The organism is Nocardiopsis coralliicola (genome assembly GCF_054779695.1).
The window spans coordinates 1-40645 of record NZ_BAAGXT010000051.1 but is presented as its reverse complement, the minus strand read 5'-3'; the positions used below and the strand labels follow the sequence as shown (position 1 = coordinate 40645).

The window sequence follows — 40645 nt, the reverse complement described above, 5'->3', positions numbered from 1 at the left end:
CCGGCAGCCCGGCGCGGCCGCGCCGCCCGGGGCGCCGCCGCCCTCCGCTCGGCGGGGCCGAACCCGGCGTCCGGTCGCCGCGGGCCGCGCCGACGCCGGCCGCGACGACCAGCATCATCCCGGCGATCTGCAGCGGGCCGGGCACCTGCGCGATGAGCAGCAGGCCCATCACGAGGCTGACGGCCGGCTCCAGGCTGGAGAAGACGCTGAACGCCGAGCGGCTCATCCGCTGCAGCGCCACCATCTCCAGCAGGAACGGCAGGATCGGGTAGACCAGCGCGATGCCGAGGACGGCCGGCAGCACGGCGGGCAGGGCCTGCAGGCTCTGCGCCGACAGCGCCTGGGGGGCGCCGGCGGGTGCGAGCACCAGGGAGGCGACCAGCATCGACAGCGCCAGCCCGTGGACCGGCCGGAACACCGCGCCCACCGCCTGCGTGCCGATGATGTAGAGCGCGACGGTGACCGCCCCCGCCAGGCCGAACGCGATGCCGACCGGGTCGGTCCCGCCGGCCCAGGGCTGGGTCAGCAGGAGCACGCCGCCGACGGCCGCGGCGATCCACGCCAGTTCGGCGCGGCGGCGCAGGGCGAGCACGGCCACCACCAGCGGGCCCAGGAACTCCAGCGCGGTGGCGGTCCCCAGCGGGATGCGCGCCGTCGCTTCGGAGTAGAAGGCCATCATCCCCGCACTCACCGTGCCCAAGATCACCACGGAGCCCCGTTCGCGCCAGGTGGCGCGTGCCACCGCGCGCACCAGGGACGGCCCGGAGAGCGCCATCAGGAGCAGCGCGGCGAAGGTCAGGCGCAGCCAGGTGACGCCCTGGGCGCCCACGGCGTCGAACAGGCGCACGGCAGTCGCACTACCGGTGTGCAGGGCGAACATGCCGACCAGCACGAGGATCGGGGCGGGCACAGCGGCGCCGGCCCCGCGCAGGCGGGAGATGAGGGAGTGGATCACCCGACCATTGGACCGATGCACTCTGTTTCTGTCCACAGACTGGAGGCGGACGGACCATGTAGTTTGAGGACGCAGATGCGGAGGGCGGGTCGGTTTCGGCGCGCCCGGGAACGAACCGGACAGAATGCGGGTCCGGCGCACCGGACGGGACAGCGGACACATGGACTTCACCCGGCTCCGCCTGCTCGTGGAGCTCGAGCGGCTCGGCACCATGGCGGCGGTCGCCGAGGTCTCCGGCATGGGCACCTCGGCCGTGTCCAAGCACTTCGCGGTGTTGGAGAAGGAGGTCGGCGTACCGCTTCTGGCTCCGGACGGGCGCCGCGTGCGCCTTACTCCGGCCGGCCGCCGGCTGGCCGAGCGCGCCGTCGACATCCTGGGCCGCGTGGAGGCGGCCCGCGCCGAGCTGTCCGGGCACGGCGAACCGGTCGGCCGCGTCGACCTGGCCACCTTCGTCAGCGTCACCCCGCCGGTCGTACTGCCGGCGCTGCGCCGCCTCGCCGCGGAGCACCCCGGCGTGGAGGCCCGCATCATCGAGCACGAGCCGGAGGAGGCCGTCGGGCTGCTCCAGGACGGCGGTGCCGACCTGGCGCTGGTCTACGAGTACGGACTGGTGCCGCGGCGGCTGCCCGATTCGCTGACCCGGCACCCGATCGGCACCGAGGCGCTGCTGCTCTCCCAGCCCTCCGCCGACCCGGGCGCCGCCAGCCGCCCGCTCACCCGGCGGCGGCTGCGCGAGCTATCCGGCGCCCGGTGGATCGCGAACTCGCGCGGCGGGGACGACGACGAGCTGGTCGCCCGGATGTGCGCGGCGGCCGGCTTCGCGCCGCAGATCGGCCACCGGGTGGACAACCTGGAGGTGGTGGAGCAGCTGGTCGCAGCGGGGCTCGGGATCGGGGTGATGCCGAAGCTGGCCGCGGCCACCCGGCGCGGTGTCACGCACGCGCCACTGGGCGAGCTGGGCGGCAACCGGCGGATCTTCCTGGTGGCGCGGCCGGGCGCGTGGGCGTGGCCGCCGGTGCGCGTCCTGGCCCGGCTGCTGCACGAGGCGGCCGCCGGAGTGCTCGACCAGGCCGGCCCGCCGCCGCCCGCAGGGCCGCCGGACGGAGGCGGTGCCGGCGGCGGTACCTCCAGTGCACCGGGGACGGGCGGATAGCGCCGGGCGCAACCGCGGCCGGCTGCGCGCACCGCAGGGTCCCGCGCTGCGCCTCCGGTCAGCCGGCCGGGCCGGTGAGCATCGGCCCGACCGAGGGCACCGGCACCTTGGCGGCGGCTTCGCGGACCGCGCCGAGCAGCGGCTCGGGGTCGGCGCCGGCTCGGCTGAGGGCGACGATGTGGCGCTGGGCGGAGTTGCGGACGGTGCGCACCACGATGTGCGGCGCGGACAGCCCGGTCCAGCCCATCCGCGGCATCAGCGCCACCCCCAGGCCCGCCTGGACCAGCGCGAAGACGGCGCTGAACTCGTCGACGGTGTGCACCACCCGGGGCTGGAAGCCGACCTGGTTGCAGGCGGCCGAGACGCAGTCGTGCCAGGCCGTTCCGGGTGCGGACAGGATCCAGTCGGCGTCGGCGAGGTCGGCGGCCAGCTCCAGGTCGGTGGAGGAGGCCAGCGGGTGGTGGTAGGGCAGCACCGCGTCGAACGGCTCGACCATGATCGGGTCCATCCGGAACTCGGCGGACCCGGTGGGCGGCAGGTAGTCCGAGGACATCGTGAGCGCGAGGTCGAGGCCGCCCTCGCGGAGCATCTCGGTGGCCTGCTCCGGCTCGGCCTGGATGATCTCGAACCGCCAGCCGGGGCGGCTGCGGCCGAGCGCGGCGACCGCGGGGCCGAGCAGGTCGGAGATCCCGGTGGCGAACGAGCCGATGCGCGCGACGCCGATGCTGCCCTCGGCGTGCGCGGCCAGGTCGGCCTCGGCGCTCTCCAGCTCGGCGAAGATCGCGTCGGCGTGGGTGAGCAGCACCCGCGCGCCCCCGGTCAGCAGGAAGCGGCGGTCCTTCCGCTCGACCAGCGGCACGCCCTCTTCTCTGGAGAGTGCGGTGAGCTGCTGGGACACGGCCGACGGCGTCACTCCGAGCGCGTCTGCCGTCCCGGCCACGGTCCCGTGCCGGTCCAGGGCGCGGAGCAGCTGCAGCCGGCGGAGATCGATCATGCCTCCAATCTAGGCGCCCGCTCCCCGCATCCCGCCCGCGACCGGCCCGGACACTGCGTGATCCCGTGCACGCCGCCGGTGCGGGGCGCGCCGCGCCGGGCCGCGGGCGCTAGTCTCTCGGCGACAGCTGTTCCGCGGCGCACGGCACCGCAGCCGTCCGGCTGCCGCCCCCGGCGGAGCGCGGACGGCCCCTCGCGATTCGGACAAGGTGGGCGCATGCCGGCGTTGAAGACCCTGGACCGGGGTTTGGAGGCGATCGACGTGATCGCGCGCGCCCGCAGCGGTGTGACGGTCCGGGAGCTCGCCGACGCGCTGGGCGTGCACCGCGCTGCCGCCTACCGGATCCTGGACACCCTGGAGAGCCGCCGCTTCGCCCAGCGGAGCCCGGACGGCACCTACCGGCTCGGGTCCGGCGTGCTCGCGGTCAGCCACAGGTTCATGGCGCAGTTCCGCACGGTCGCCCAGCCGGTCATCCAGGACCTCGCCGACGCGGTCGCCATGACGGCGTTCGTGACGGTGGAGGACGCGGGCCAGGCGCTCGCGCTGGCCGTCGCCGAGCCGTCGACCGTCGATTCGCTCGGTATCCGGTTCCAGGTCGGGTTCCGGCACCCGCTCGCCAAGGGCGCCGACGGCGTCGCGATCCTCGCGCAGCGCCCCGCGTCGCCCGGCGAGCCGCCGTCGGCCGCCGAGGCGCGGCGCCTGGGCTACTCGGTCACCTCCGGCGAGAACCAGCCCGGCACGGTCGGGATGGCGGTCGGCCTCGGCAGCGCCGACGCGCTGCAGGTCGAGGCTTCGGTGGGCGTGATCCGCCTCGGCGCGGCCGGCGACCTGGCGGTCAGTGCGGCGCGCCCGCCGCTGGAGCACGCCGCCGGTGCGCTGCGGCGCCTGCTGGAGAAGGGCTGACCCTCCTTCGGCGGGCCTCCGCTGCCGGCCGGCGCGCCGGCGGCCGCGAGGCCGGCGCTGCGGCCGCGCGATCCGCGCACACCGCGTTCCGGGCGCTCTGACCGCCCCTCCGCCTCCTCCACCCCTCTGTACGCCCGCTTGTCCGCTCGTCCGCGCAGCGCCGACCGGCACCGCCGCGGGGGCGTGTCGGGTGGATGGGGTTTGCCGCGAGCGGGGCCGGCGGTGCACCCGCCGCCCGGCCGACGAGGGAGTCAGGGCGGTTTTCCTCCGCACGGAGAGGAGGACGCAGCAAGGGGCGCGCCAGGGCGCCGCGCAGCAGGGCAGTTGCCCACCCGCCACGCCTAGGTCGTGTTTTTTGCACCATTCCTGGCTGCGCGACCACCAGGCTGCCTCTCGCTGGCCTTCACAAAGCACTCCCTAGGCGCAGCAGCGCGGCGCCTGGCGAGCCGGCCCGGCCGCGCAGCGGTGATCCATCCCACCCCGCCCCTTGTGGCGTGATGTGGCGCACGCTACCTTGTGCGATAAATGGCGTTCAATGCGCGATAGATGAACAGGCAGGTGGGTCATGGCTCCGGTTCGGCAGGCGGACGGCGCGGCGGGTGCGCCCCCGGGATGCCCGGCGGCCTCGGTGCGCGCCGCGGCGTTCGACCCGTTCAGCGACGGCTACCAGCAGGACCCGCCGTCCTATGTGGCCTGGTCGCGCGAAGAGGAGCCGGTCTTCTACAGCGAGCGGCTCGGCTACTGGGTGGTCACGCGCTATGAGGACATCAAGCGGATCTTCCGCGACAACGCGGTGTTCTCCCCCGCGGTCGCGCTGGAGAAGATCACCCCGACCTCGCAGGCGGCCGAGGAGGTACTGGCCTCCTACGACTACGGCATGAAGCGCACCCTCGTGAACGAGGACGAACCGCAGCACATGGCGCGGCGGCGGGCGCTGATGGAGCCGTTCTCCGCCGAGCACCTGGCGCGGCGCGAGCCGATGGTGCGCGCGCTGACCCGGTCCTACGTGGACGCGTTCATCGGCGACGGCCGCGCGGACCTGGTGGAGCAGATGTTCTGGGAGATCCCGCTGACGGTCGCCCTGGAGTTCCTCGGCGTGCCCGACGAGGACAAGCCGGCGCTGCGCCGCTACTCCATCGCGCACACGGTGAACACCTGGGGCCGTCCCGGGCCCGAGGAGCAGCTCGCGGTCGCCCACGCCGTCGGCAACTTCTGGCAGTACTCGGGCCGCGTGCTCGACCACATGCGCCGCAACCCCGACGAGGACGGCTGGATGCAGTACGGCGTCCGCCGCCAGCAGGACATTCCAGACGTCGTAACCGATTCCTACCTGCACAGCATGATGATGGCCGGGATCGTCGCGGCGCACGAGACCACCGCGAACGCCAGCGCGAACGCGGTCAAGCTGCTGCTGGAGAACCGGCCGGCGTGGGACCGGATCTGCGCCGACCCGTCGCTGATCCCCAACACGGTGGAGGAGTGCCTGCGGCACAACGGGTCGCAGGCGGCGTGGCGGCGCATCACCACGCGGGCGACCGAGATCGGCGGCGTCCCGGTCCCCGCGGGGGCGCGGATCCTGATGGTGTCGGCCTCCGGCAACCACGACCGGCGGCGGTTCGAGGACCCCGGCCTCGTCGACCTGCACCGCGACGACTCCAGCGAGCACCTGACCTTCGGCTACGGCGCCCACCAGTGCCTGGGCAAGAACCTGGCGCGGATGGAGATGCAGGTCTTCCTGGAGGAGCTCACCGCCCGCCTCCCGCACCTGCGCCTGGCCGAGCAGGAGTTCAGCTACGTGCCCAACACGTCGTTCCGCGGCCCCGAGCACCTGTGGGTGGAGTGGGACCCCGAGCGCAATCCGGAGCGCACCGATCCGTCGGTGCTCGCGCCGAAGCTGCGCGTGAACATCGGCGAGCCGCGCGAGGAGCACCGCGGCCGGCCGATGCGCGTCGAGCGCGTCTCGGAGGCGGCGCGCGGCGTGCGGCACATCCGGCTGGCCAGCGCCGACGGGGCACCGCTGCCGCGGTTCACCCCCGGGTCGCACATCAGCGTCGTCTGCGGCGGCACCGGACTGGTGCGGCAGTACTCGCTGTTCGGCCCGGCCGAGGGCGCAGCGGAGGCGCCGGCGGGCGGCTGCCCGATGAGCGCCGGCCGGCCGCCCTACTACGAGATCGCCGTCCTGGCCGAGGAGGAGTCGCGCGGCGGCTCGGCGTGGCTGCACCGGCACCTCGCCGAGGGGGACACCGTCGAGGTGCGCGGCCCGCGCAACCACTTCCGGCTGCCGGAGGACCCCGGCCGGCTGGTCCTCGTCGCCGGCGGCATCGGCATCACCCCGATCCGGTCGATGGCCGACTGGGCGCGGCGCCGCGGGGTTCCCTACGAACTGCACTACCTCGGGCGCAGCCGCGATGCCATGGCGTTCCTGCCGGAGCTCGCCGAGGAGCACGGCGCGCACCTGCGCGTGCACTGCTCGGGCGAGGGCGGGCGCGCAGACCTCGGGGAGCTGATGGCCTCGGCCGCCGGCGAGGCGACAGCGGGGAGCCTGCACGTCTACGCGTGCGGCCCGCAGCGGATGGTCGACGCGCTGCAGGGCGCCGCCGCGGACTGGCCGGAGGGCGCACTGGTCGTGGAGCACTTCGCCTCGCAGGCCGGCGCCCTCGACCCGGAGCAGGAGCGGGAGTTCGACCTCGTGCTCGAGGACTCGGCGCGCACGGTGCGGGTTCCGCGCACCACCACGGCCCTGCAGGCGCTGCGCGAGGCGGGCTATGAGATCCCGTCCAACTGCGAGGAGGGCATCTGCGGAACGTGCGAGGTCCCGGTGCTCGGCGGCGCGGTCGACCACCGCGACACCGTCCTCACCCCGGCCGAGCGGCGCAGCGGCGAGCGGATGATGGCCTGCTGCTCCCGGGCATCGGGGGAGCGGATCGTGCTGGGCATCTGACCGCCGGCCGCTCCCCCGCCCGTCCGCCCCTTCTCCGCGACAGCCGCTTTCGCGCCGGCTGCGCGGCGCAGCCGGCCCCCCTCTTGGACCGGCGGCGCGCCCGGCGCGCCGCCGGCCGCGGCCCTGCCCCGCGGCCCTGCCCCGCCGCACTCCACCCCCACTCCCGACCGGCGCCCCGCAGCTGCAGGGCGCGCAGAAACGAAGGCACCCCATGGCACTGGGACTCGCAGGGATCGCCCTGTCCCTGGTCTTGCTGATCACGCTCGCCTACCGCGGCCATTCGGTCATCGTGGTCGCGCCGCTGGCGGCGCTGGTCGCCGCGGTCTTCGCGGGCGCGCCGCTGCTGGCGACCTACACCCAGATCTTCATGCCGGCGATGGGCGGGTTCATCGCCAGCTTCTTCCCGCTCTTCCTGACCGGCGCGATCTTCGGAACGCTGATGTCGGTCAGCGGCTTCGCCCAGGACCTCGCCGCGTGGATCTCCCGGCTGCTCGGCGCGGACCGCGCGATCCTGGTGACCGTGCTGGCGACGGCGCTGCTCACCTACGGCGGCGTGAGCGCCTGGGTGGTGGTGTTCAGCATCTTCCCGATCGCGAAGGCGCTGTTCGCCGAGGCCGACATCCCGCGGCGGCTGATGCCGGCGGCGATCGCGCTGGGCATCTTCACCTTCGCAACGGCGGCGCTGCCCGGGTCGCCGCAGATCCACAACACCATCCCGACGCGGTACTTCGGCACGGACACCTTCGCCGCGCCGCTGCTCGGCGTCGTCTCCGGCGCCCTGGTCTTCGCGCTGGGCCTGTGCTGGCTGAACTGGCGCAAGGCGCGGCTGTGCGCCGCGGGCGAGTCGTTCGCCGACCCGACCGACGCCGAGCGCGCCGCGGCGGAGGCGGGCGGCGCGGGCGGCTCCGGCACCGGCGACGCGTCCGGCGGCGGGTGCGGTGCGGCCGGCGGCGGCCGCCCCGGCGGCTCCCGGACCGCCGCGGCAGCCGCCCCCGCGGCCGAGAAGCCCGGACCGGCCGGCGAAGGATCGGCGCTGCGCGGATTCGTCGGCCTCCTCCCGGTGCTGGCGGTCGTCGCCGCCAACGCGCTGATGACCTACGCCGTGCTGCCCGCCATGGACACCGGCTACCTCGCCGGGGACGCCTACGGCGGGACCGACCTCAGCGGTGTCGCCGGCCTCTGGAGCGTGACGGCCGGGATGGTGGCCGGGATCGCCGTGATCGTCGCCGCCCAGCCGCGGTCGGTGCGGGCGTTCGCCGCCGGCGTCTCCGAGGGCGCCAAGCGGGCGGTGATCCCGGCCGCGACCACGGCGAGCGAGATCGGCTACGGCGCGGTCGTCGGATCGCTGGCGGCGTTCGCGCTGATCCGCGACTCGATCTTCGCGGTCAGCGACAACGCACTCATCACCTCGGTACTGTCCACCTCGGGCATCGCGGCGGTGACCGGGTCGGCGTCGGGCGGTCTGACGATCTCACTGGAGACGTTCGGCCAGGAGCTGACCGCGCTCGCGACCGAGCAGGGCATCCCGATGGAGGTCATGCACCGGGCCACGGCGATGGCGGCGACGGGGCTGGACTCGCTGCCGCACAACGGCGCGATCGTCACCCTGCTCCTGGTGTGCGGGCTGAGCCACCGGGAGTCCTACAAGGACATCGGCATGGTGACGGTGGTCGTGCCGCTGATCGGGATCGCCGCAGTCTCTGTGCTCGGGCTGTCCTTCGGGGCCTTCTGAGGCCGCTGCGCGGCGCCCCCTGCGGGCGCCGGCCGGGAGGGCGCGGCGGCCGGGCCGCGCCCTCCCGGTGCTCTCCGCAGCCGGCGGTGCTGGACTCAGCCCAGTGCGGCGTCGATGCGGTGGAGGCCGTCGACGATGCGGGCGGCGGCGGGCACGGGGATCCCGTGGGCCGCGGCGCGGCGGAGGAAGGCGCCGCCGAGCGCGTCGACCTCCATCCGGCGCCCGGCCTCCCGGTCGCGGAGCATGGACGGCTTGGTGCCGCCGGGGATGCCGTCGAACATCTCCAGGACGCGGCCGGCGTCGAGGGCGACGCCTTCGGCCCGGCCGACCCGCTCGACCTCGCGGGCGACGGCGTGCAGGTCGGCGCGGCCCTCGCCGCTGCGCACGGTGCCGATGTCGGCGCCGCGGTGGGCGCAGACGGCCGCGGTGGGCAGCAGGAACTGGAACTTGCGCCAGAGCACCTCGGCGGGGTCGTCGCGGAGGCGGACCTCCAGGCCGGTCGCCGCGAGGGCGGCGGCGAGGGCGTCCAGCCGCTCGGGCGGGGCGCCCGGAGCGCGGGCGATGTCGAGCGCGGTGAACGGGCTGGACTGCACGATGTGCCCGGGGGCGATCCGGGTCGACTCGACCCGGATCGCGGCCGCGAGGACGTGCGCATCGGGCAGCCGGCGGCGGAGCAGGTCGATGTGGTCGAAGCCGTTGAGCAGCGGCACGACGAGCGCGCCGCGCACGTGCTCGGGCGGGATGCGGTCGAGGGCCGCGTCCAGCGCGGTGGCCTTGCAGCCGACGACGAGGACGTCGGCGTCCCGGTCCAGGGCCGGCGCCGCGGGCGGGTGCACGGTGAAGTCCCCGAACGCCGACGCCTCGATGCGCAGCCCGGCGGCGGCGATGTGCGCGGCCGTGGATTCGGTGGCCACGACCGCCGTGTCGTAGCCGTCGCGGGCGAGCAGGCCCGCCACGAGTCCGCCGACACCTCCGGGTGAGAGGACGGCGGTGCGGCCCAGCGCGTCCGCCGTGTGCCCGCCGCCGGACTGCGCCGCTGCAACCGCGCCGCGGCGCGTGGTCTCCCGTTCGGCCATCGTGCCGTCCTTCCCATCGCCCGCCGCTGCTCGGCGCGGTCCCGTGGGCATTGTCGCCCACCCGGGGGCGGCGGATCCGGGCGGGCTCCTCCTCAGTCCGCGGCGCGCTCGGCGGCGCGCAGGTCGGCGACCAGGCGCTCGGTGACGGGCACGTCGATACCGCGGGCCGCGGCGGCGCGGAGCAGTGCACCGCCGAGGGGGTCGAGCTCCATCGGGCGGCCGGTCTCCCGGTCGAAGAGCATCGACGGGCGGGTGCCCCAGGGCCGTTCGGCGATGGTGCGGTGCACGGCGGCGGTGTCGACCGCGGCTCCGTGCGCCGCGGCGGCGCGGGCCACCTCGTCCACGACGGCGGCCAGGTCGCCGGCCCGCTGCTCGCGGACCGCGCCGATCGGCGCGAGCGCGTGCGCGCAGACCAGGGCGGTGGGCAGCAGGAAGGCGAACTTGTCCCAGAGCAGGGCGGTGCCGTCGGTGCGCACGGCGACGTCGATGTCCGCGCTGCGCAGCACCGCGGCGGCGCGCTCGGCGGCGGCCCCGCCGGAGATCTCGATGCGGTGGTAGGGGCTGGTGTGCTCGATGGTGCCCGGTGCCGTCCGGAACGCGCCGACGTGCACCGCGGCGGGCAGGACCGCGGCGCCCGGGAAGTGCTCGGCCAGCAGGGCGAGGTGCTCGACGCCGTTGAGCAGGGGCACGACCAGGCCGCCGTCGAGCAGCGCCGGGTCGATGCGCTCCAGGGCGGCGGCGAGCCCGTGGCCCTTGGTGGCGACGACGAGCAGGTCGGCGCGGCGGTCGAGGGCCGGAACGGCGCGCACCGGCGCGGTGAAGTCGCCGTGCGCCGCCGAGGCGACGGCGATGCCGTGCGCAGCGATGTGCTCCGCGGTGGCGGAGCGGGCCACCACCGTGACGCTGCCACCGGGGCCGGCTGCGCGGTCCGCGCCGGAAGCGCCGCCGCCGCGGCGCCCGGCCGAGCGGGCGAGCAGCGCCGCGACCAGACCGCCGACGCCACCCGGACCCAGTACAGCGAAATCCTGCATTTTTTCTCCGATCACGATGTCCGCGACTCCTTTTCCTTGTGTCCTCCCGTCGCGGCACTTGACCGGCGCGTACGGTCAGAAGCACAGCTCAACCCGGACATCGGGGGATGCTTCCGGCGGGTATCCGCTGCACCGACGCGGGCGAAACGGGTGAGAAGAACATGCAGATTTCGTTGGCCACCACGCCGAGCACGGCGCAGGGCACGCTGCGCTACCGCTTCCTCGGCCGGAGCGACATCGACGCGCTCGCCGACCTGTGGAGCGTCGTACACGCCCAGCACACCGAGATCGCGCCGGCCGTGGGCGACGTCGTCGCCTCGCGCAACCCCGAAGAGTCCTGGCGCCGCCGCCGCGGGCAGTACCTGCGCTGGCTCGAAGAGCCGGGCACGCTCGCGGTACTGGCCGAGCGCGGCGGCACGGCGCTGGGCTACGCGGTGGTCACCATGAAGGAAGCCGCCCAGGGCGCCTGGGACCGCGGCGACCGGGTGGCCGTGGTGCAGACCCTCGCCATCCACCCGGAGGCGCGCGGCAGCGGCGTCGGATCGGGGCTGCTGGACGAGGTCCGGCTGCAGGTCGCCGCCGAGGGCGTGCGCGACCTCGAGCTGTCCGCGCTCGCCGGCAGCTCCGAGGACATCAGCTTCCTCGAGCAGGAGGGCTTCCGCCCGCTGATGACGACGATGGTGAGCCGCATCGGCGGCACCGGGGCGCTGGACTGAGGGCACGCTCCCCGACATTACGGCCCCGGCCCCGCCGCCCGCCCGGCAGGGCCGGGCAGCACAGACAGCACCGCGCGCGAAGGGCGCCGCCCCCGGTCCGGAGGGGACGGCGCCCTTCGGCGTGTCCGGCCGGCGCCGAAGGCGTCCGCCGCCGGCGCGCCTGCGCGACCCCCGCACCGCTCGCGCTCCGCACTTCTTACTAGTACGATCTATTTTGGAGGCCATACAAAAAATTCCGCAGGATCCGAGGGGGACCCGTGACCCGTCCGGCCGGCTACACCGCCACTCCGCGCACCACTCCCACCCGCAACCGCGACCGCGCGCACTACGACGCCGACACCGTGCACGCCATCCTCGACGACGGCTTCCTCTGCCACCTCGGCTTCACCGACGGCGACGGGCTGCCGGTCGTCCTGCCCACGCTCTACGCGCGCCAGGGCCGCAGCCTCCTGCTGCACGGGTCCACCGGGAGCCGCCCGCTGCGCGCGGCCGCGCAGGGCGGGCTGCCGGTCTGCGTCACCGTCACCCACGTGGACGGGCTGGTACTGGCGCGCTCGGGTATGCACCACTCGGTGAACTACCGGTCGGTCGTCGCGCGCGGCACCGCGCACCGGGTCGCCGGCGAAGCCGAGCTGCGCCGCGCGCTCGACGACGTCGTCGACGCGATCGTGCCGGGCCGCAGTGCCGACTGCCGCCCGGCCGACGCCAAGGAGCTCGCGCAGACCGCGGTGCTGCGGCTGGAACTGGCCGAGGTGTCGGCGAAGGTGCGCAGCGGCGGCGTCAGCGAGGAGGAGCGCGACCTGGGGCTGCCGCACTGGGCCGGAGTCGTGCCGCTGGCCTCCGGTCCCGGCGAGCCGGTGCCCGACCCGGGCATGCCGGCGGGCGCCACCGCGCCGGAATATCTGCGCCGCTTCTGCGCCGCGGGCCGCGGCTGACGCGCAGCACCGCCGGCCACCGCTACCCTCGTCGGGTGGCCGACGCGAACACCTGCAACTTCCCCGGGTGCGACCGCCCGGTGCCCCGCACCTCTGCGCCCGGGCGCCCGCCCGAGTACTGCGACCTGCCCGAGCACACCCGCTGGCGCGCCTGGCGCGAGCGGCAGCGCCGCCAGCAGGAGGAAGAGGCGCAGCTGGAGCGCGCGGCCGCCGCGCCGGAGGGTGCTGCAGCGCCGGCGGCCGGAGCCTCCGCGCCCGGAGCAGCGGCCGCCGAGCCGGTCACCCGGGCGCGGCTGCGCGCCGACGACCTCCTCACCCGGTTCTCGGTGCAGGCGGAGCAGCTGTCGTCGACCCTGTCCGAGGCGACCGCGGCGTTTCGCACGATGACCGACCCCGCCAGCGCCGAAGCGCAGGTGGAGGCGGCCCGGCTGGAGGCCGACCGGAGGGTGGCCGAGGCGGACGCGGCGCGGCTGGAAGCGGAGAACCGCCGCCGGACGGCCGAGCGCGACCGGACCTCGGCCGACGAGGCGGCGGCATCGGCGGTTGCCGCCGCCGGCGCCGCCGAGCGCATGGCCGACGGTGCCTTCGGCCGCAGGGACGAGGCGCTGGCTGAGCGCGACGGCGCACTGGCCGAGCGGGACGAGGCTGCCGCCCGCATCCGCACCGTTGCCGAGGAGCGCGACGCAGCCGCCGCCCGCGCGCAGGAGGCCGCGGCAGAGCGGGACGAGGCGCGCGCCGCAGTAGAGCGGGGCCGGGCCGAGCTGGCTGCGGCGCAGGAGGAGGCGGACCGCCTCAGTGAGCGCTCCGCCGAGGAGTCGGCGGCCCGGCACCGGGCCGAGGCCGAGGCAGCAGCGGCCGCCCAGCGCGCAGACGAGGCGGTGGAGCGCGCCGCTGCTGCGCAGCGTGCCGCCGAGGAGGCCGACCGGGCGCGGGAGCAGGCGGCGGCCGAGCGCGAGGCGGCCCGCTCCGAGGCCGTGCAGGCCCGCGAGCAGGCCGCGGACGCCCGCACCCGGATGGCCGACGAGCAGGCGGCGGCCCAGGCCCGCCTGGACGAGGTCCGCGCGGCCGCCGACGCCCGCCAGGCCGCCACGGACGACGCCCGCTCCCAGGCGCTCCTCCGCGCCGAACGCGCCGAGGCGCAGCTCGACGACGCCCTCGCCGAACTCCGCAGCCTCCGCACCCGCCCCGACGACAGCGCCGCACCCGCCCCCCAGGCGCGGCACCCCGAGGACTAGGCCCTGCCTTCCGAACGGTCCGGATCCCGCAGCCGGATCCGGACCGGGCGACCGGGGCGATCCCGCCGGAGAGCGCGGCCCGCTCGTCCGCGCGGGTGGCGGCATCGCGGTTGCGCGTGAGCCGGTTGACGCTGCGCTCCGCGGCCGGGCGGCCCCGGTCGGGGGCCAGCGGCCGCCATGCCGCCCGGCATCCGGCCGGGGCGGGTGCACGGGACCGCACCGGTGACCCCGCGGGGATCGGCCCGGCACCTTCCGGTGAGCGGCCGGGCAGCTCCCCTCCGGCCCGGCAGGGTTCCTGGCGCCGGACCACAGCGCCGAGACCGCCGGGACACCCGTCCCGCACACCGGCAAGCACGCCCCGGGGCTCCCCGCCCCGCTCCCATCCCGCCCCCGGCGCGCGGGCCGGGGCGGCCGCCGGAGTATCCGTCCCGGGCCCCGATCACCTCGGCGGGGCGGCTCCAGCGGAGGAGGCCGCCCGGTCAGGCGGGCGGGCCTGCCCGCAGCGGAGAAACTCCGCCCCGGTCAGCGCTGCTGCCTGGCCGGCCCCGCAGCGGCGGCGCTGCCGGCACGCCGCCGCGAAACGGTGCGGCGGCGCAGCAGCGGTGCACCGCGGAGCCGGCCGCAGCGCCCCCGGCGACGGGTCAGGCCGACTGGGGCGTCCGCACCGGCGGACGATCGCCTCGGCGAGGCGTGCCCTGCCGGGGAACCCGGACAGACCGGCAAGGCCGGCCTGCAGCGGAAGGCCCGCGCCCTGGGCGGCGTGCCGCACGCCGCAGCTGCGACGCTGCCCCTGCCGCAGCCGGCGGAGAACGTCCGCGCCCCGCGGCCTCCGGGCAGGGCAGGGCGGCAGGGCGGCCGGTCAGGTCTGGACGCGGTAGATGCGCGAGGTGGTACTCGGGGTCTCCTCGGTGGCGAGCGGAGTGAGCCGGACCGGCGGGCCGGAGCGGCGGAAGAGCGGCACGCCGTCGCCGAGGAGGATGGGCAGAACCGACACGTAGAGCTCGCCGACGAGGCCCGCGTCGATGTACTGGCGGGCGATGTCGGCGCCGAGGACCCCCACGGTGCGGTCGGGGCCGGCGGCGTCGGCGGCGGCGAGCGCGGCGCGGGCCGCGGCGTGCAGGTCGGTGTGGAACTCCACGCCGGGCACCGGGTGCTCGATCCGGCGGTGGGTGAGCACGAACTGCGGACCGTCCCAGGTGCCGCCGTAGGCGCCCTCGCTGTCGGTGCCGGCGTTGGGGTCGTCGCCGAAGAAGGTGTTGGCGCCCTGGAGCAGCGCCGCGGTGCGCGCCGCCACGGACCGCATCATGGCCGACTCGGTCGGGCTCTCCTCGGCCATGAACTCGCCCAGCCAGGACATGTCGCCGTCCGGCCCGGCGATGAAGCCGTCGAGCGACATCGAGCACTGATACTGCAGCACGGCCATGGGTCTCCCCGTCCTCGGTTCGGGCGCTGCGGCGCGCTCGGCACCGCGGTGCCGCCTGGTGCGGCCGCCCCTCACCCTGCAGACCTCCGGCGCGCCGCGGAATCATCGGTGCCCGCACTCCGATTCGTGACGAACCCCACCGAACACGATAGGACCTCGTCGAACCTCGCAAAACGCTCGTACACCCCGGCCTCCTCCCATGGTCCGCGCGGTGCGCCTTCTAGCATTGGGGGCGTGACGGACCAGAGGACCACTGACGGCGATCCCGGACCCGGCGCGGACGGCGGAGGCGCCGGCGCGGACGGCGAGGGTGCCGAGTGGAACCCTCCGGCGCGGATGCGCGCGGAGGTCGCCGAGCGGCCGCGCCCCCGCGTCGACCTGTCCGCCCTGTTCGGCCTCGACACCGGCGCGTGGGCGTGGACGACCGCGGCGAAGGCCGCGATCGCCATGGCGACGTCGTTCTCGCTGGCCGCCTACCTGCTCGACCCGTCGCTGGGCGCACTGGCAGCGCTGGGCTCGATGACGGTGCTGTACGAGAAGAACACGCCCTACGCCTATCGGGCGGTGGCGCTGGGCCTCGTCGGCATGGGCTTCGTGGTCTGCGTCGGCGTCGGCTCGCTGGCGTCGACGGCGCCGTGGACGGCGGCCCTCGCCATCGGCGCGGTCGCCGGCCTCGCCACCTGGCTCTGCCAGGCGCTGCGGGTCGACCGGCCCGGCCCGCTCTTCTTCGTCCTGGTCTGCGCGATCTCCACGATCGCGCCGGGCGGCCTCGGAGCCGTCCCCCAGCACGCCGGCGTGGCCGCGATGGGCGCCGCGATCGGCTGGGCGGTCTCCATGGCGGGCGCACCGGTGCGCAGCCGCCACCCCGAGAACCGCGCGCTGGCGGCGGCGTTCCGCAAGCTCGCCGAACTGCTGCGGGCCATCGGCACGCCCGAACTCGACCACGTCCAGCACGAGGCGTCCCTCGCCGTCTCCGAAGCCTGGCGGATCGTGCTGCTGGGCCAGACCCGCGGCTACCGGGACACCGCGCAGGCGGCCCGGATGCGGGCGCTGCTGCGGTGGGTGTCCGACATCCACCTCGCAGCGACCGACGTGGCGCTGTCCCGCACCGACCCGCTGCCCGAGGAGGTGCCGGAGTTCGCCGAGGCGCTGGCCGGCGCCGTCGCCAACCCGCTGCGCTGCCCGGACGCGGCACAGCTGGACTCGGCGCGCAAGGGCCTGCGGCCGCGCTCGCTGGAATCGCGCCTCTACACCCGCCTCACCCGCGCCGCGCAGGCGGCGCGCAAGCCGACCCACGCCGACGAGAGCCGCGGCCTGGAGCTCTACGACCAGCGGCACCCGCCGCTGCGCGACGCGTTCAAGTCGAGCCTGGAGCCGAGGTCGCTGATCGGGCCGACCGCCCTGCGGATGGGCATCACGGTGGCCGCGGCGGGGCTGGCGGCGATCGCGCTGGGCTTCGACCGCTTCTACTGGGTGTCGATCACGGCGACGTCGGTGCTGCAGGCGGGCAACGTGGTGCTCACCGTGAACCGGTCGGCGCAGCGCGCGTTGGGCACGCTGATCGGCGTGGTGCTGGCCGTCGGGATCCTGCTGCTCGCCCCGCCCCTGCCGGTGCTGATCCTGTGCGCGGCGCTCTTCCAGGGACTGACGCAGCTGGTGGTGCCGCGCAACTTCTTCTACGCCAGCATCCTGATGACGCCGATGGCACTGATCACGGCGAACACCGCCGCCCCCTATCCACTGGAAGCACTGGCGCAGGCGCGCATCCTGGACACGCTGCTGGGCGCGTTCGCGGGCATGGCGGGCGCCCTGCTGCTCTGGCGGCGCGCCTCGGCATCGCGGCTCCCGCAGCTGATCGAGGAGGTGCTCGACCAGACGCGGGCTTCGGTGCTGGCGGTGCTCGACCCGGACGCGCGGATCACCCCGGAGCGCCGCTACCGGCTCCGCCGCGACCTGCGGGCGGCGCTGATCGGCCTGCGCGCGGTCTACGACAGCGCCGTGGGCGACGTGCCGCGCGCCGGTACGACGCAGCCACTGTGGCCGGTCGTGGTGGCCGCCCAGCGGTCCGGCTACCTGGCTCTGTCGACCCTTGCGGTGGAGGATCCGCCGACGGCCTCGCAGATCACCCTGCAACGCCTCGACCTGGCGTTCCGCGAGCTGATCGGGGCGCTGCAGGAGAAGCGCACGCCGCGGCTGGGCGCGCTGCCGCGGCTCGTCGACTACCCCAGGATCAACATGGAGCTGCGGGTGCTCTCGTCGTCGATGCGCACCGCCATCGCGGAGGACGAGCGGGCCGCCGCCCACGAGCAGGAGCGCCGCGCCCAGCGCGAACGCCGCCGCGCCCAGCAGGAGCACGACGCCGACCTGTAGCGGCGGTGGGCGGCGCGGCCGCGCACCGCGGACACCGGCCCGGCGGACCGCCGCCACGCCCAGGGCCCCTCGGCACCCCGACGGGGCCGCCCGGGCCGGCCGGGCCGTCCAGCGGCGGACGGCAGCGGTAGCCGCCGAGTTCGCGTCGTGCGGGTGCACCGGATCCGCCTCCTCCGGCGCCACCCCGCTCAACCGGGTAGCGCAGCGGACGGGAGCCGATGCCGGCAGCGCGGCCCGCCGGTGCCACCAGCGCGCGGAGCGCGCATGCGCCGCAGCAGGGCACCGGGATCAGACTCGAAAACAGAACCGGCACCCCCGGCGGCGCCGCAGTGGCCCAGTGCGACCCGCGGCGGTGCGGCCGCCTGCCGCGCACCGTCCCACCCGAGTCGGAGTCCCCCTGCCCAGAAGGGGCGCGCCGCCGACCGGGGGCGCAGGCCGCGGCGCTGCCGTACACCGCGCACACCGGTCCGGAAGGCCACCGCCGCCCTCGGGACACCAGCACCGTCTCCGGCCTGCGGGCGCAGGGGTTGCCGGATACCGGCGAGCCGGAGCGGTTCGCACCAGGGGTCCCGTCCGCGGCCTCGGGTGCCGGTGCCGGCGGGGCTCCGTCCCCGGTCAGGGCGCGGACGGCGGAGCAGCCGGCCGCGGAGGCCTCCTCGGGCGGAGTCCATCCCGGCAGCGGCCCCGGGCGCCGCTCAGTCGGCGATGGCGAAGGCGCGGACCGGGAAGGTGCCCATGCCCTGGACCTTGACCGGGACGGCGAAGAAGCGGAAGCCGCTGCCGGGCAGCAGGTCGAGCAGGCACAGGTGCTCGATGACGGGGATGCCGGCGGCGAGCAGCGCCGAGTGGACCGGCCGGGCGCCGCCCGCCGCGGGGTCGGTGGCGTCGATGTTGACGCTGTCGATTCCGACGAGGCGGGCGCCCTCCGCCGCCAGGTAGCGCGCGGCCTCCTCGGTGAGGTGCGGGTGGCCGGTGCCGCCGTATTCGGGGGTGCGCCAGTGCCGGTCCCAGCCGGTGCGCACCAGCACCGCGCGGCCGGCGACCTCGGTGCCGGCGAACGCTTCGGGGCCGATCGCCCGGCCCGGACAGCTGACGACGGTTCCGGGCACGTCGGCGACCTTCTCCAGCTCCAGGTCGGCCAGGTCCGCGCCGTCGCGGTAGCGGTGGGCCGGCATGTCGAGGTAGGTGCCGGTGTTGGCGACCATCGTGATCCGGGTGATGTTGAACTCGGTGCCGGGCGCGTAGCGGCCCTGCGAGTCGTCGAAGGAGAGGTGGTCGTCGATGACCGGTCCAGGCAGCCCCGGATAGGTGGTCATCCCGGCGGTGATCTGGTGGCTGACGTCGATGAACCGTGCCATGCTCGGCCTCTCCCTCGCCCGGGGCGCGGCACCGCGGCGGCGCGGACCCGCCCCGGTCCAGCTCCGTTTACAGGTCTAGACCACCCTAGCGGCGCGGAGCACGCGGCGGGAGCTCGCGACGCGGTTCACCGCGCAGATCTGCGCGGGCAGAAGGGGAGTCCGCAGGACAGGCTCCGGCCGGGCATGCCTTAGTGTCGAAGTCGCTCAACCGGCCCTTCCGCCGCCGCTCCCCCGCGGCCGGACGGGCCGCCGTACGGAGAGGAATCGGGTCCCGTGTCGCTCTACGGCGCCGCCAAGACGGTCATCGCTCCCGCCACCCGCGCCGCCTGGCCGCTGCAGACCGAGGGCCTGCACCACATCCCGGCGCGGGGGCCGGCCATCATCGCCTCGAACCACCTGACCAACATCGACCCGCTCTTCATCGGCGTCGCGGTGCCGCGCCCCGTGGTGTTCATCGCCAAGCAGGAGCTGTTCGCCGAGGGCAACCTGGCGCAGCGCACGTTCACCCGGGCGCTGCGCGCGATCGGCCAGCTGTCGGTGGACCGCGCGCCCGGGCAGAGCTCGCGCGAGGCGATGGACCACAGCCTGAGGGTGCTGGAGGAGGGCAGTGTCTTCGGCATCTTCCCCGAGGGCACCCGCTCCCCGGACGGCCGCCTGCACCGCGGGCAGACCGGACTGGCCTACCTGGCGCTGACGGCCGACGTCCCGGTGATCCCGATGGCGCTGGCCGGCACCGACCGCATCCTGCCGCAGGGGCGCCGCATTCCGTCGCTGCGCCGGATCGGCCTGCGGGCCGGGGCACCGGTCGACCTGTCGCCGTGGAAGGGCGAGGCGGGCCGCGCGCGGTCCCGCCGGGAGGCCACCGATGCGATCATGTCCTCGATCGCCCGGCTGTCCGGGCAGGAGCAGGTGCCGCGGTTTGCGGCGACGGTCAAGGAGGAGCTCCGCGCCCGCCGGGAGCGGTGAGCCCGCCGGCCTCCCGGCCGAAGCGCACCGTGGCAGACCTCACCCTGCGCGGCGAATTGGACCGCAGCCCCGAGGGCGTTGCCGTGCACGGACTCCCCCTGCGGGCCCCGCCCGCGGCGGCGCCCCCGCGCAGCGCGGGGCGGCAGCACTGCCGGCCGCGGGGCCCGATAGGCGCCAGCCGCCCCCTCGGCCGGAAGAGGAATTGTCTATCGTGGTGATCGGATAGATGGGGAAAGGGTGCGGAGCCGTCCGCGCCCGCTCGGACACCCCGCCCGGGGCACCGAGTGCAGATAAGGTTAGCCTGGCCTATGCTCCGCGCGCCGCCGCGGCGCGGACCGAGCCGAGAATCCCGGGAGCGCGCTTCGCCGGCGCGACGAATGGAGAGACGACAGATGACGCGACCGCTTCGGGTGGGAATCGTGGGCGCGGGCCCCGCGGGGATCTACGCCGCCGACCTGCTCACCAAGGACGAGACCCTCAGCGCGTCCGGCACCGGCGTCAGCATCGACGTGCTCGACCGGCTCCCCTCGCCCTACGGCCTGGTCCGCTACGGCGTGGCCCCCGACCACCCGCGGATCAAGCAGATCCAGGGCGCACTGCACAAGATCCTCGACAAGCCGGAGATCCGCTTCGTCGGCAACGTGGAGTACGGCGTCGACCTCAAGCTCGAGGACCTGCGCCGGCATTACGACGCGGTGATCTTCGCCACCGGGTCCGACCGCGACCGCCCGATCGGCATCCCCGGCGCCGACCTGCCCGGCAGCCACGGCGCGGCCGACTTCGTGTTCTGGTACGACAGCCACCCCGACGTCGCGCCGGACTGGACGGTCGAGGGCACCAGCGTCGCGGTGATCGGCGCGGGCAACGTTGCCGTCGACGTCGCCCGGATCCTCGCCAAGGACGCCGACGACCTGCTGTCCACCGACATCACCGACAACGTGCACCGCGGCCTCGCGGCGAAGCACATCACCGACGTGCACGTGTTCGCCCGGCGCGGCATCGCCCAGGGCAAGTTCACCCCGATGGAGCTGCGCGAGCTGGACAAGCAGCCCGGCGTCGAGGTGATCGTCGACCCCGAGGACTTCGACATGTGCGCCGCCAGCGTGGCGGCCGCCGAGGAGTCCAACCAGGTCAAGACGAACGTCAAGATCCTGCAGAACTGGGCCATCCGGGACCCGCGCGGCGAGCCGCGCCGCCTGCACCTGCACTTCCTGCACCGGCCGGCCGAGATCCTCGGCGAGGACCGGGTCGCCGGCATCCGCACCGAGCGGATGGAGCTGACCGGCGACGGCGGCGTGCGCGGCACCGGCGAGTACACCGACACCGAGGTGCAGGCGGTCTACCGGGCGATCGGCTACCTCGGCTCGCCAGTGGCCGACCTGCCCTTCGACGAGGACCGCGGCGTGATCCCCAACGACTGCGGCCGCGTACTCGACATGGACGACGCGCCCATCCCCGGCGTGTACGCCACCGGCTGGATCAAGCGCGGCCCGGTCGGCCTGATCGGCCACACCAAGGGCGACGCGCTGGAGACCGTCACCCGCCTGGTCGCCGACCGGGACGCCTTCCCGGCGGCCGAAGCGCCTGAGCCGGAGAAGTTCGACGCGCTGCTGGCCGAGCGCGGCGTGCCGTTCACGGTGTGGGAGGACTGGCAGCGGCTGGAGTCGCACGAGGAGCAGCTCGGCGAGGCAGCCGGGCGCAAGCGCATCAAGGTCCGCTCGCGCGAGGACATGACCCGCATCGCGCGCGGCACCGGCAGCTGATCCGGCGGGCGTCCGCGCCCCGGGCAGCCGGGCGCGGACGCCCGGGCACCGGGCCGCCCGGCGGCACCGATGGGTTAGAGTCTCTGATGACCGGTGTGGCCGCAGGTGTCCCCCCGGGCTCCCTCCACCGCCTCCCAGAGATCCCCGCATGCCCCCGCCGCGCGGGACCGGCGCGGCCCGGGAGCCGCAGAGGGCCGCATTGCCCCGCGCCGCGCGGCGGCCACCGCACCGGCGCCCATCACGTTCCCGCCCCGCACCTCGTCCGAGGACGCGGGGCGGCGCCGCCTCGGGCGGAGCAGCGGAAGGACGTATAGCGTGGACGACAGGTGGACCTCCCCAGACGGCGGCCCCTCGCCGTCTGAGAGCGGCCGGGAGACCGACGCGGAGCCGGCTGCCGACGATCGCAAGGGTCCCTACACGATCCCCAGGGCGGCACCGGACTCCCGGCCGTCCGAGGGCCGGCTCTTCGACTCCTCCGGCCTGCCCAACCCCGGCGCCCCGGTCAGCGGCGCGGGCGCGGCCCAGGGCACCGGGGGCGGCACGGCCGAGGACGGCGGCGAGGGGGACGGCCCCGCGCCCGCGGCGGCCCCCGGCAGCGGCGCCCCGCAGGACTCCGCCGAGAGCGGCTTCTCCGGCTCCGGCGACACCGACGAGACCGCCGCGTTCGCCGAGGTCTCCGGCGCCGCGTCCGGCACGGGCCGCTCGGAGCCGGACGGCCCCGGTGCGGGCTTCGGCGGTTCCGGCTCCGACGGCGCGGACTCCGCTGGCCCCGCCTACCCCGGAACCGGCGCAGACAGCGGTTCAGCCGGCGGCGGCCTGTGGTCCGGAGGCGCGTCCGGTGCCGACCCGTACTCCGGCGGCAGCTCCTCCATCGGCGGGGACAGTGCAGCCGGCCGCCCCTGGGAGCACTCCCCCTCCGAAGGCTCCGCGTCCGGGGCGGACTACGCTTCCGGCTCCGCCTCAGACAGCGGGCCGGGCGAGTCCGCCTTCAGCGCGGACACCGCGGACAGTGCAGACCACGGCCCGGCGGGCGCGGCCGGGAGCGCCGGCTACGGCGCCGCCGCCGGCAGCTCCGACTTCGGCTCCGCTGCCGGCGGGGACCGCTACGGAAGCGGCTCCGCCACCGGCTGGGGCCGGGGCTCCGAGCAGGACGGCTACGGCTCCGGCCCGGCCGGCGCCGACTCCCCCGGCCGGGATGCTCCGGGCGACCGCTACGGAACCTCCGGCACCGCTGCGGCGGGCTACGGATCCGGCAGCCGGGCCGCGGACCCGTACGGCTCGGGCTCGGCACCGGGCGGCAGCACGAGCCCCTACGGCGCGGCGGGTGCCGGAGCGGCAGGGACCGACTCCACGTCGGTGTTCCCCGCTGCCGGGCCCGGCCAGGACGCCCCCGGGCAGGCCGGCGCGCAGAGTGCCGCCGGCCCCGCCGAAGCGCCCTACGACCCCTATGGCCCCTACGGTCCCTACGGCGGGCGGCCCGCGCCCTCCGGGCCGCAGCAGCCCTACGCCGCCGGACCGTCCGGGCCGCAGCAGCCCTTCACCGCGGAGCCGAGCGGCCCGCAGGCGAGCGCGGCAGCCGGCGGGTTCGGCCCGGGCGAGCCGCGCGGCGACGCGGGCCCGGGCACCCCTCCGCCCCCGTCCAGCCACTATGCCGAGGGCTACGGCGACGAGGCGCCGCGGAAGAAGTCCCGCAAGGGCCTGTTCATCGGCATCGGCGCGGTCCTCCTGGTGCTCGCCCTGGCCGGCGGGGTCACCGGCTGGTACCTGTTCGGCCGCGGCCCCGGACCGGACGAGACTGCGGCCGCGTTCGCCGCCGGCTGGACCGAGCAGGACGCCGAGGCCATGGCGGCCGCGGCGGCCGGCGACCCCGCCGCGGTCCTCGACCCGATCGTGGACAACCTCGGCGTCGAGGCGACCGCCATCGAGCTGGGCGAGGTCACCGAGGGCGAGGACCAGACGGCGTCGGCGCCGTTCACCGCCACGCTGTCGCTGAAGAACGCCGGCGACTGGACCTACGAGAGCACCATGGACCTGGTCCGCGAGGACGGCGAGTGGAAGGTCGACTTCTCCCCCGCCACGGTCCACCCGGAACTCTCCGAGGGCAGCACGCTGGTGCGCGGGAACGTGTGGGGCGACCGCGGGCGCATCCTCGCCGCCGACGGCAGCCCCATCGACACCCAGGACACCTCCGAGTCGGTGCAGATGCTGACCGGTTCGGTCGGCACCGCCACGGCGGAGGACCTGGAGCGGCTCGGCCCGGCCTACGCCGAGGGCGACCCGGCCGGCGCCAGCGGCCTGCAGGCCACCTACGAGGAGCGGCTCGCCGGCAAGGCGTCCATCTCGATCCGGGTCGCCGAGGAGGGGGCCGAGGAGGAGGTCGCCGCCGACCCGGAGGCGCCCGCACTGGAGACCCTGGAGGGCGAGCCGGGCCAGGACGTCACCACCACCATCGACCCCGCACTGCAGGGCGCGGCGTCTTCGGCGGTGTCCGGTGCCAGCAAGCCCACCGCGCTGGTCGCGATCCGCCCCTCGACCGGGGAGATCGTGGCGTCGGCCAACAACACACCGGGCTTCAACCGGGCGTTCGAAGGGCAGTACGCCCCCGGTTCGTCGTTCAAGATCGTCACCTACGAGGCGCTGCTGGAGAACGGGCTCACCACCGACGCCACCATGGACTGCCCCAAGGAGGCGATGGGCTTCACCAACGCCGGGGACGCCAAGTACGGCAAGCAGACCGTGACCGAGGCGTTCGCGACCTCGTGCAACACGGCGCTGGTCCAGGACGTGGCGAACCGGCTGGACGGCTCCACGCTGACGGCGGCCGCCGAGATGTTCGGCATGAACCAGGAGATGAAGCTGGGCGTGCCGACGCACGAGCCGTCCTTCCCCACCCCGGACAGCACCGGCATGCTCGCCGCGCAGTCCATCGGCCAGGGCCAGATCCTCACCACGCCGCTGCACATGGCCACCGTGCCTGCCGCCGTCGCGGACGGCTCGTGGCGCGCTCCGGCGCTGGTCTCCGACCCGGAGCCGAAGGACCTCCCGGAGCCGACGGCGATTCCGCAGGCCGAAACCCTGCGCCCGATGATGCGCGCCGTCATCACCGACGGCACGGCCGAGGACGCCGGCTTCAAGGGCGAGGTGTTCGGCAAGACGGGGTCGGCCGAGTTCGGCACCGCGGAGAACGAGGACGACGAGCTCGACACGCACGCCTGGATGGTGGGCTACAAGGGCGACGTCGCCTTCGCGGTCGTCGTCGAGGGCGGTGGTGGCGGCGGCTCGGTCGCGGGCCCCATCGGTGCCAAGTTCACCAACAGCCTCTGACGCCGCGGGGCTGAGTGCCCCGCAGCACGCGCAGTAGCAGGGCCGGCCCGGGTCTCCGGGCCGGCCCTGCTGCTGCGCGGCCGTCGGTGCAGGGGACCGGCCCGCGCACGGGACCGGACTCCCCGGGTCGGCCCAGCAGGCCCAGCAGGACGTCCGGCCGGACGCGGCGGCCCCGGCGGCTCCCCTGCGAGTCCCCTCCTGCCGCGTCCCGGAGGGTCCGGCCCCTTCGGCGGGCCTGCGGTGCCAGATCACGGGTGCACGCGCGAGCGGCGGACACCGGGAAGGACGCCCGCCGCGTTGCGGGCCGCGAAGCCCACCCTCCTGGCGGCCGGGCGGTGGGCGGTTCCGCGCGCGGAGTCACCGGTGCAGGGGCCCTGGACCCGGCCCTGGCCGCCCGGAGCCTTCCGGGCAGGCCCCCGGCACCTGAGGGGGCGGTTCCGCGCGCGTCAGAGGGGGCAGGGCTGGGCGGCCGGGCAGGTGCGCGCCTCGGTGGAGACCGAGAGCCCTGCGCGCTGGGCCGCCACCCGCCGAGACCGCTCCCGCGCTTTCAGCGGCAGAGCATCCGCAGGGGCGGGCCTCTCCGGCGGCGAGCGGGGCCCGGAGGCGCCGCGCCCCCTCCTGCACCTCCTCCGCCGCACCCCGCCAGCCGTCTCCGGATCCAGGGGCTCGGACCGGTCCGGGCCGGCTCTCCCCGACTGCCGGAACACCGGCGGGGCGCCCGTGCTCCGGCCCGCGCCGTACCGCCAGCCGCCGCCAAGCGCCGTCTGCGCGGCGGCGCGGCGGCGCGGAGAGCGCCTCTCCCTCCCCGGCGAGGGATCAGGCCCGCGGCGTCGGCCGCCCGGGGGTGCCGGATACGGAGAAGGGGACCCGCAACCCTCGCAGCGGGTCCCCCGTCGGCCGACGCTCCGTCCTTCGGACCCGCGTCAGCCCTCTGCGGAGCCGACTCGGGCGCCGTCGGCCGGGGCTCCCTCGGTGCGGTACCGGTCGAGCGCCGTCACCTGGTACGTCGCGGCGTCGTCGCCGGCCCCGCCGTCGGTGAACGACGGCTGCTCGCCGGGTCCGGCGATGCCCACCAGGTTGTCGCTGCCGCCCAGGGCGCACTCGTCGCCGCGCTGGTCGTCGGGCACGCGGTAGACCGCATAGGAGCGGGCTCCGTCGACCGGGTCCCAGGTCAGCTCGGCACCGTCCCCGGTGCGCTCGGCCTCCAGCCCCTGGACCGCATCCGGGTGGCCCTCGCCGCCGTCGGCCTGCGGCGGCAGCGCGGGGGTGCCGTAGTGGTCCTCGGCGAGCTGCCGGACCGCGGCGTTGTCGTCGAGGATGTCGCTGAGGCCGTAGTAGATGTCGCCTTCGACGGCCTCGTGTTCGGCGTTGAAGTCGAGCTGCCGGGAGAGGGCGTCGTCGCCGTCCCAGACGCCGCCCTCGCCGACCCGGTAGGCGGCCTGGCCGACGTACAGGTCCACGCCGCTGCCGTCAACGGCGTCGGCCCACCACGGGAGGAGCTCCTCGTAGTCGGCGTTGCTCAGCCCGCGCTCCCAGTACAGCTGCGGCGCCAGATAGTCGACGGTGCCGCTCTCCACCCAGGAGAGGGTGTCGGCGTACTGCGCCGAGTAGGACTCCAGGCCCTGCGTGTCGGAGCCGGCCGGGTCGTTCTCGGCGTTGCGGTAGATGCCGAACGGGCTGATCCCGAAGCGCACCCACGGCTTGGTGTCCTGGATGCGGCCGTGCACGTCAGCCACGAGCGCGTCGACGTTGGCGCGCCGCCAGTCCTCGCGGTCCTCGCCGCCTCCGTGCGCCGCGAAGGAGGCGTCGTCGTCGAACTCCCCGGCACCCTCGGAGGGGTAGGGGTAGAAGAAGTCGTCGAAGTGGACTCCGTCGATGTCGTAGCGGTCGACGACGTCGAGGACGACGTCGGAGACCCACTCCTGCACCTCGGGGTTGCCCGGGTCGAGCCAGCCCTCCTCGGCGTACTCCACGAGCCACTCCGGGTTGCGCACCGCGGGGTGGTCGTCGGTGAGGCCCGCGAGGTCGGGCTCCTTGTGGCCGACCCGGTAGGGGTTGAACCAGGCGTGCAGCTCCAGGCCGCGCGCCTGGGCCTCCTCCACCGCGAACTGCAGCGGGTCGTAGCCCGGGTCGCCGCCCTGCTCGCCGGTGAGGTAGCGCGCCCACGGCTCCTTGTCGGACTCATACATCGCGTCGGCCGTGGAGCGCACCTGCAGGAACACGGTGTTGAGGCCGAGGTCGCGGACCTGGTCCAGCTGGTCGCGCAGCTCCGCCTGCTGCTCTTCGGCGCTCAGGTCGTCCGCGGAGGGCCAGTCCAGGTTGCGGACGGTCGTCGCCCAGGCGCCGCGCATCTCGCGCTTGGCGTGGTCGGCGCCCTGCTCGCATTCGGCCGGGATCGGCGGGGCGTCCGCGGCGGCCTCGTCTCTGCCGTCCGGCGCGGCCGTGCAGCCGGACGCCAAGAGAACGGAAACGAGCCCCGCCCGTACCGTCAATCTCGTCCCCACCCTGCCCCCTGTCCGTCGGTGTTCGGTCCGCGGAACACCATAGTCGGGCAAAGTGCGGAATGGGCCGGGATCTTCGGCGAGGACGGTCACACGGAACACTCGCAAAGATCACATTCCAATATCGATTCGAGTGGAAATTTTCACGGGCGGCGGTGAAACAGCGGCAGGGGCGGCACTCCCGGGGCCGTAGCCGCCCGGCGGAGCGGCTCCGGCGGCCCCGCCCGCACGGCGCACGCCGGCGCAGGGCGGACTCCGGCGCCACCTGCGGCGGTGTGGCGCCCCAGGGCCCGCGTCCCTCTAGACTGATATGCCGTGAACGTCGCCCCTGCGTCCCCGCCCGTCCCGCTCGCCGTGCGCACCGTCGAACTGCGCGACGGCCGCGACCTGCTCGCCCACCTGCCCGCCGACGCGCCGCTGGCGTGGCTGCGGGACGGCGAGGGCATCGTCGGCTGGGGCGCCGCCGCCCGGATCAGCGCCGACGGCCCCGACCGGTTCGCGAGCGCCGCCGATCAGCTGTCCGCCCTGTTCGGTGCCGCAGAGGTGGACGACGCGGTGGGCCTGCCCGGCACCGGCCCGGTCGCCTTCGGCTCCTTCACCTTCGACGCGCGTTCGGCGGGGTCGTTCCTCGTGGTGCCCAGCGTCGCCGTCGGACGCAGCGGCGGGCGCACCTGGCTGACGACGGCCGGACCGGTCGGGACGGGCGGCCACCCGCCTGCTCTGTCGGCGCCGCGCACGCCGCCGCGCCCGGTCGGGCCGCTCACCTGGAGCTCCGGCGGGCTGGACGCCGACGCGTGGTCCGGCGCCGTCGCCGCCGCGGTGCAGCGGATCCGCAGCGGTGAACTCGACAAGGCCGTCCTCGCCCGGGACCTGGTGGCCGACGCCGAGCGCGCCATCGATCCGCGCACACTGCTGGACCGGCTGGTGCGGGCCCAGTCCGACTGCCACGTGTTCAGCGTGGGCGGGCTGATCGGTGCCACCCCGGAGCTGCTGCTGCGCCGGGACGGCGACCGGGTGGAGTCGCTGGTGCTCGCCGGGACACGGCCCCGCGGCAGCAGCCCCGCCGAGGACGCCCGGCTGGGCGCGGAGCTGCTCGCCTCCGGCAAGGACCAGGAGGAGCACGCCTACGCGATCGAGTCGCTGCGCGCCACGCTGGGCCCGCTGGCCGCCCGCATCGACGCGCCGGAGGAGCCGGAACTGCTGCGGCTGGCCACGCTTCAGCACCTGGCGTCACCGGTGGCGGCGCAGCTGCGGCAGGGCGTGTCCACGCTGGACGCGGTGGCTGCCCTGCACCCGACGGCCGCGGTGGGCGGCACCCCGACCCCGGCCGCCGTGGAACTCATCCACGAGATCGAGGGCATGGACCGGGGCTGCTACGCGGGCCCGGTGGGCTGGGTGGACGCCGCGGGCCGCGGCGAGTGGGGCATCGCGCTGCGCTGCGCCCGCGTCGAGGGCTCCCGCGCCCGCCTGTTCGCGGGCTGCGGCGTCGTCGGCGACTCCGACCCGGCCGCCGAGGTGGCCGAGTCCGACGCCAAGTTCGGCCCGATGCGCGCCGCCCTGACCGACCCCGCCGGCCGGTGAGCCGCAGGCCTCCGGGGGTCACCCGGGGCCCGCGGCCGCGGAGCCGACCGCTCCGCTTCCGCAGCAGCCGCCCCCCGCGGGACCTGCCGACGGGCGCAGCCGTCCGATAGTCCGCCGCGCCCTGCAAGCGCACGCCCGGTCCGCAGCCGGCCGATCGGCGGCGTGCGGGACTGCGGCACGTTCCGCGCTGCTCCACCCGCGCGGCGCGGGCCGGCGGATGTCCGGCAGCGCACGGCCGCCCGCAACCGGCGGGTCAGACCGCCTCGAAGTCGGCGAAGTCGAAGCCCGGCGCGACAAAGCAGCTGACGAGGACCTCGACGTCGGATGCCGGGCGCGCGGCCTGCCAGGTGCCGGCGGGGACCAGGAACTGGACGGACTCGCCGGCGGCCAGGTCGGCGCCGAGCACGGTGGTGGCGGGAGCACCGGGCGCCGCGCCGGCGCCGCCGAGGTCGATCTGCAGCGGGCCGCCGCGGTTGAAGACCCACATCTCGTCGGAGCGGACCCGGTGCCACCGCGACTCCTCCCCCGGCCGGAGCAGGAAGTGGATGCCGGTCGCAGCGGCGCGCGGGCCCGGGTAGCCGTCCGGTTGGAACTCGGCCGCGGTGCGCCAGGTCTGCCGGAACCAGCCGCCCTCTGGGTGCGGCAGCAGGTCGAGGCGCTCAGCGGTGAGCGGCCGCTCCTCGGCGCCGGTGAACGCGCCGGAGGGGTCGCGGCGCAGGTGGAGGACGCCGGTGACGGCAGCGTGCGGCACCGGACCGTAGATGTGCGGGAAGCGGACATCCGGTGCGGCGCCGGGCGGAGGTGCGGGGTCGGCCGCCTCCCAGCGGACCTCGGCGTCCACGGAGTCGGTGTCCACGGCCAGCGCCACGAGCGGCTGCGTCGCCGGAGTCTCCCGGTAGAAGGCGTTCGCGACGGCCAGCAGCGTCTCCACATCCGGCGAGGCGTGCACGAAGCCGTCGCTGTCCAGCGAGTCCGCGGCCACCTCCCCGCGCTCCCCCGCTGCCTGCCACCGGGCCAACTCGGTCATGTGCCACACGTGAGCCATGCGCCGACGGTACCGCCCCGTTCCGACACGCGGGAGGGCCGCCCGCCTCCGCCCCCCCTACCGCCCCGGCACACCCCGCGCTGCGCTCTCCGCAGTCGAGGAGGCGGGTGCATCCGGCGACGCCGCCCGCGGCGGACGCCCTTGCGCGTCCTAGGCGGCGCCGGAGCCGTCCACGGCTTCGGCCACCAGGCGCTGGACCCGGGTCCGGAGGGCGGCGGACTCGCTGCGGACCGTGCGGACCTCGACGATGCGCAGGCCCTCGCCGAGCAGCGCCTTGGGCAGGTCGGTCGCCCATTCGACGCGGGTGTAGCCGATGTCGGCGACAGCCGCCACCTGCTCCATGGAGACCCCGTGCGGGGTGCCGAAGAGGCGCTCGAATCCGGGGTGGCCGGCCTGTTCGAGGCTGGAGAAGATGCCGCCGCCGTCGTTGTTGGCGACGACGACCGCGAGGTCGGGGCGCGGCTCCTGGGGGCCGAGGACCAGGCCGTTCTGGTCGTGCAGCACCGCGAGGTCGCCGAGCAGGGCGAACGCGGGCCCTCCTCCGTCGGCCTGGTGGGCCAGTGCCGCACCGACCGCGGTGGAGACGGTGCCGTCGATGCCGCTGGCGCCGCGGTTGCCGATGATCCGGGCGCCGCAGCGGGCCGGCATCGCCGCGTCCAGGTCGCGCACCGGCATGCTGGAGCCGGCGAACAGCAGCGACCCGGCCGGGATCAGCTGGGCGAGGTCGCGGGCCAGGCGGAGCTCGCCCAGCCCCTCTTCGGCGTCGAGCTCGGCGTCGAGGAGGGCGCGCGCCGCAGCGTCGGCCGTCCGCCAGGACGCGGCCCACGGCGTGTCCGGGTCGGCGCCGGGCGGCGGTGCGACGGCGGGCACGACCTGCGCTGCGGTGCGCACCGGGTCGGCGACGCGGCGCGGGTCACCGACGGCGATATGCGTCTTCGCTGACCGCAGGAACGCCATGAGCTGCCGGGACAGCCCCGGTCGGCCGACGGAGACGACGAGGTCCGGCGCGTGTTCGGCGGCGAAGCCACCCACCGCGAGGAGCTCGCGGTAGGTGGAGGGGGCGTCGGCGCGGCGCGCATTGGAGGTGGGTTCGGCGAGCAGCGGCCAGCCGGTGGCCGCCGAGAGCGCCAGGTAGGGCACGGCATCGTAGTCGCCGTCGCCGCACACGATGGCTCCGCGCTCCACGGCGGGAAGCACGAACGGCTCCGGCTCGGCCATCCGCGGTGCGGCGGCCATCCACGGCCGGCCGCCGGGGCGGCCGTCGAGCGGTTCCGGCCACTCCGGGGCACCGGGGCCCTCCTCGGGGACGAGCGGGTCGCGGAAGGCCAGGTTGAGGTGGACCGGGCCGGGGTCGCCGGCGCCGCCGCCGGTTCCGGTCCGCGGATCGCCGGCGCACGCCCACGCGCGGCAGGCCAGGGACCGCCAGTAGGCGTTCATCCCGGCCACCGGCTCGGGCACGCCGACCTCGGCGAAGAACCGCACGGCGCTGCCGTACAGCCGGATCTGGTCGACGGTCTGGTTGGCGCCGGTGCCGCGCAGCTCCGGCGGCCGGTCGGCGGTGAGCACGAGCAGCGGGACGCCGCTCTGGTCGGCCTCCATCACCGCCGGGTGGAAGTTGGCGGCGGCAGTGCCCGACGTGCAGACCACGGCGACCGGCCGGCGGGAGGCGCGGGCCAGGCCGAGCGCGCAGAACGCCGCGGAGCGCTCATCGATGCGGACGTGCAGCCGGACGCCGGGGTGGGCGGCGATGGCGAGGGCGAGGGGGGTGGAGCGGGATCCCGGCGCGACGACCGCTTCGGTCAGGCCGCACCGTGCCAGCTCGTCGACGAAGACGCGCGCCAGGGCGGTAGACGGGTTCATCGGTCACTGCTCTCCGGTCGTGGCGGTCGGGTGCAGGCGTGCCCGCATCCTTCAGGGTCCAACGGTTCCGCCGGTCCTACCCGTCCCGGAGGCGGCTGAGACGCCGCCCACTCCGCCGCCGGCTGCGGCGGGTCCGGCGGCCCGGGCCGCGGCCGCGCGGGCGCGCCAGGCCGCGGGATCGACCTCCACGGCGCGCAGCGCGGCGGGGTCGACCGCGGGCCGGCGGACCGGCAGCTCTCCGGCGGCCAGCAGCAGCGGGTCGCCGGCGACGTCGGACTCCAGCAGCTGGATCGTGCCGAGCCCGCAGGCGTAGGGCAGCTCCGGCAGGGCCGCTGCCAGGGCGACTCCGGCGGCGATGCCGACGGAGGTCTCCACCGCGCTGGAGACGACGGCGGGCAGGCCGCACGCCTCGGCGACGTCGAGCGCCGCCCGCACGCCGCCGAGCGGCTGGACCTTCAGCACGACGATGTCGGCGGCTCCGGCGGCGCGCACCTTCAGCGGGTCGGCGGCCTTGCGGACGGACTCGTCCGCGGCGACCGGCACGGACACCCGGCGCCGCACGGCGCCGAGCTCGTCCAGGGTCCGGCAGGGCTGCTCGACGTATTCGAGGCCGAACCGGTCCAGCGCGCGCACCATGCGCACCGCGGTATCGATGTCCCAGCCGCCGTTGGCGTCGACCCGGATCCGGCCCCGGGGGCCGAGTGCACCGCGCACCGCCTCGACCCGGGCGAGGTCCTCGGAGGGGTCCTGCCCGGCCTCGGCGACCTTGACCTTGACGGTGCTGCAGCCGCTCGCGGCGGTGATGGCGGCGGCCTGCTCCGGCCCGACGGCGGGGACGGTGGCGTTCACCGGGACGCTGTCGCGCACCGGCGCCGGCCAGCCGGTTTCGGCCGCTTCGACGCACGCCGCCCACCAGCGGGAGCACTCTTCGGGCCCGTATTCGGGGAAGGGCGAGAACTCGCCCCAGCCCGCGGAGCCGCGCACCAGCAGCCCTTCGCGGGACTGCACGCCGCGGAACCGCGTCCGCATGGGTACCGAGAACGCGCGGCCTGCACGGTCGCCGTCGTCGTCCATGGACCCCTTCCCTTCTGCGCGGCCCGGTGCCGCGCTGTAGCGCAGCGCCGCCGGTCCTGCCCGCTGCCGCGGCTGCGGGCCGGGCCCGCGGCGGTGCCCGCGGAGGAACACCGCCTCAGCGTGCGCGCCGCCCTGGAAGCGGCACTGAGCATGCGGGCCGCCTGCGCCGGCGGGTGCGGCAGACCGCGCGTGCGGCCCGCCGCCTCTGCGGTGCGCTTCCGATCAGGGGCGGCGCGGGAACCGGTCGAACTCGGGGCGGCGCTTCTCCTTGAAGGCGTCGCGGCCCTCCTGGGCCTCCTCGCTCATGTAGTAGAGCATCGTCGCGTCCCCGGCGAACTGCTGCATGCCGGCCGCGCCGTCGGAGACCGCGTTGATCGCGCCCTTGACCATGCGCAGCGCCAGCGGCGACTTCGCCAGCATCTCGCGCGCCCAGCCGACGGTCTCCTCTTCGAGGCGCTCCAGCGGAACGACGGTGTTGACCATGCCCATGTCCAGGGCCTCCTGGGCGCTGTACTGGCGGCACAGGTACCAGATCTCGCGGGCCTTCTTCAGGCCCACGGTCTCGGCGAGCAGCCAAGCGCCGTAGCCGCCGTCGAACGAGCCGACCTTGGGGCCGGTCTGCCCGAACTTCGCGTTGTCGGCGGCGATGGTCAGGTCGCAGGTGACCTGGAGCACGTTGCCGCCGCCGATCGACCAGCCGGCCACCATGCAGATGACGGGCTTGGGCAGCCGCCGGATCTGCACCTGCAGGTCGAGCACGTTGAGCCGGCCGATGCCCTGCTTGGCCACCGCGTCGTCGCCCATGTAGCCGTCGTCGCCGCGGATCTTCTGGTCGCCGCCGGAGCAGAATGCCTGGTCGCCGGCGCCGGTGAAGATGATCACGCCGACCTCGGAGTCGTCCCGCGCGTTCGCGAAGGCGTCCTGGAGCTCGAAGAGCGTCTGGGGGCGGAACGCGTTGTGCCGCTCGGGGCGGTTGATCGTGATCTTGGCGATGCCCTCGGCGGTCTCGTAGATGATGTCGGTGTAGTCACCCGACCGCTGCCACTCCACGCCACTCACGTTGCCCGTCATCTCCTCACCGAACGTCCGTCGAACACATCAACCTTAATCGTCCTGCGCGGTCTTCCTGCACGCCGGACTCTGCCGGCCGCGCCGGGCCCGTCCGCGCCGCGGACGGGGCGTCTTCGGCGGGTGCGGTCCCGGCAGGTCCGTGCCGGCGGATAGCCTGGCGGCCGTGCAGGACCGACAACTCCAGGCCGTGCTGGGCCTGGCCCCCGCTGAACTGACCGACCTCCTCGGCGCCGCCCTGGACGGCACCGGCCCCGCGCTGCTTCCGCTGGACCCGTCGCTGCCCGAGCCGCGGCGGCGCGCACTGCTGTCGGCGCTGCGCCCGTCGTCCCTGCGCACCCCGGACGGCACCGAAGAGCTCGCCGGCGGGGCACCGGTCCCCGGGGAGACCGCGCTCGTGATCGCCACCTCCGGCTCCACCGGCACCCCCAAGGGCGCGATGCTGCCGGCGTCGGCGCTCCTGGCCTCGGCCCGTGCCTCGCGGGAGCGGATCGGCGCCCAGGACGGCGACGCCTGGCTGTGCACCCTGCCCACCGCGCACATCTCCGGCCTGCAGGTGGTGCTGCGCGCCCTGGTCGGCGGCTCGGCGCCGGCCGCCGTCCCGTTCGACCCCGAGGCGGTCGCCGCAGCGGGGCGCAGGCACCGGCCGCACGTGTCGCTGGTCCCGACCCAGCTGCGCCGGCTGCTCGACGCCGGCGCCGACCTGTCGTCGTTCCGCTCGGTGCTGCTCGGCGGTGCGGCCGCCGACCCGCCGCTGCTCGCCGCCGCCGCGCGGGCCGGCGCGAACGTCGTCACCACCTACGGCATGAGCGAGACCTGCGGCGGCTGCGTCTACAGCGGCGTGCCGCTGGACGGCGTGCAGGCGGCCCTCGAAGCCGACGGCCGCGTGCGGCTGTCCGGACCGGTCGTGTTCAGCGGATACCGCGGCGCACCGGAGGCGACCGCGGAGAGCCTGGTCCGCGACGCCGCCGGGCGGCCCTGGTTCCGCACCGGGGACCTGGGCACCCTCGGCGAGGACGGCCGGCTGGCGATCCGCGGGCGGATCGACGACGTCGTCAACACCGGCGGGCACAAGGTCGTCGCCGGCGAGGTGGCCGCGGCGCTGACCGCGCTGGACGCGGTGGCCGACGCGGCCGTGGTGGGCCGCCCCGACCGCGAGTGGGGCGAGCGCGTCACCGCGGTGGTCGTTCCGGCCGACCCGTCGTCCCCGCCGACGCTGGCCGAGCTGCGCGCCGCCGTTGCCGAGCGGCTCCCCCGCTATGCCGCACCGCACACCCTGGAGCTGCGGGAGCGGCTGCCGCTGCTGGCCTCGGGCAAGCACGACCTGGCTGCACTGCGCGACGGCGGGGCGGCCGGCCCGGTCCCGGCGCCCGCCGGCTGAAGCGGCGGCGCGCACCCGGCCCGCGCCGCTGCGCTGGCCCTTCGCCCCTGCCCTCCCGGCCCGGCTGGATCGGCGCCGGCGCCGATCTGGCCGGAGGGAGGCCGGACGCACCGATTCCGTCGGCGCCGCGCCGCGGAGGCGGTGCAGCTCGTCGGCGCACCGCACCTCCGGCCGCGCGATTGACGGCGCGCTCCACGGGCAGCATGATCGTGGGCGGCCCGCACCGCGGCCGGTGCCCGGCCGGCGCCAGGCGGCGGCGTGCTGTGCGGCCGCCGCGTCCGCCGCCCCGCGGCCGCGCGGGAGCCGGCGCAGCGGCCCGGGCGCAGGCAGGGGGCTTTCTCCGGACACGGTGGAACTTCTGCGGCGCCGCGGACGTCTACCTACACGACCCCGACGCCCGCCCGTACCCGCCGTCGGCGACCGGCGGGGCCGTAGGCGCAGGTGATCTAGCGCACGACCGGCGATACGCAATCGAGACCGGGAACATTTGACTCTCTGACACGTTGGACATAGTGGCGCGCCGAGTCGGCGGTTCCATACCGCCGTGCGCCACACGTCTTGGAAGGGAGGGAGGTGCCTTCATGACGCGCACTGCCCTGGCAACTTCTCCCACGCTGGCGGAGACCCACGACGGCAGCAGCGAGGTCGCGTCCGCGGCTCTGAACGAGCTGATCACCCGGGGGCGCTCCCAGGGACACCTGTCCCTCGCGGAGCTGCGGAGTGCATTCTCCGACGCGGGCATCAGCCCTGCCGACGGTCGGTCCATCCTGCGCGAGCTCACCGACGCGGGCGTCCGGCTGGCCAACGGCGACGACTCCGCGGGGGTGGAGTCGGTCGACGCCGACACCGAGGACGAGGCCCTCGAGGAGGTACTGGACACCGCTCCGGCCACCGCCGCTCCGGCACGCGGCAAGGGCGGCCGCGCCGAGGTCGAGGCCGACCTCGACGACCAGTCCCCCGCGATGGGCGACTCGGTCCACACCTACCTGAAGGCCATCGGGCGCCGCCAGCTGCTCACCGCCGAGCAGGAGGTCGACCTGTCCAAGCGCATCGAGGCCGGGCTGTACGCCGAGTACCGGCTGGGCCTGCTGCCCGAGGCGCCGGACCCCGGCCCGCTCAGCGACGAGGAGCGGGCGGACCTGGAGTGGGTGGCCGACGACGGCCGCCAGGCCAAGCAGCACATGCTGGAGGCCAACCTCCGCCTGGTGGTCTCGGTGGCCAAGAAGTACAGCGACCGCGGCATGTCGCTGCTCGACGTGGTCCAGGAGGGCAACCTCGGCCTGATCCGGGCCGTCGAGAAGTTCGACTACGCCAAGGGCTACAAGTTCTCCACCTACGCGATGTGGTGGATCCGCCAGGCGATCCAGCGGGGCTTCGCCGACTCGGCCCGGACCATCCGGCTGCCGGTGCACGTCCTGGAGCTGCTGAGCAAGGTCAGCCGGCTCGAACGGGAGATGCACCAGACGCTGGGCCGCGAGCCCACGCCGGACGAGCTGGCGCACGAGCTGGACAAGACCCCGGCCCAGATCGAGGAGCTGCTGCGGGTCACCCGCCAGCCGATCAGCCTGGACTCCACCATCGGCGAGGACGGCGAGACCCGGATCGGCGACCTGATCGAGGACATCGACGCCTCGGAGGCGTCCGAGGTGGTGGACCGCCAGCTGATGGCCGACCAGCTCCGCCGGGCACTGGACGACCTGGAGCCGCGCGAGGCGACCATCATGTCGCTGCGCTTCGGCCTGATGGACGGCCGCCCCCGCACGCTGGACGAGATCGGCAAGCACATGGGGCTCACCCGTGAGCGGATCCGGCAGCTGGAGAAGCAGTCGCTGTCGAAGCTGCGGCACCCCAGCCGCGCCCGGCAGCTGCTCGACTTCGCCAGCTGACCGCAGCGCACCGGCCCCGCTCCCGCCCCGGGAGCGGGGCCGCCGCTGTCTCGGGCCCCGCACCCCGCACGGCCGTGCCCCGGCGGCGCGGTCCGGTGCGGGGCCCGTACGGCCGCGGTCGGGGTAGGGCCCGGACCCCGCATCGGGGGCGCCCCTGAGGAGTCCCCCGACTGCCGCGCCGGGGCTATCCGGCGGGCGCCCCCGCGCGCATACTGGCCGCATGACTGAAACGCCCGCCGCTGCTTCCCCCGCTCCGACCGGTCCCGAGGCCGGTGCTGCGCCCGCCGCCCCCGCACCGGGCCGGCCCGTCTCCGCGGGCCTGTCGGCCGAGGAGATCGCCGCGTCCCTGCGCACCGGCCGCGATCTCGGCCCCGCTTACGACGACGCCGTCGCGGCCTCCCTGGTGGACCGGATCGGTGCCGAGATCGACGCCCGGGTCGACGCCCGGATGGCACGGCAGAACGTCCCCGCCGCGGACCCGGCCGCAGACAACGACCTGCAGTGGAAGAGCCCGCGGCTGATGATGGGCTTCATGACGATGATCTTCGCCATCCCGCTGGGCGCCATCGGCGGCTCCTACCTGGGGCCGGCCGGCGTCATCGCCGCCTGGGCCGGCCTCATCGCCATCTTCCTGATCGCCGTCGTCGGCCAGGGCCGCCGCTGAGCCTTCCCCGGCCCGCCCTGCCGCGTGTACGCGGCGCACCCGGAGTCGCCCTGCGCGGGCCGCCGGCCCGCGCGGCGCAGGCGCGGCACCGGACCGGGGCCCTGTTCTTCGCCGCCCGCGCCACCCTCTCGACTGCCGCGCGGCCGCTCGGGCGCAACAGGGCAGCGGGCCCTGAGCCGTTCTGCGGCCTCTCCGCCGCCGGCCGCGGTGGGCTGTCGCCCCCGCCCGCCCGCCCGGAGGCCCCGGGCGGGCGGGGGCGGGCTGCGGAGAGGGCCGCGGCCCCAGGCCTGTCCCAGCCCCAGCCGTACCGCGCCGTTCACCTGCAGACATCCGCCCCCCGGCCGCCGGCCAGGCTCCGCCGCTGTCGCGACCGCCGCCGATGCCGCCCATGCCGCCCGTGCGCATCCGGCCCTCAGCTGCCCGGCGGACCCGCGGGGGGCCGGGCAGGCAGGGCGGCCGATCTGCAGAGCACCGGAGGCAGGCCGGAATGCTCCGGGCCCGTCCCCGGGCTCCGGGCCGGCCTGGCGGAGCGCCGCGGCCGAGGGCCGGGCCCTCAGCGGGCGGCGAGCAGGGCGGCGGCGACGATGTCGAGCGCCTCTTTGCCGGGGAGGCCGAGGCGGGAGACGGTCTCGGCGTAGACGCGGGCGGCTTCGACGGCTTCGGCGCGCTGGTCGTCGCCGCCGGCGGCGACGAAGGTTCCGGACCGGCCGCGGGTCTCCAGCACGCCGGCCTGCTCCAGTTCGCGGTAGGCGCGGGCCACGGTGTTCACCGCGACCGACAGGTGCTCGGCCAGCGCCCGCACGGTGGGCAGCCGGTACCCGACGGGGATCTCGCCGTCGGCGGCGGCGTTCGCCACCGACGAGCGGATCTGCTCGTAGGGGGGCACCTTGGATTCGGGGTCGATGCGGATGAAGTCCGGGCCGTCGCTCGCCACTGCCGTCCTCGGTGCTGATCGGTGCCGCAGGGGGCGCCGCAGGCGGGGGGCGAGGCCGTCGGCGCCGGGGGCCGGACGGCCCCCGGTTCCGATCGTCTCACGAGTGGCGCCGCGCCACCCATCGGCGGCCGCCGGCACCACCCCGGCGCTCAGACTCCGGCCGGACTCCGCGGGACCCGGGCGACGCCGTGCAGGCGGTGCCGCTCCCGCTCGGTGAGCAGCCGCTCGGCGAGTTCGGTGGCCTCGCGGACGTCCGGGCGGGCGAGCCGCTTGCGGCGGCGGATCCGGTCGGTGTAGCCGCGCGCCCCGACCAGGACGCGCTCGCGCGCGTAGGCCGCGCGCAGCGCGCGGGTGAGTGCGTCGTCGAGGGCGGTGCCGGCCGCGCGGAGCTCTTCGGCGGACGCGCGGGAGCGCTGGGCCGCGTCCAGCAGCGCGCGGGCCTCCGCCACCTCGCCCAGCAGCGCGGGAAGCTCGCCGGCGCTGCGCTCGTCCTCCTCGCGGCGGCGCTGCGCCTCGCCGCCCTTGCCGCCCATCAGTCCCATGTCCACTCGCCTTCACCGTCGGGGGTCGCGTCGCTCCAACCCTAGTGTGCTGCGGGTCACCGCGTCAGCCGCGCCCCGGCCCAGCGGCGCGCGGGCGGGCCGGCGCCGTGCCGCGGAGTCGGCGCGCGCGGGGCCGGCCGGTTCCTCTAGGGTGATCCGGCGTGAGCCGTAACAACGCCGGTCTGTCCACCGACCGCATCATCGACGAAGCGCTGCGCATCATCGACGGCCAGGGGTTGCGCCGCCTGACCATGCGCCGCCTGGGCGACGCGCTGGAGGTGGAGGCGATGGCCGTCTACCACCACTTCCCCCTCGGCAAGGAGCAGCTCTTCGACGCGATCGCGGCGGCGCTGGTCGACCTCGACCGGGCCGAACGCGCCGACGCGCCGCTACCCGGCGACGACGCTGGCGCCGAGAGCGCGGACGGAGACGAGGAGGACACCCGGCCGCCCGGCGAGCGGCTGCGCGACTGGGCGCACCGCTACCGCGCGGCGCTGCTGCGCCACTCCGGCGCGCTGCAGCTCCTCATCAACCGCCGCCCGGACACCGAGCCGGCCCGGCGCTCCGCCGAACTGGTCCACGCCGCATTCGCTGAGGCCGGCCTGACCGGGCCGGCGCTGACGGCGGCCGCGGCCGCCCTCGACTCCTATGTGACCGGGGCTGCCATCCGGCAGGTCCGCGCCTCCGGGCTCCCCGCGCCGGCCCCCGCCGCCCTGGACGGCCGCTTCCCCACCCTGTCCGCCCTGCCGGACACTCCCGAAGACCACGACCGCCTCTTCGCCGAGGGCCTCGACGCCCTCCTGGCCGGCCTCGCCGACCCCCGCTGACGGCGCCGGCCCGGGGCGGCTCCTGACATCCGCCGCTGGTGGCTTCCCGGCACCCGCCTCCCGCGGTTTCCCTGCGCGATCACCGTCGCGGCCCCCGTCGGCTCCACCCGGGCCAGGCTGCACCGGCCGGTACCGGAGGAACGCGGAACCGCGGCGGGCAGACGGGGCCAGCGCGCGATCAGCCCGGCCGCTGCGCGCACTCACGGGAGGCCCGGCGGACCCCGACCCTGCCGGTCAGGGCAGGACGCGCGCGAAGATCCCTCCAATCACCGATCGGAGCGGCGTGCCGCGGCCGTCTCGGGTGTGGTGCGGCACGGCGGCCGGGCCGGCACGTCCCGGGTGCGGTCGATCGCGCCGGGCGCGCCCGCTGCGGGCCGCGGCGGCGCACGCCGGCCCAGCGCCGCGGC

The 40645-nt window shown here is 75.9% G+C and carries 29 protein-coding genes; 16 read left to right on the top strand and 13 right to left on the bottom strand.

Translation table 11 applies throughout. The features are described from left to right. Positions 1-955 (bottom strand): EamA family transporter (locus tag ACYVGT_RS24575; RefSeq protein WP_460862776.1); only part of this gene is annotated, 955 nt, incomplete at its 3' end. Positions 956-1115: 160 nt separating this feature from the next. Here ACYVGT_RS24575 and ACYVGT_RS24570 point away from each other — a divergent pair. Then, on the top strand, positions 1116-2108 hold the full coding sequence (locus ACYVGT_RS24570; protein ID WP_460862775.1) for a LysR family transcriptional regulator: 993 nt from the start codon (positions 1116-1118) through the stop codon (positions 2106-2108). Between the two features lie 58 nt (positions 2109-2166). On the opposite strand, the gene ACYVGT_RS24565 is transcribed toward ACYVGT_RS24570, so the two are convergent. Beyond that, a complete protein-coding gene (locus ACYVGT_RS24565; RefSeq protein ID WP_460862774.1) occupies positions 2167-3102 on the bottom strand; it encodes a LysR family transcriptional regulator in 936 nt (311 codons plus the stop codon). Between the two features lie 216 nt (positions 3103-3318). On the opposite strand from ACYVGT_RS24565, the gene ACYVGT_RS24560 reads away from it, so the two are divergent. From ACYVGT_RS24560 to ACYVGT_RS24550, 3 genes are all read left to right on the top strand, one after another. Further along, the gene (locus ACYVGT_RS24560; RefSeq protein ID WP_460862773.1) at positions 3319-4005 is read left to right on the top strand and encodes an IclR family transcriptional regulator; all 687 of its coding nucleotides are present in this window, start codon (positions 3319-3321) and stop codon (positions 4003-4005) included. 565 nt (positions 4006-4570) lie between these two features. After that, positions 4571-6946 carry a cytochrome P450 gene (locus ACYVGT_RS24555; protein ID WP_460862772.1) on the top strand — a complete coding sequence of 792 codons (2376 nt, stop codon included), beginning with the start codon at positions 4571-4573 and terminating at the stop codon, positions 6944-6946. A gap of 211 nt (positions 6947-7157) precedes the next feature. Further along, a complete protein-coding gene (locus ACYVGT_RS24550) occupies positions 7158-8678 on the top strand; it encodes a GntP family permease (RefSeq protein ID WP_460862771.1) in 1521 nt (506 codons plus the stop codon). Positions 8679-8773: 95 nt separating this feature from the next. On the opposite strand, the gene ACYVGT_RS24545 is transcribed toward ACYVGT_RS24550, so the two are convergent. Then, complete coding sequence (locus tag ACYVGT_RS24545) at positions 8774-9754, bottom strand: ketopantoate reductase family protein (RefSeq protein ID WP_460862770.1); 981 nt, start codon at positions 9752-9754, stop codon at positions 8774-8776. Positions 9755-9846: 92 nt separating this feature from the next. Continuing rightward, positions 9847-10785 (bottom strand): ketopantoate reductase family protein, encoded by a 939-nt coding sequence (locus tag ACYVGT_RS24540; protein ID WP_460862769.1) that lies wholly within the window; start codon positions 10783-10785, stop codon positions 9847-9849. 161 nt (positions 10786-10946) lie between these two features. On the opposite strand from ACYVGT_RS24540, the gene ACYVGT_RS24535 reads away from it, so the two are divergent. The 3 genes from ACYVGT_RS24535 to ACYVGT_RS24525 all read left to right on the top strand — a co-directional run bounded on the left by ACYVGT_RS24535 (position 10947) and on the right by ACYVGT_RS24525 (position 13671). After that, positions 10947-11501, top strand: a complete 555-nt coding sequence (locus ACYVGT_RS24535; RefSeq protein ID WP_460862768.1) for a GNAT family N-acetyltransferase — start codon at positions 10947-10949, stop codon at positions 11499-11501. Between the two features lie 257 nt (positions 11502-11758). Continuing rightward, positions 11759-12436, top strand: a complete 678-nt coding sequence (locus tag ACYVGT_RS24530; protein WP_460862767.1) for a pyridoxamine 5'-phosphate oxidase family protein — start codon at positions 11759-11761, stop codon at positions 12434-12436. Between the two features lie 35 nt (positions 12437-12471). Continuing rightward, on the top strand, positions 12472-13671 hold the full coding sequence (locus ACYVGT_RS24525) for a hypothetical protein (protein ID WP_460862766.1): 1200 nt from the start codon (positions 12472-12474) through the stop codon (positions 13669-13671). 859 nt (positions 13672-14530) lie between these two features. Here ACYVGT_RS24525 and ACYVGT_RS24520 read toward each other — a convergent pair. Further along, positions 14531-15094 carry a dihydrofolate reductase family protein gene (locus ACYVGT_RS24520; protein WP_460862765.1) on the bottom strand — a complete coding sequence of 188 codons (564 nt, stop codon included), beginning with the start codon at positions 15092-15094 and terminating at the stop codon, positions 14531-14533. A 336-nt stretch (positions 15095-15430) separates the two neighbouring features. Here ACYVGT_RS24520 and ACYVGT_RS24515 point away from each other — a divergent pair, with 336 nt between their 5' ends. Next, a complete protein-coding gene (locus ACYVGT_RS24515; RefSeq protein ID WP_460862779.1) occupies positions 15431-17464 on the top strand; it encodes an FUSC family protein in 2034 nt (677 codons plus the stop codon). Between the two features lie 695 nt (positions 17465-18159). Here ACYVGT_RS24515 and ACYVGT_RS24510 read toward each other — a convergent pair. Next, the gene (locus ACYVGT_RS24510; RefSeq protein ID WP_460862764.1) at positions 18160-18822 is read right to left on the bottom strand and encodes a cyclase family protein; all 663 of its coding nucleotides are present in this window, start codon (positions 18820-18822) and stop codon (positions 18160-18162) included. A 273-nt stretch (positions 18823-19095) separates the two neighbouring features. Here ACYVGT_RS24510 and ACYVGT_RS24505 point away from each other — a divergent pair, with 273 nt between their 5' ends. The 3 genes from ACYVGT_RS24505 to ACYVGT_RS24495 all read left to right on the top strand — a co-directional run bounded on the left by ACYVGT_RS24505 (position 19096) and on the right by ACYVGT_RS24495 (position 24875). After that, a complete protein-coding gene (locus ACYVGT_RS24505) occupies positions 19096-19788 on the top strand; it encodes a lysophospholipid acyltransferase family protein (protein ID WP_460862763.1) in 693 nt (230 codons plus the stop codon). 410 nt (positions 19789-20198) lie between these two features. After that, positions 20199-21551, top strand: a complete 1353-nt coding sequence (locus ACYVGT_RS24500) for an FAD-dependent oxidoreductase (RefSeq protein WP_460862778.1) — start codon at positions 20199-20201, stop codon at positions 21549-21551. A 315-nt stretch (positions 21552-21866) separates the two neighbouring features. After that, a complete protein-coding gene (locus tag ACYVGT_RS24495; protein WP_460862762.1) occupies positions 21867-24875 on the top strand; it encodes a penicillin-binding transpeptidase domain-containing protein in 3009 nt (1002 codons plus the stop codon). Between the two features lie 923 nt (positions 24876-25798). Here the strand turns inward: ACYVGT_RS24495 and ACYVGT_RS24490 are convergent. Then, positions 25799-27334, bottom strand: coding sequence for a glycoside hydrolase family 10 protein (locus ACYVGT_RS24490; protein ID WP_460862761.1), 1536 nt, complete (start codon positions 27332-27334; stop codon positions 25799-25801). Between the two features lie 357 nt (positions 27335-27691). Between ACYVGT_RS24490 and ACYVGT_RS24485 the strand changes: the two genes are divergently transcribed. Continuing rightward, on the top strand, positions 27692-28957 hold the full coding sequence (locus ACYVGT_RS24485) for an isochorismate synthase (RefSeq protein WP_460862760.1): 1266 nt from the start codon (positions 27692-27694) through the stop codon (positions 28955-28957). A gap of 253 nt (positions 28958-29210) precedes the next feature. Here ACYVGT_RS24485 and ACYVGT_RS24480 read toward each other — a convergent pair whose 3' ends face one another. The 4 genes from ACYVGT_RS24480 to menB all read right to left on the bottom strand — a co-directional run bounded on the left by ACYVGT_RS24480 (position 29211) and on the right by menB (position 34007). Then, on the bottom strand, positions 29211-30002 hold the full coding sequence (locus ACYVGT_RS24480; protein ID WP_460862759.1) for a cupin domain-containing protein: 792 nt from the start codon (positions 30000-30002) through the stop codon (positions 29211-29213). A gap of 150 nt (positions 30003-30152) precedes the next feature. After that, positions 30153-31862 (bottom strand): 2-succinyl-5-enolpyruvyl-6-hydroxy-3-cyclohexene-1-carboxylic-acid synthase, encoded by a 1710-nt coding sequence (gene menD, locus ACYVGT_RS24475; RefSeq protein WP_460862758.1) that lies wholly within the window; start codon positions 31860-31862, stop codon positions 30153-30155. Positions 31863-31913: 51 nt separating this feature from the next. Next, positions 31914-32936: an o-succinylbenzoate synthase gene (locus ACYVGT_RS24470; protein WP_460862757.1), complete on the bottom strand. Its 1023-nt coding sequence runs from the start codon at positions 32934-32936 to the stop codon at positions 31914-31916. 222 nt (positions 32937-33158) lie between these two features. Beyond that, positions 33159-34007 (bottom strand): 1,4-dihydroxy-2-naphthoyl-CoA synthase, encoded by an 849-nt coding sequence (gene menB / locus ACYVGT_RS24465; RefSeq protein ID WP_460862756.1) that lies wholly within the window; start codon positions 34005-34007, stop codon positions 33159-33161. A 163-nt stretch (positions 34008-34170) separates the two neighbouring features. On the opposite strand from menB, the gene ACYVGT_RS24460 reads away from it, so the two are divergent. From ACYVGT_RS24460 to ACYVGT_RS24450, 3 genes are all read left to right on the top strand, one after another. Further along, complete coding sequence (locus ACYVGT_RS24460) at positions 34171-35385, top strand: AMP-binding protein (RefSeq protein ID WP_460862755.1); 1215 nt, start codon at positions 34171-34173, stop codon at positions 35383-35385. Between the two features lie 581 nt (positions 35386-35966). Continuing rightward, positions 35967-37271 carry an RNA polymerase sigma factor gene (locus ACYVGT_RS24455; protein ID WP_460862754.1) on the top strand — a complete coding sequence of 435 codons (1305 nt, stop codon included), beginning with the start codon at positions 35967-35969 and terminating at the stop codon, positions 37269-37271. Positions 37272-37491: 220 nt separating this feature from the next. Further along, positions 37492-37935 carry a hypothetical protein gene (locus ACYVGT_RS24450; protein WP_460862753.1) on the top strand — a complete coding sequence of 148 codons (444 nt, stop codon included), beginning with the start codon at positions 37492-37494 and terminating at the stop codon, positions 37933-37935. 553 nt (positions 37936-38488) lie between these two features. Here the strand turns inward: ACYVGT_RS24450 and ACYVGT_RS24445 are convergent. Together ACYVGT_RS24445 and ACYVGT_RS24440 are read right to left on the bottom strand one after the other, a co-directional pair. After that, positions 38489-38869 carry a GntR family transcriptional regulator gene (locus tag ACYVGT_RS24445; protein ID WP_460862752.1) on the bottom strand — a complete coding sequence of 127 codons (381 nt, stop codon included), beginning with the start codon at positions 38867-38869 and terminating at the stop codon, positions 38489-38491. A 149-nt stretch (positions 38870-39018) separates the two neighbouring features. After that, positions 39019-39411: a hypothetical protein gene (locus tag ACYVGT_RS24440; RefSeq protein ID WP_460862777.1), complete on the bottom strand. Its 393-nt coding sequence runs from the start codon at positions 39409-39411 to the stop codon at positions 39019-39021. 161 nt (positions 39412-39572) lie between these two features. On the opposite strand from ACYVGT_RS24440, the gene ACYVGT_RS24435 reads away from it, so the two are divergent. Beyond that, positions 39573-40238, top strand: a complete 666-nt coding sequence (locus ACYVGT_RS24435; RefSeq protein WP_460862751.1) for a TetR/AcrR family transcriptional regulator — start codon at positions 39573-39575, stop codon at positions 40236-40238. Positions 40239-40645 lie beyond the last annotated feature (407 nt).

What these genes read in the sequence shown, in the direction of transcription:
- ACYVGT_RS24540 (WP_460862769.1), bottom strand. Translation starts at nt 10,785, where the DNA reads ATGCAGGATTTCGCTGTACTGGGTCCGGGTGGCGTCGGCGGTCTGGTC.
- ACYVGT_RS24535 (WP_460862768.1), top strand. Translation starts at nt 10,947, where the DNA reads ATGCAGATTTCGTTGGCCACCACGCCGAGCACGGCGCAGGGCACGCTG.
- ACYVGT_RS24550 (WP_460862771.1), top strand. Translation starts at nt 7,158, where the DNA reads ATGGCACTGGGACTCGCAGGGATCGCCCTGTCCCTGGTCTTGCTGATC.
- ACYVGT_RS24565 (WP_460862774.1), bottom strand. Translation starts at nt 3,102, where the DNA reads ATGATCGATCTCCGCCGGCTGCAGCTGCTCCGCGCCCTGGACCGGCAC.
- ACYVGT_RS24450 (WP_460862753.1), top strand. Translation starts at nt 37,492, where the DNA reads ATGACTGAAACGCCCGCCGCTGCTTCCCCCGCTCCGACCGGTCCCGAG.
- ACYVGT_RS24470 (WP_460862757.1), bottom strand. Translation starts at nt 32,936, where the DNA reads ATGGACGACGACGGCGACCGTGCAGGCCGCGCGTTCTCGGTACCCATG.
- ACYVGT_RS24560 (WP_460862773.1), top strand. Translation starts at nt 3,319, where the DNA reads ATGCCGGCGTTGAAGACCCTGGACCGGGGTTTGGAGGCGATCGACGTG.
- ACYVGT_RS24515 (WP_460862779.1), top strand. Translation starts at nt 15,431, where the DNA reads ATGCGCGCGGAGGTCGCCGAGCGGCCGCGCCCCCGCGTCGACCTGTCC.
- ACYVGT_RS24520 (WP_460862765.1), bottom strand. Translation starts at nt 15,094, where the DNA reads ATGGCCGTGCTGCAGTATCAGTGCTCGATGTCGCTCGACGGCTTCATC.
- ACYVGT_RS24555 (WP_460862772.1), top strand. Translation starts at nt 4,571, where the DNA reads ATGGCTCCGGTTCGGCAGGCGGACGGCGCGGCGGGTGCGCCCCCGGGA.
- ACYVGT_RS24440 (WP_460862777.1), bottom strand. Translation starts at nt 39,411, where the DNA reads ATGGGACTGATGGGCGGCAAGGGCGGCGAGGCGCAGCGCCGCCGCGAG.
- menD (WP_460862758.1), bottom strand. Translation starts at nt 31,862, where the DNA reads ATGAACCCGTCTACCGCCCTGGCGCGCGTCTTCGTCGACGAGCTGGCA.
- ACYVGT_RS24545 (WP_460862770.1), bottom strand. Translation starts at nt 9,754, where the DNA reads ATGGCCGAACGGGAGACCACGCGCCGCGGCGCGGTTGCAGCGGCGCAG.
- menB (WP_460862756.1), bottom strand. Translation starts at nt 34,007, where the DNA reads ATGACGGGCAACGTGAGTGGCGTGGAGTGGCAGCGGTCGGGTGACTAC.
- ACYVGT_RS24480 (WP_460862759.1), bottom strand. Translation starts at nt 30,002, where the DNA reads ATGGCTCACGTGTGGCACATGACCGAGTTGGCCCGGTGGCAGGCAGCG.
- ACYVGT_RS24455 (WP_460862754.1), top strand. Translation starts at nt 35,967, where the DNA reads ATGACGCGCACTGCCCTGGCAACTTCTCCCACGCTGGCGGAGACCCAC.
- ACYVGT_RS24510 (WP_460862764.1), bottom strand. Translation starts at nt 18,822, where the DNA reads ATGGCACGGTTCATCGACGTCAGCCACCAGATCACCGCCGGGATGACC.
- ACYVGT_RS24570 (WP_460862775.1), top strand. Translation starts at nt 1,116, where the DNA reads ATGGACTTCACCCGGCTCCGCCTGCTCGTGGAGCTCGAGCGGCTCGGC.